This window comes from Streptomyces sp. NPDC104202, from assembly GCF_055584185.1.
On record NZ_JBVJMN010000043.1, the window covers coordinates 1 to 56,218 of the forward strand.

Consider the following 56,218-nt stretch of genomic DNA (forward strand, 5'->3'; position numbering starts at 1 on the left):
GTGGTGGGGGGGGGGGGGGGGGGGGGGGGGGGGAGGGGGGGGGGGGGGGGGGGGGGAGGGGAGGGAACCCCCGGGGCCCCCCCCCCCCCCCCCCCCCCCCCCCACGAGGGAGCCGGTCCGGTGGACCGGCCCCGGTCCCGCTCAGCCGAAGACGGCGAGGCTCTTGGCCTTGCCGCGCTGGTCCTCGACCAGCGCGAGCAGCGTGCCCTCGGGCCCGAAGACGGCGACCGGCCCCGGCGGGTACGCCGGCATCTCCAGCCGCACGCCGTTCAGGAGCAGCTTGGCCCGCTTCTCGTCGACGTCCCAGCGCGGGAACGCCGCCGCGGCCGCGTCGGCGACCGGCATGACCGTCAGCTCCTCCTGGAGCTGGTCCAGGGTCCTGGCCGCGTCCAGCTTGTACGGGCCGACGCGGGTGCGGCGCAGCGCGGTCAGGTGACCGCCCACGCCCAGACCGGCGCCGAGGTCCCGGGCCAGCGCCCGGATGTACGTGCCGGAGGAGCAGACGACCGAGACGACGAGGTCGACGACGGGCGTGCCGTCCTCGGCGACCGCGTCCCGCACGTCGTACACCCGGAAGGAGGAGACGGTGACCGGCCGGGCCGGGATCTCGAACTCCTCGCCGCCGCGCACGCGCGCGTAGGACCGCTTGCCGTCGATCTTGATCGCGGAGACCTTCGACGGCACCTGCATGATGGCGCCGGTGAGCTCGGCGACGCCCGCGTCGATGCCCTCTCGGGTGACCTTGGAGGCGTCCACCGAGGCGGTGATCTCGCCCTCGGCGTCGTCGGTCACCGTCGTCTGGCCCAGACGGATGGTGCCCAGGTACTCCTTCTCGGTCAGCGCGAGGTGACCGAGGAGCTTGGTCGCCCGCTCCACGCCGAGGACGAGGACGCCGGTGGCCATGGGGTCGAGCGTGCCGGCGTGGCCGACGCGGCGGGTCCTGGCGATCCCCCGCATCTTGGCCACGACGTCGTGCGAGGTGAATCCCGCGGGCTTGTCGACGACGACGAGCCCGTCGGGAGTCTTTTCCGAGGTGCTCATTCGGCGGCTTCGTCCTCGCCCGGCTTCTTGTAGGGGTCGGCTTCGCCCGCGAAGGAGGCGCCCGAGGAGGCCTCCCGCACCTGGGCGTCGGAGGCCCGCGCCTTGTCGAGGAGGTCCTCGATCGTCTTGGCGTTCTCCGGGAGGGCGTCGGCCACGAAGGTCAGGGTCGGGGTGAACTTGGTCCCCGCCGCCCGGCCCACGGCCGAACGGAGGATGCCCTTGGCGCTCTCCAGACCGGCCGCGGCGCTCGCCCGCTCCTCGTCGTCGCCGTAGACCGTGTAGAAGACCGTGGCCTCCCGCAGGTCACCGGTGACGCGGGTGTCCGTGATGGTCACGTGCGTACCCAGGCGGGGGTCCTTGATGCCGCGCTGCAGCTTCTCCGCGACCACCTCCCGGATGAGGTCCGCCAGCTTCTTCGCCCGCGCGTTGTCGGCCACTGGTCCTTCTCCTTCTTTGCCTTGCTCAATCAGTCTTCATCAGTGTGGAGCCTGCGGCGCACCGACAGCAGCTCCACCTCGGGACGCGCGGCGACCAGCCGTTCGCAGCGGTCGAGCACGTCCGACAGGAATCCGTGGTCCCCGGACACCAGCGCGACGCCCAGCCGGGCCCTGCGGTGGAGGTCCTGGTCGCCCACCTCGGCCGCGCTCACGGAGAACTTGCGCTGGAGCTCGGCGACGATGGGCCGGACGACGGAGCGTTTCTCCTTCAGCGAGTGAACGTCGCCGAGGAGCAGATCGAAGGACAGAGTCCCCACGTACATGCGGTGCCGGATGTCCCGCCGGTTCGGGTTCGGTGGCCTGCCACGCCGTCGCATGGCAGGGACACCAGAACCGTACACGCAACGGCCGGGGCCGATCGACGGAATAACTTCCGCCGACCGGCCCCTGCTCACTGCTGCGATCGGACGCGATCAGGCGCGCGGCTTCTCGCGCATCTCGTACGTCGCGATGACGTCGTCGATCTTGATGTCGTTGTAGTTTCCGAGGTTGATACCGCCCTCGAAGCCTTCACGAATCTCGGTGACGTCGTCCTTGAAGCGGCGCAGACCGTGGATGGTGAGGTCCTCGGCGATGACCTTGCCGTCGCGGAGGAGACGCGCCTTGGTGTTGCGCTTGACCTCGCCCGAGCGGATGAGGACACCGGCGATGTTGCCCAGCTTGGACGAGCGGAAGACCTCGCGGATCTCCGCCGTACCGAGCTCGACCTCTTCGTACTCCGGCTTGAGGAGGCCCTTGAGCGCCGCCTCGATCTCCTCGATCGCCTGGTAGATGACCGAGTAGTACCGGACGTCGACGCCCTCGCGCTCCGCCATCTGCGCGGCACGGCCGGCCGCACGGACGTTGTAGCCGATGACGATGGCGTCGGAGCCCATGGCCAGGTCGATGTCCGACTCGGTGACCGCACCCACACCGCGGTGCAGGACCCGGATGTCGACCTCTTCGCCGACGTCGAGCTGGAGCAGCGAGGCTTCGAGGGCCTCGACCGCACCGGACGCGTCGCCCTTGATGATGAGGTTGAGTTCCTGGACCAGACCGGCCTTGAGCACCTTGTCGAGGTCCTCGAGGGACACCCGGCGGACGCGCTTGGCGAAGGCGGCGTTGCGCTCACGCGCAGCGCGCTTCTCGGCGATCTGGCGGGCCGTACGGTCCTCGTCGACCACCAGGAGGTTGTCGCCGGCACCCGGGACGTTGGTGAGACCCAGGACCAGGACGGGAGTCGACGGGGCCGCCTCCTCGACGTTGTTGCCCTTGTCGTCGAGCATCGCCCGGACGCGGCCGTACGCGTCGCCGACCACCACGGTGTCGCCGATGCGCAGCGTTCCGCGCTGGACCAGGACGGTCGAGACGGCACCGCGACCGCGGTCGAGGTGGGACTCGATCGCAATACCCTGCGCGTCCTGGTTCGGGTTGGCCCGAAGGTCGAGCGAGGCGTCGGCGGTGAGGATCACGGCCTCCAGCAGGGAGTCGATGTGCAGACCCTGCTTGGCGGAGATGTCGACGAACATGGTGTCGCCGCCGTACTCCTCGGCCACCAGACCGAACTCGGTCAGCTGACCGCGGACCTTGGTCGGGTCGGCACCCTCGACGTCGATCTTGTTGACCGCGACGACGATCGGGACGCCGGCGGCCTTGGCGTGGTTGAGCGCCTCGATCGTCTGCGGCATGACGCCGTCGTTGGCCGCGACCACGAGGATCGCGATGTCGGTCGACTTCGCACCACGGGCACGCATGGCGGTGAACGCCTCGTGACCCGGGGTGTCGATGAAGGTGATCTTGCGGTCCTCGCCGTTGACCTCGGTGCCCACCTGGTAGGCGCCGATGCCCTGCGTGATGCCACCGGCCTCGCCCGCGACGACGTTCGTCTTGCGGATCGCGTCGAGGAGTCGGGTCTTGCCGTGGTCGACGTGACCCATGACGGTGACGACCGGCGGACGGGAGACCAGGGCCTCTTCGCCGCCCTCGTCCTCGCCGAACTCGATGTCGAAGGACTCGAGGAGCTCGCGGTCCTCTTCCTCCGGCGAGACGATCTGAACCTGGTAGTTCATCTCGTCGCCGAGCATCTGCAGCGTGTCGTCGGAGACGGACTGCGTCGCCGTGACCATCTCGCCGAGGTTCATCATCACCGCGACGAGCGACGCCGGGTTGGCGCCGATCTTCTCGGCGAAGTCGGTGAGGGAGGCACCGCGCGACAGGCGGATGACCTCGCCGCCACCGCGGGGAAGCATCACGCCGCCCACGGACGGGGCCTGCATGGCCTCGTACTCCTGGCGCCTCTGACGCTTCGACTTGCGACCACGACGCGCGGGACCGCCGGGACGACCGAAGGCGCCCTGCGTGCCACCACGGCCACCCGGACCGCCGGGACGGCCACCGAAGCCACCGGGACGACCGCCGAAGCCGCCGCCACCGCCGCCGGGACCACCCGGACGACCGCCGCCGCCACCGGGACCACCGGGACGGCCGGCGAAGCCGCCGCCGCCACCGCCGGGACCGGCCGGACGACCGGCGAAGCCGGGACGACCGCCACCGCCGCCGCCGGGACCGCCCGGACGACCGCCGGGGCCACCGGGACCACGCCCGCCGGGACCGGGGCGCGGGCCGGCAGCGGGACGCTGCGGCATCATGCCCGGGTTCGGACGGTTACCGCCGGGCGCGCCGCCCGGACGGGGAGCCTGCGGACGCGGCATGCCACCGGGGGTGGGACGCGCGCCGCCCTGGCCCTGCGGACGCGGGGCGCCACCGGGGCCACCCTGCGGACGCGGAGCGCCCGGAACGGCGCCGGGGCCGCCCTGCGGACGCGGGGCGCCGCCACCGGGACGGGGCGACTGCGGCCGCGCCATGCCGGTGGAGCCACCCGAGGTGAACGGGTTGTTGCCCGGACGCGGGCCGGCCGGACGGGCACCGCCCGGACGGGGGGCCTGCTGGCCGCCGGGGCGCGGGGCGCCCTGACCCTGCGGGCGGGGAGCCTGCTGGCCCGGACGGGCGGCGGCCGGGCGGGGGCCCGGGGTCGCACCGGCGGGGCGCTGGGCGGCGGGAGCCGCCGGAGGCGCGGTGAACTCCGGGGCCGTCGGAGCCGGGGAGGCCGGCGCCGGCTTCGGCGCGGCCGCGGGCTTCGGTCCCGGGGTGGGACGCGTGCCACCGGGGGCAGGCGTCGCGGGCTTCTCGGCCGCGGCGGGCTTGGGCGCCGGGGTGGGCGCTCCAGGCTTCGGGGCGGCGGGACGTGCCGCCTGCGCCGGGGACGGCGCGGCGGAGGCCGACGCCGGCTTCGGCGCGGCGGGGGAGGGCGCCGCCTTGCGGGGCGCGCCGGGCTTGGCAGCGGTCTTGCCGGCGTTGCCACCGGGACCCTGCAAAGCGTCAGTCAACTTGCGCACGACCGGCGCCTCGATCGTCGAGGACGCAGATCGGACGAATTCACCGAGTTCTTGGAGCTTGGCCATGACGACCTTGCTCTCCACACCGAACTCCTTGGCGAGTTCGTATACCCGGACCTTAGCCACTTCGCTCCTTTGAGGTCCGGTTACCGCCGGACCGTCGCTACTTCATGGGCGTACTCATCGCGTACTCATCGAGTGCTCATCGCAATCTCGACCTACTTCCAACTCGCGAGGTACCTGACCGCACGGGAATCCGTGCCGTACTTCTTCACTGCGGTGCCGACCGCTCGACGTGGTGACGCAGTGCCGCCGTGTCGAGCGGGCCCTGGACCCTGAAGGCCCTCGGGAACGCCCGGCGGCGGACCGCAAGGTCGAGACAGACCACGGCGGGGTGCAGGTGAGCACCCCGGCCGGGCAGCGTACCGCGCCGATCCGGAACGCACTCGTCCTTGATCAACACGATCCGCAGCAGATCGCTCTTGGCCGCTCGCTCCCGACATCCCACACAGGTTCGTTCAGGGCATACGCGGGCTTGCGTCCGGCCAGACACGATTAAGTCTACCTCCCCGTACCGACCCCACCCGTTTGGGGCAAGAATCGAACAATTGTTGGCCAAAAACGGTCTCAGTCCTGCGGACCGGCCGGCTCCGTGTCGGGACGGATGTCGATCCGCCAGCCGGTGAGGCGCGCGGCGAGGCGGGCGTTCTGGCCCTCCTTGCCGATCGCCAGCGACAGCTGGTAGTCCGGCACCGTCACCCGGGCGGAACGGGCGGCCAGGTCGACGACCTCGACCTTGGAGACCCGCGCCGGGGAGAGCGCGTTCGCCACCATCTCGGCCGGGTCGTCCGACCAGTCGACGATGTCGATCTTCTCGCCGAGCAGCTCCGCCATCACGTTGCGGACGCGGCTGCCCATCGGACCGATGCAGGCGCCCTTCGGGTTCAGGCCCGAACGGGTGGAACGGACGGCGATCTTGGTGCGGTGGCCGGCCTCACGGGCGATGGCGGCGATCTCGACGGAACCGTCGGCGATCTCCGGCACCTCCAGGGCGAACAGCTTCTTCACCAGATTGGGGTGGGTGCGCGAAAGGGTGACGGACGGACCGCGGACGCCCTTCGCCACCCGGACGACGTACGTCCGCAGACGCAGGCCGTGCGTGTAGTCCTCGCCCGGCACCTGCTCCTGGACCGGGAGGATGGCCTCCAGCTTGTCGTCCAGACGGACCAGGACGTTCTTCGGGTCCTTGCCCTGCTGCACCACACCGGCGACGACGTCGCCCTCGCGGCGCGCGTACTCGCCGAAGGTCACGTCGTTCTCGGCGTCCCGCAGCCGCTGCTGGATGACCTGGCGGGCGGTGCTCGCCGCGATCCGGCCGAAGTCCGACGGGGTGTCGTCGAAGTCCTTCGGCTCCTGGCCCTCCTCCAGCTCGGAGGGGTCTTCCTTCGCCCACACCGTCACGTGCCCGGAGGCCCGGTCCAGCTCCACGCGCGCGTGGCGGCGGGCGTCGGGGGTGCGGTGGTAGGCGATGAGGAGGGCCGACTCGATCGCCTCGACCAGCAGGTCGAAGGAGATCTCCTTCTCATGCGCCAAGCCCTTGAGAAGCTTCACGTCGATGTCCACGGCTACGCCTCCTCTTCCTTCTTGTCCTTGCGGTTGAACTCGATCTCGACACGCGCCTTGGCGACGTCGGCGAAGGCGACCCGGCGGGCGGTGGGCTTGCGCCCCTTCACGCCCGGCACTTCGAGGTCGAGGCCGTCCTCGTCCACGGCGAGGATCCGGGCGACGAGCTCGCCGTCCTCGGCGAGCTGGAACTTCACCAGGCGGCCGGTGGCCCGCACGTAGTGGCGGTGCTCCGTCAGGGGGCGGTCGGCGCCGGGGGAGCTGACTTCGAGGACGTACTCGCCCTCGCCCATCGCGTCGCTCTCGTCGAGCTTCTCGGAGATCGCGCGGCTCAGCTCGGCACAGACGTCCAGCTCGACGCCCTCGTCCGAGTCGACGACGATCCGCAGCAGCCCGCGGCGGCCGGCCCGGGACACCTCGATCTCTTCCAGATCCAGGTCCTTCGCGGCGACGAGCGGCTCCACGAGTCCGCGCAGCCTGTCGCTCTGGGTGGTGCTCATCCGGGTGACTCCTCGGCCGCGTGTGCTGTTGTGGGTTCGTCGCGTGTCAGACCAAAGGGTATCCGGTCCCGGAGGGTGTTGCCGTCCACCGCCCCGGGGCCCGCGGGTACGCTCGCCTGCGGTGATCTCGACGATCTTCGACGACGGACGACAGCCGAGGGAGAAGGCGTGACGACGACGGGCAGGCGCGCGCTCCTGGCGGCGGGGGCCGCGGCGGGAGCGGCGGCCCTCACGGCCTGCACCTCCTCGTCCGACCGGGGGACGCGGCGGCCGAGCGCCGCCGCGCTGGAGGCCGAACGGGTGGCGCGCGCCGAGGCGGCCCTGCGGCTGCGTTCCGTGGCCGCCGCGCGCGGTCTGCTGGAACGTTACGACGCCGTGCTCGCCGCCCACCCCGCGCTCGCCCCCCGCCTCGCCCCGCTGCGCCGCTCGGTGGCGGCCCACGCCGAGGCGCTCGGCGAGGGCGGCACGACGGCCGCTCCCGCGAAGGCCGCCGCCACCCCGTCGGCGACGACGGCCTCGGCCCCGCCCGCCGCCTCCACCGCGTCGGCCGCCCCCACCGCGTCGGCCAGCGCCTCCGCCGGGACGAAGCCGTCCGCCGCTCCCCCGGCCGTCCCCGCCGACCCCCGCGCTGCCCTCGGGGAACTCGCCGCCGCCGCGCGCGAGGCGTCCGACCGGCACACCGCCGCCCTGCTCACCGCCCCGCCCGAGTACGCCCGGCTGCTCGCCTCCGTGGCGGCCTCGGGCGCCGCGCACGCGTACCTGCTGACCGAAGGAGCCCGGGCATGAGCGCCCTCGACGCGGCCCAGGCCGCACTGGCCGCCGAGCACGCGGCGGTGTACGGGTACGGGGTCGTCGGCGGCCGGATCGGCGCCGAGCGCCGGCCCGAGGCCACCGCCGCGTACGAGGCCCACCGGGCGCGGCGGGACGCGCTGCGCCGCACCGTCCGCGACCTCGGTGGCACCCCGGTCGCCTCCGCGGCCGCGTACGAGCTCCCGTTCCCGGCCGGGGACACCGCCGCCGCCGTCCGCCTTGCGGCCGTCCTGGAGGACCGGGTGGCCGGGGTCTACTCCGACCTCGTGCGCGCCGCGGCGGGCCCGCTGCGCCGCGAGGCCGCCGCCGCGCTCCGCGAGGCGGCCGTCCGGGCCGTCCGCTGGCGCGGCAGCGACGTAACCTTTCCTGGGCTCGCCGAGCGGGTATGAGTCCGCACCCGACCGAAGGAAACGACGCACGCATGGCATTCGAACCGCCGCAGCGACTCGCCAGGACACTCGGCGAGACGTACGGGGACGCCACGGCGGCGGAGTGGCTCGGGAAGCTGCCCGCACTCGCCGACGAGGCCCTCGGCCACGCGTCCCTGGACGCCGACCGGGTGATGGCACCCGGCGGGCGGAGCAGCCTCGTGGTGCTCGTCCGCCGCGCCGACGGCTCCCCCGCCGCACTCAAGGTCGCGCCCCCGTTCACCCGGCCCGACCTGGAACGGGACGCGCTGGCGCACTGGAACGGCTGGGGGGCGGTCCAGCTCCTCGACGAGGCCGGACCGGGCGCGCTCGTCCTCGAACGGCTGCACCCCGAAGTCTCCCTGCGCTCCCTGCCGGAGGCGAAGGCGCTCCTGGAGGCGGCCGGCACCGTCCGCCGCCTCTGGACCGAGCCCCCCGCCGGACACGGCTTCGAGACGGTGGCCGAGCGGACCGCCCGCCAGGCCGCGGCCATGGAGCCCCACCGCGCCGCCCCGGCGACCGGCGCCCTCACGGCCGCGGCGCTCGCCGCGCGCGAGGAGCTGGTGGCCGTCGAGGCCGAGACGTTCCTGCTGCACGGGAACTTCCGCCAGGGCAAGGTCCTCGCCGGCGACCGCGCGCCCTGGCTCGCCGTGGGCCCCGAGCCGCTGGTCGGCGAGCGTGCCTACGACCTCGCCCGGCTCGTACGGGACCGGGTCGAGGACCTGGTGGCCGCGTCCTCCGGCGCCTCCGCGGCCCGCCGGCGGGTGAACAGACTGGCCGACTCCCTCGACCTCGACCGGGAGCGGCTGCGCGGCTGGACCCTGTTCCGGGCGGTCGAGTCCGGCACCCGCGCCCTCACCGCGGGACGCCCGCAGGATGCCGAGCTGCTCCTGGAGTTCGCGAGCTGGCTGTAGGGGAATACCCTTTTTGTACCGTTCGGCTCAATCCAGGGGGCCGTGATGATCCAAGAACTGCTGATGGCGGTGGCCGGGGCGGCCGCGGCCTCCGCCGTGTACGCCGGCGCCGCGGCGCGGGTGATCAAGCAGTACGAACGCGGCGTCGTCTTCCGCTTCGGACGGCTGCGCGACGAGATCCGCTCCCCGGGCCTCACCATGATCGTTCCGGTCGTCGACCGCATGCACAAGGTGAACATGCAGATCGTCACCCTGCCCGTGCCGGCGCAGGAGGGCATCACCCGCGACAACGTGACGGTCCGCGTCGACGCCGTCGTCTACTTCAAGGTCGTCGACGCCGCCGACGCGCTCGTCCGCGTCGAGGACTACAAGTTCGCCGTCTCCCAGATGGCCCAGACCTCCCTGCGGTCCATCATCGGCAAGAGCGACCTCGACGACCTTCTCTCCAACCGCGAGAAGCTCAACCAGGGCCTCGAACTCATGCTCGACAGCCCTGCCATGGGCTGGGGCGTCGCCATCGACCGCGTCGAGATCAAGGACGTCTCCCTGCCCGAGACCATGAAGCGCTCCATGGCCCGGCAGGCCGAGGCCGACCGCGAGCGGCGCGCCCGGGTCATCAACGCCGACGCCGAGCTCCAGGCCTCCAGGAAGCTCGCCGAGGCGGCCGGCGTCATGTCCACCCAGCCCGCCGCCCTGCAGCTCCGCCTCCTCCAGACCGTCATGGCCGTCTCCGCCGAGAAGAACTCCACCCTCGTCCTCCCCATCCCCGTCGAGCTCCTCCGCTTCCTGGAGCGGGCGGCGCCGGGGTCGTCGGAGACGGCGTCGGGCTCCGCCACCGCCTCCGCGTCCGCCTCGGATGAGGACGCGCCGCCGCTCAGCGACGCATACCTCAAGGGGCGTGCCGCGGCCGTCGACGCCATCGGCGACCTCACCGGGCCCTCCGTCGAACCCACGCCCCACGACGAGACGACGCCCTGACGCGAGACGCCCCCCCCGAGGGCCCGCCTCCGGGCTTCGTCGTACCGGTGCGGCGGCCGGTGCCGCCCCGTCGTGGGCAACTGTTCCGCCGGGACGATTGCCCACTCAGAGGGTGGGCCGGCCCTCTCGGCCCGCGTCCCCGGGGCAGAACCCAAGGGGCGCGGGCCCACAGAGGCTGCGGGCCCACGGGGGGCGGCTCCGGAAGGTCAGGCGGTGAGGTGGGCGAGGGCTTCCTCGACGGTGAGCTCCTGGCGCTCGCCGGTGCGGCGGTCCTTGAGCTCGACGACGCCCTCGGCGGAGCGACGGCCGGCGACGAGGATCTTGGGGACGCCGATGAGCTCCGCGTCGGTGAACTTCACGCCCGGGGAGACGCCGGCGCGGTCGTCGACGAGGACGCGGAGGCCGGCGGCGGCCAGCTTGTCGGAGACCTCGAGGGCGAGCTCGGTCTGGAGGGCCTTGCCGGCGGCGACGACGTGGACGTCGGCGGGGGCGACCTCGGCGGGCCAGCAGAGGCCCTTCTCGTCGGCGGACTGCTCGGCGAGGGCGGCGACGGCGCGGGAGACGCCGATGCCGTAGGAGCCCATGGTGACGCGGACGGGCTTGCCGTTCTGGCCGAGGACGTCGAGCTTGAGGGCGTCGGCGTACTTGCGGCCGAGCTGGAAGATGTGGCCGATCTCGATGGCGCGGTCCAGCTTGAGGCCGGTGCCGCACACGGGGCAGGGGTCGCCCTCCTCGACGACGACGACGTCGACGTACGCGGAGACCTCGAAGTCGCGGCCCGCGACGACGTTCTTCGCGTGCATGCCCTCCTTGTTGGCGCCCGTGATCCACGCGGTGCCGGGCGCGACGCGGGGGTCGGCGATGTAGGTGACCTTCTCCAGGCCCTGGGGGCCGACGTAGCCGCGGACCAGGTCGGAGCGGACGGCGAAGTCGGCCTCGGTGACGAGCTCGACGGCGGCCGGGGCGAAGTGCGCCTCGACCTTGTCCAGGTCGACCTCGCGGTCGCCGGGGACGCCGACGGCGACGATCTCGCCGTCGACCTTCACCAGGAGGTTCTTCAGGGTGGCGGAGGCCGGCACGCCCAGCGAGGCGGCGAGCGTCTCGATGGTGGGGGTGTCGGGGGTGGGGATCTCCTCGGCGGCGGCGACCGAGGCGGCGTCGACCGCCTTGACCTCCTGGTGGACGGCCTCGGTGTTGGCCGCGAAGTCGCAGTTCGGGCAGTCGGCGAAGGTGTCCTCGCCGGCCTCGGCCGGGGCGAGGAACTCCTCGGACTTGGAGCCGCCCATGGCGCCGGCGGTGGCGGCGCAGATGCGGTAGTCGAGGCCGAGGCGCTCGAAGACGCGCTGGTACGCCTGGCGGTGCAGGGCGTAGGACCGGGCCAGGCCCTCGTCCTCGGTGTCGAAGGAGTACGAGTCCTTCATGAGGAACTCGCGGCCGCGCAGGATGCCGGCGCGGGGGCGGGCCTCGTCGCGGAACTTCGTCTGGATCTGGTAGAGGATGACGGGCAGGTCCTTGTAGGACGAGCACTGGTCCTTGACCAGGAGGGTGAAGATCTCCTCGTGGGTGGGGCCGAGGAGGTAGTCGCCGCCCTTGCGGTCCTGGAGGCGGAAGAGCTCGGCGCCGTACTCGTCCCAGCGGCCGGTCGCCTCGTAGGGCTCGCGGGGCAGGAGGGCGGGGAGGGAGACCTCCTGGGCGCCGATGGCGTCCATCTCCTCGCGGACGATGCGCTCGACGTTGGCGAGCACCTTCTTGCCGAGGGGCAGCCAGCTCCAGATGCCGGCGGCGGTGCGGCGGACGTATCCGGCGCGGACGAGGAGCTTGTGGCTGAGGACCTCGGCGTCCGCCGGGTCGTCGCGCAGCGTCTTCGCCATCAACTGGGACATGCGCTGGACCGGTGCGTTGGCCATGGTTCTCGTACTCCTGCCGGGCTGGTGGTCCCCGGCTCGGGCGGGGCCGTGAGCCCGGGGAGGTGATGGCCCCGAGGTTAGCCGGGCCGCCCCTGGCAGGTGAAATCAGTTCCGGCGCAGCAGGGGCAGCGGCGCGCCCATCACCGCGTACGGGCGGACGGCGCTCGGGAAGTGCACCTGGCGGGCGAGGTCGCGGTAGCCCAGGGCGTGGTAGAGGCCGCGGGCCGGGGAGTCGGTGTCGATCGCGGAGAGGATCGAGCGGGGTTCGGCGGCGCCGTCGGTGATGGTGGTGATCAGCTCGCGGCCGATGCCCCGGCCCTGGTGGGAGGGGTGGACGTGGAGTTCGGTGATGACGAAGGAGTCGTCGAGCCAGTCGGCGGTGCCGGTGACGCGCAGGTAGGACTCGACGACGGTGGACCACCAGTGGGTGCGGTCGTTGGGCATGCCGTACACGAAGCCGACGAGCCGCCCGTCGGCCGTGGTGGCGCCGTAGGCGCGGGCTCCGGGGCTCATCAGGTGGCGCAGCACGATGTGACGGCGTACGGCGACCTCGCCCGCGTCCAGGCCGAAGGCGACCGCCTGCACGGCGAGGGCCTCGTCCACCCGGGCGGCGAGATTGACCGGTCCGATCACGGTGTCTGCGTCATCCATGCGGCGCACCCTACAAGCGGCCGCCCGCCCCGGGCACCACGTTCAGAACAGCACGCTCGTGAACGCGCCGGTCTCGCGGAAGCCGACGCGGCGGTACGCGGCCCGCGCGGGGGCGTTGTAGTCGTTGACGTACAGGCTGACCACGGGGGCGACGTCGGCCAGGGCGTACTGGAGGACGGCGGCCATGCCGGTCTCGGAGAGGCCCCTGCCGCGGTGCTCCGGGGCGACCCAGACGCCCTGGATCTGGCAGGCGTGGCGGGTGGCGGCGCCGATCTCGGCCTTGAAGACGACCTTGCCGTCCTCGATGCGGGCGAAGGAGCGGCCGGTGCCGACCAGTTCGGCGACGCGGGCCTGGTAGAGCAGGCCGCCGTCGTTGGCGAGCGGGGAGACGCCGACCTCCTCGGTGAACATGGCGACGCAGGCGGGCATGATCGCCTCCATCTCGTCCTTGCGGACGCGGCGCACCAGCGGGTCGGGCGTGACGTCGGCGGAGGGTTCCTCGGTGACCATGAGAGGCTGGTGGGCCCTGACGTCCCGCGCGGGGCCCCAGCTGGGCTCCAGGAGCCGCCACAGCTCGGTGGTGGGTCCGGCGGGGCCGACGATCGAGGAACAGCGGCGGCCGATCCTGCGGGCCCGGTCGGCGAAGGCGCGGACGGCCTCGGGGGTCGCGCAGATGGGCACCAGGTTGGCGCCGGAGTAGCAGAGGGAGCGGAGTCTCCCCTCGGTGTACCAGCCCCACATCTCGCCGCCGAGCCGCCAGGGGTCGAGCCCGGCGACCTGGACGCGCGCGGCCACGAAGGCGTTCTCGACGGGGGCGCTCTCCAGCACGGCGAGCGCGGCGCCGAGGTCGGCGGGTTCGAGGACCCGGGTGGTCGTCTGTGTCAACACGAGGGGGCCTCACGATGCGGATCTGCTGGTCTCCGCACTGTACCCCTCCGCTCCGCGGCGCAGCCCGTCGTGCGCGCGAAGCCCCTCCACCGGGGCGGTGGAGGGGCTTCGGGGAGCGGGTGCGCGGCCGGAATCAGCCGGCGACGGCGACGGTGGGCTCGCCGCTGGCGATGCCGTCCTTCTCCATCTGCTCGGCGATCTTGAGCGCCTCCTCGATGAGGGTCTCGACGATCTTCGACTCGGGGACGGTCTTGATGACCTCGCCCTTGACGAAGATCTGGCCCTTGCCGTTGCCGGAGGCGACGCCGAGGTCGGCCTCGCGGGCCTCGCCGGGGCCGTTGACGACGCAGCCCATGACGGCGACGCGCAGCGGGACGGTCATGCCGTCGAGGCCGGCGGTGACCTCCTCGGCGAGCTTGTAGACGTCGACCTGGGCGCGGCCGCAGGACGGGCAGGAGACGATCTCCAGGCGGCGCTGGCGGAGGTTGAGCGACTCCAGGATCTGCATGCCGACCTTGATCTCCTCGGCCGGCGGCGCGGAGAGCGAGACGCGGATGGTGTCGCCGATGCCCTGGGAGAGCAGGGCGCCGAAGGCGACGGCCGACTTGATGGTGCCCTGGAAGGCCGGGCCCGCCTCGGTGACGCCGAGGTGCAGCGGGTAGTCGCACTGGGCGGCGAGCTGGCGGTAGGCCTCGACCATGATGACCGGGTCGTTGTGCTTGACCGAGATCTTGATGTCGCGGAAGCCGTGCTCCTCGAAGAGGGACGCCTCCCAGAGGGCGGACTCGACGAGCGCCTCGGGGGTGGCACGGCCGTACTTCTTCAGGAGCCGCGCGTCCAGCGAGCCGGCGTTGACGCCGATGCGGATCGGGGTGCGGGCGTCGGAGGCCGCCTTGGCGATCTCCTTGACCTTGTCGTCGAACTGCTTGATGTTGCCGGGGTTGACGCGGACGGCCGCGCAGCCGGCGTCGATCGCCGCGAAGACGTACTTCGGCTGGAAGTGGATGTCGGCGATGACCGGGATCTGGGACTTCCGGGCGATCGTGGCGAGCGCGTCGGCGTCGTCCTGCGTGGGGCAGGCCACGCGGACGATCTGGCAGCCGGAGGCGGTCAGCTCGGCGATCTGCTGGAGCGTGGCGCCGATGTCGGACGTGCGGGTCGTGGTCATCGACTGCACGGAGACGGGGGCGTCACCGCCGACGGCCACGCTGCCGACCTGGATCTGACGGCTCTTGCGACGCTCGGCGAGCCGGGTCGGAACGGTCGGGATACCGAGAGAAATCGCGGTCATCTTCTGTGCAACCTCAAGGTTGTGCGTCGGCGGGCTCAGGTCTCCGAGGTTACCGCCCCGGGGGCGGGGGGCCGGACACCACCGGGTCCGGCCCCCCTGGGGGTCATGTCAGCTTCACCGGGTTGACGATGTCGGCGGCGAGCACCAGCAGGGTGAAGCAGACGAAGACACCGGCCACCACGTAGGCGGCGGGCATCAGCTTGGCCACGTCGAACGGGCCGGGGTCGGGGCGCCGGAAGATCCGGGCCGTGTGGCGGCGGACGGACTCCCACAGGGCGCCCGCGATGTGGCCGCCGTCGAGCGGCAGCAGCGGGAGCATGTTGAACAGGAACAGCGAGACGTTGAACATGACCAGCAGGTTCATGAACATCACGAGGATCGTCGTGGGCGGCGCCTCGACGGTCATCAGCTCGCCGGTGATCCGGGCGGCGCCGAGGACGCCCACCGGGGAGTCGTCGGCGCGCTCGCCGTCCCCGAAGGTCGCGTCCCACAGGCCGGGGATCTTGCCCGGGAGGGCGATGACCGAGTGGACGCCGTTCTCCAGGAGGTCGGTCATCCGGTCGGTGGTCTCGCCGAAGGACAGGGGCGCGACCTCGGTCTTGGAGGCGAAGCCGAGGTAGCCGGCGTCGACGTAGTCCACCGGCTGGACGACCTTGCCGTCCGCGTCCTTCCGCGGCACCTGGTTGGAGACCAGCGTGGGGTGGAGGTCGACCCGCTGTCCGGCGCGCTCGACGGTGACCGTGGCCGGGCCGATGGTCTCGCGGATGCGGTCGGAGAGGGTGTCCCAGTCGGCGACGGGGGTGCCGTTGAAGGCGACGATCCGGTCGCCGTCCCGCAGGCCGGCCTTGAACGCGGGGGAGACCGGGTCGCCCGTCGCGCACTTCTCGCGCTTCTCGCTCTGCTTGATGACGCACTTCTGGACGCCGGCGACCTGGGTCGTCTGGCCCTCGATGCCGAGGGTCATCATCGAGCCGAAGAACAGCGCCGCCGCCAGGACCAGGTTCATGAACGGTCCGGCGAACATCACGATCACGCGCTTCCACGGCTTGCGCGTGTAGAAGAGCCGGGTCTCGTCGCCGGGCTGGAGCTCCTCGTAGGACGCCTCGCGCGCGTCCTCGATCATGGAGCGCCAGGGCGAGGTGGAGCGGGCCTCGATCTTGCCGTCCTCGCCCGGCGGGAACATGCCGATCATGCGGATGTAGCCGCCGGCCGGGATGGCCTTGATGCCGTACTCGGTCTCCCCGCGCCTCCTCGACCAGATCGTGGGGCCGAAGCCGACCATGTACTGCGGCACGCGGATGCCGAAGAGCTTGGCCGTGGAGAGGTGGCCGAGCTCGTGCCACGCGATGGAGACCAGGAGTCCCAGTGCGAACAGCACGATGCCCAGGGCGTACAGGAGCATTTCGGTCATGCGCGGGCCTCCGCTGTTGCCTTCGCTGCGAGCTCACGGGCCCGGGCGCGCGCCCAGGTCTCCGCTTCGAGGACGTCCGACACCGTGAGCGGGGTTCCCCTGCTGGGCTGTCCGTGCTCGGTGACGACCGCAGTGACGGTATCCATGATTCCGTTGAACGGCAGGCGTCCGGCGAGAAACGCCTCGACGCACTCCTCGTTCGCCGCGTTGAAGACGGCGGGCGCGGTGCCGCCCAGGGTGCCCACGTGCCGGGCCAGGCCGACGGACGGGAAGGCCTCGGTGTCCAGCGGGAAGAACTCCCAAGTGGACGCCGTGGTCCAGTCGAAGGCGGGCGCCGCGTCAGGGACCCGCTCCGGCCAGCCGATGCCGATGGCGATGGGGCCGCGCATGTCCGGCGGAGTGGCCTGGGCGAGCGTGGAGCCGTCCGTGAACTCGACCATCGAGTGCACGTACGACTGCGGGTGGACGACGACCTCGATGCGGTCGAAGGGGATGTCGTAGAGCAGGTGGGCCTCGATGACCTCCAGGCCCTTGTTCACCAGGGTGGCGCTGTTCACCGTGATCACCGGGCCCATCGCCCAGGTCGGGTGGGCGAGCGCGTCCTCGCGGGTCACGTCGGCCAGCTGCTCCCGCGTCCGGCCGCGGAAAGGGCCTCCGGAGGCGGTGACGACCAGCTTGCGGACGTCGGCGCGGGTGCCGGCGGCGAGCGCCTGGAAGAGGGCCGCGTGCTCGGAGTCGACCGGGATGATCTGGCCGGGCTTGGCGAGCGCCTTCACCAGGGGGCCGCCGACGATCAGCGACTCCTTGTTGGCGAGGGCGAGGGTACGGCCCGCTTCGAGGGCGGCCAGGGTCGGCGCGAGACCGATGGAGCCGGTGATGCCGTTGAGGACGGTGTGGCACGGCGACGCGGCCAGCTGCGTGGCGGCGTCCGGCCCTGCCAGGACCTCCGGCAGCGGCTCGGAGCCGTACAGCGCCTTCAGCGCGTCGCGCAGCTCCGGCAGCACCTCCTCGCGGGCGACCGCGACCGCGGCGACCTTCAGGCGGTGCGCCTGCTCGGCGAGCAGTCCGACCCGGCCGCCCGAGGCGGCCAGCGCGGTGACCCGGAAGCGGTCGGGGTTGCGCAGCACCAGGTCGATGGCCTGCGTGCCGATGGACCCGGTCGAACCGAGGACGACGATGTCCCGGCGTCCTTCGGAGACGTCGAAGGCGATGTGCGGGTCGGCGAGAGGAGAGGGGCGGTCGCTCATGCCCCCCATTCTTGCCGCAAACCCCGCGCGGTCTTCACGGGGTGTGGACGAACGTGTCGAAGACCCGGTGGAAGTCGGGGAACGTCTTCTTCACACACCCCGGGTCGTCGAAGGTGATCCCGGGCGTGCGCAGGGCCGTGACCGCGAACGACATGACGATCCGGTGGTCCCCGTGGGTGGCGATCTCCACCGGTCCCGCCGGGGTGCCGGGGTGGATCTCGATCCAGTCGGGGCCCGTGCGGACGGTGATCCCGAGCCGGCGCAGGTTCTCGGCGCAGGCGTCGAGCCGGTCGCACTCCTTCACGCGGGTGTTCGCCACGTCCTCGATCCGCACCGGGCCGTCCGCGAACGGCGCGATCGCCGCCAGCGTCGGCATCGTGTCCGAGATGTCCCGCATGTTGACCGTCAGGCCCCGCAGCGCCCCCGTCGACCGGACCGTCGTCGCCTCCTCGCCGATCTCGACGTCCGCCCCCATGCGGCGCAGCACGTCCACGAACGCCAGGTCGCCCTGGAGCGCGCCCCGGCCGAGGCCCGGCACCGTCACCGAGCGGCCCGGCTCCAGCGCCGCAGCGGCGAAGAAGTAGCTCGCGGTCGACGCGTCCGGCTCGATCCCGTACGTCCTCGCCCGGTACCCCGTCGGCGCCACCCGGTACGTCCGGCCCTCCCGGCGCACCTCCGCGCCGAAGCTCCGCATCATCGCCAGCGTGATCTCCACGTACGGCTCCGACACCAGGTCGGTGACGGTGATGTCCAGACCCTCCGCCGTCAGCGGACCCAGCATCAGCAGCGCCGTCAGGTACTGCGACGACTGCCCCGCGTCGAGGGTCAGCGCCCCGCCCTTCACCCCCCGGGCGTGCACCGCGAGCGGGTGGTGCCCCTCCTCCGCGCCGTGCCGCAGGTCCACCCCGAGCGCGCGCAGCGCCTCCGTCAGCGGCCGCAGCGGACGCCGCCGCATCTGCGCCGACGCGTCGAAGCGGTACGTGCCGTGGCCCGCGGCGACCAGCGTCGGCAGGAAGCGGGCGGTCGTCGCGCCGTCCCTGCAGTACACCTCCGCCGCCTCGGCCCCCGGGCCCGCGGGGCGGCCCTCCACGCGCCACTCCCCCGCCTCCCGCCGGACCGCGTACCCCAGCGCCCCCAGCCCCTCCGCGAAGCCTTCCGTGTCGTCCGAGACCAACGGCCTCAGCAACGTCGTGGTGCCCTCCGCGGCCGCGGCGAGGAACAGCGCGCGGGCCGTGACGGACTTGGAGCCGGGAATCTCGATGACGGTCACGCCGGCCATCCTGCCGCGCGGGACGCCCCTCCCGCCGGACGGTCCGGAACGTGGACCCGGTCGGCGGCCGCCCGCCCTCCGCGCGGGCGAGCGGCCCGCCGGGGCGGGCCGGCTGTCCCCCTGGCGGAATTCCCGGCCGCCGGGGCGTGGGTCCGCGTAGGGTCCGCGTCATGTCGCAGCCGATCAGGATCATCGTTCACGTCACCGCCCTGCCCGGACGGGGCGGGGAGCAGGTGGCCGCCTTCGAGGCGCTCGCACCCCTGGTACGGGCGGAGGACGGGTGCCTCCGCTACGACCTGCACCGGGTGGCGGACGACCCGGACCGCTTCGTGCTGATCGAGCGCTGGGCCTCGGCCGAGGCGCTCGCCGCGCACGACGCGGCCCCGCACATGGCGGCCGCCGCCGTGGCGAACAAGGCGTTCCGGGCGGGGCCGGCCGAGGTGGTGCGGCTGGTCGACGCCCCGGTGGCATGACGAAAGGCGGCCCGAGCCCCCGCACAGTGGGCTCGGGCCGCCTGGCCTCGTGGCGTACGGGTTACAGCGCCAGTCCGGTGAGGACCAGGACGCGCTCGTACGTGTAGTCGTCCATGGCGTAGCGGACGCCCTCGCGGCCGACGCCGGAGCGCTTGGCACCGCCGTACGGCATCTGGTCGGCGCGGTAGGACGGGACGTCGCCGACGATCACGCCGCCGACCTCGAGCGCGCGGTGGGCGCGGAACGCGGTCTGCAGGTCGCGGGTGAAGACGCCGGCCTGGAGGCCGAAGTCGGAGTCGTTGACCGCGGCGAACGCCTCGGCCTCGCCGTCGACCTTCGCGATGGTCAGGACCGGGCCGAAGACCTCGGCGCGGGCCAGCGTGACGTCCGCCGGGAGCTCGGTGAGGACGGTCGGGGCGTAGGTCGCGCCCTCGCGCTTGCCGCCGGTGAGGAGCTTGGCGCCGGCCGCGACGGCCTCGTCGACCCAGGACTCGACGCGCTGCGCGGCGGCCTCGTCGACGAGCGGGCCGACGTCGGTGGCGGCGTCGGACGGGTCACCGGTGACCTGGGCCTCGACGGCGGCGACGATCTTCGGCACCAGGCGGTCGTGGACGGAGGAGTCGACGATCACGCGCTGCACGGAGATGCAGGACTGGCCGCCCTGGTAGTTGGAGAAGGTGGCGATCCGGCTCGCCGCCCAGTCCAGGTCCTCCTCGGAGGACCAGTCGGGCAGGACGACGGCGGCGGCGTTGCCGCCGAGCTCCAGGGTGCAGTGCTTGTGCGGCACGGACTGCTGGATGGCGTAGCCGACCTTGTCGGAGCCGGTGAAGGAGATGACCGGGAGGCGCTCGTCCTGGACGAGGGCCGGCATGCGGTCGTTCGGCACGGTCAGGATCGACCAGGAGCCGGCCGGCAGGTCGGTCTCGGCCAGGATCTCGCCGAGGATCAGGGAGGAGATCGGCGTCGACGGGGCCGGCTTGAGGATGATCGGGGCGCCGACGGCGATGGCCGGGGCGACCTTGTGGGCGCTGAGGTTCAGCGGGAAGTTGAACGGGGCGATGCCCAGCACGACGCCCTTGGGGATGCGGCGGGTCAGCGCGAGCCGGCCCACGCCGCCGGCCTCGGTGTCCAGGCGCTGGGCCTCGCCGGCGTTCCAGCGGCGGGCCTCCTCGGCGGCGAAACGGAAGACGGAGACGGCGCGGCCGACCTCGCCGCGGGCCCACTTGACGGGCTTGCCGTTCTCGGCGGAGATGAGGAGGGCGATCTCCTCGGTGCGCTCGGCGAGCCGCTTCGACACGTGGTCGAGGGCGGCGGCGCGGACGTGCGCCGGGGTCGCGGCGAACTCGTCGACGACGGCGTGCGCGGCGGCGACGGCCTCCTCGACCTGGGCCTCGGTGGGCACGCTGACCTTGCCGACCAGACGTCCGTCGTACGAGTTCGTGACGTCGAAGGTGGCCTCGCCGGTGGCCTCGCGGCCGGCGAGCCAGAAGGCGTGGGTGGTCGTCATTGCGTCCCGGCCCTTTCCGTATCGGGGGGTGCGAGCGATTGCTCTCGTGACACGTTAGGGCCGGGGCGCCGGACGTGGGCTTGTCCGGTGTGGAGTGATGGGGGCGGACCTCTGTCCTAATTGGCCGAAGGGGCCGGGGTCACCCGCGCCGTTCGGTCGAGACGATCAGACAGACGCCGCCGACGACGATCGCGCCGCCGAGCAGGAGGGGCCAGGTCAGGGCCTCGTTCAGGACGAGCGCGCCGAGCAGGACGGCGACGACCGGGTTCACGTAGGCGTAGGTGGCGACGAGGGAGAGCGGGGCGGCCTGGAGGAGCCAGGCGTACGCCGTGAAGGCCAGCAGCGAGCCGAAGAGGATCAGGTAGGCCAGGGCCGCCCAGGACCGGCCCGATATCGCGGCGACGTCGAGGCCGTGGTGCTCGCCGCGCACGAGGCCGAGCAGGAGCCCGCCGACGCCGCCGGCGACCATCTCGTACGCGCTGGCCGTGAACGGGTTCGGGGGCAGCGGCATGCGGGCGGAGGAGAACGAACCGACCGACCACAGCAGGGTCGCGACGACGACGAGGAGCACGCCGCCGATCTTCACCTCTCCGCTCAGCCCGGGCAGCGTGAGGACGGCGAGGCCGGCCAGGCCGAGCAGGACGCCGCCGACGGCGCCGAGGCCGGGGCGCTCCCCGGTGGCGGCGCGCAGCAGGACGACCCAGGCGGGGACGACGGCGATGAGGAGCGCGGCGAGGCCGGAGGGGATGGAGGTCTCGGCGAGGACCACGAGGCCGTTGCCGCCGAGGATGAGGAGCAGGCCGATGAGGACGGCGGAGCCGAGCTGCCGGCGGGTGACCTTGAGCGCGGCCGGGCCCTGGCGCCAGGCGATGATCCCGGCGAGCAGCAGGCCCGCGGTGACGAAGCGGGTGCCGGCGGAGAGGAAGGGCGGCATCGTCTCGACGGCGACCCGGATGCCGAGGTAGGTCGACCCCCACACGACGTACACGATGCCGAGGGCGGCCCAGACGGCGCCGGTGATCCGGCGGGCGGGGGCGGGGGTCCCGACGGTACGGGGTGCGGGGGCGGCCTGTCCGGCCTCGGGGGCCGGATCGACGGCAGGGCTTGTCATGCCCAGGAGAGTAAGGAGTCCGGGGCCGAACGGCCAGGAAAACTGCCCGGATCCGGGCAGGATCACCGGAACCCGGGCGGTCGCGGGCCCTGTGCGTGGCCCTTCAGCCCGTCCGCCGTGGATGACAGGATGGCCCGGACCGCACGACCACCTGGGGGAACGACATGATTCTTTACGTACTGATCGGCGTCCTGCTCCTCGCCGTCGGGGGCTGCGTCTGCGTGGTCTGGGCGGCCCGCGGCGGCCCCCGCTGGGTCCGCGCAGTGGCCGCCGTGACCCTGCTGGGCGGCGAGATGGCGCGCGACAACCGTCGCCGGGGCATCCGGGGCGACGGCGGCTCGAACGGCGACGCGTCCGCGGACGGCTGACCCGGCGCCGGACGGCTGCGCCGTCCGTCCGTCACCCGTCGCCGCGCCGTCCGCCACGTCTCACCGCGCCCTTCCGTCAGCCCGTCATTCCGCGCCCTCGCCGGTCGCCTTCAGCGCCAGCCACAGCTCCATGCGGACGTCCGGGTCGTCCAGCGAACGGCCGAGGATCTCCTCCACCCGGCGCATCCGGTAGCGCAGGGTGTGGCGGTGGACGCCCAGGTCGGCCGCGGCGGCGTCCCACTGGCCGTGCCGGGAGAGCCAGGCGCGCAGGGAGGCGACCAGGTCGCCCCGCCCGGTCGCGTCGTGCTCCCGCAGGGCCCGCAGCATCCCGTCGGCGAAGGCGCGGACGGCATCGTCGGCGAGGAGCGGCAGGACCGAGCCCGCCGCCAGGTCCTCGTGTTCGACGAGCGCGCGGCCCCGCCGCCGGGCCACCGACAGCGCCTGCTCGGCCTGCTTGTACGCGGTGGCGGCCGCCCCGGCGGCGACGGGCGCCGAGAGCCCGACGACGACGCCGACGTCGTCCGCCTCGCGCTCCGCGTACCCCTCGCAGGCGGCGACGACCGCGCCGCCGTCACCGGCCAGGACGACGAGCCGCTCCCCGCTGACGGGAACCGCCAGAACCGCCTCGCCGGCCCGGGCGGCCGCCGCCTCCAGGGCCTCGGCGAGCACCGGCAGCGGCGGCTCGCCGGCCGCCTCTCCCCCGGCGGCCTCGGCGACGAGCAGCCGGAACGGCGCGTCCAGCAGCCCGCCGTACACGTCGCCCGCCACCGCGCGCGCGTGGTCCGGCCGGCCTTCGAGCATCATCTGCAGCACCGCCGCGCCCAGCCGCTGTTCGGCCGCCTGGAGCGAGCGGGAACGTTCCGTCGTCAGGGTGAGCAGCGCGATCGCCGAGTGCACCGCGTACCGCTCGGCCGTGCCGAGGGGCGCGCCCGTTCCGACCGCGAGGGCGCCCCGCACCCGGCGTCCGGTGCCCAGCGACTGGAGCTCGACCCGGTCGTCCGTACCGCCGACGACGGCGCTGGCCGGCGCCGGCCGGTCGCGCAGCCGCTCCACGTCCGTGGTGAGCCGGGCCGCCCGGCGGGCCGCCCACTCGGGCGAGACGGCGACGACCGTGCCGGAGGTGTCGTACAGCGCCGCCCAGCCGTCGACGTGCGCCGCCAGCCGGGCGACCACGGCCTCGGGGCCCTCGGAGAGCGCCGCCCTGGTCAGCTCGCGCTGGGCCTCGAACCCGGCGGTCACCGCCCGGTACTGGTCGGCGGCGATCGCCGCCGACACCGCCTTGCTGATGGCGAGGAACGGGGTCCTCCTGGGCACCTCCAGGAGCGGCAGGTGCTCCTCGCGCGCCGCGTCCAGCAGGGCCGGCGGGATCTCCTCGTAGTTCACCCCGACCGCGAAGCCGAGCCCCACCACCCCGGCCCCGAGCAGCCGCCGCACGTAGCGGCGCATCGCCTCCAGGTCCTCCGCGTCCAGCGTCAACGCGGTGGTGAGCAGCAGCTCGCCGCCCTCCATGTACGGGACCGGGTCGGCGAGCTCGCTGACGTGCGCCCACCGGACGGGCGTGTCCAGGCGGTCCTCACCGGCACGGACGACGAGCTTGAGGGCGGAGTGCTGCACGAGCGAGGCGAGGGTGGGCGGCATGGGAGACCGTCGGACCTTTGAGCGAGGGGGCGCCGCTCAGCTGAGCGGCGCCCCCGATTGTGCCAGGACCGAGGGGTGCCCGCTCAGCCACACGGGACGGACGGGTCTCGGCCATCGGGGGCGGGAGGGTCAGGAGCGGAGGTCGACGAGGACGGGGGGCGTGTGGGCGCCCCCGACGGTCGTCAGCGACACGACGGCGTGACCGGGCGGCAGGGAGTGGGCCAGTTCGGAGGCGGACCAGCGCTCCCGTTCGACCTTGCGGGTCGTGACGGCGTCGGTGGTGACCGCCTTGCCGGTGACCTTCTTGCGCAGGGCGTGGATGAACCGGGTCATCGGCTGGTTGGCGAAGACGGTGTGGTGGGCCACCTCGGTGGTCTCCACCCACTCCTTGCCCCAGGTCTCGGCGAAGCCCCGGCCGTCCCAGGTGGTGATGCCGGCGAGCGCCACCCGGCAGCCGACGGAGCCGAGCAGGGGGCCGTGCAGGCTCTCGGGCACCTCGCCCAGGGTGCGCAGGCCGAGGACGACGCCGGCGTTCTGCGGGCGGAGCCGCTGGAGGGAGCGGACGGTGCCGGGGGTGACGGCCCCGGTGGCGTCGTCCAGGACGAGGCAGACGAAGTGGCCGCGGGTGCCGGCGGTCCTGGCCGCCGCGTGGAACTGGGCGAGGAGCAGCCGGGTGAGGAGCCGGGACGCCTCCTCGTGGCCGCGTTCGGGCAGGGTGACGCGGACCCGCAGCGGGTGGTGGGCGACGGACTTCAGGGAGAAGGGCCGTACGCCTCCCGCGTCGGCGCCGAAGAACTCCGCGAACACGGGACGGTCGAGCAGCGCGAGGCGGTCGGCGAGGAGCGGCCCGGCGTCCGCCGCCGTGCCGGCCTGCCGGATGCGGGCCTCCAGCTCGCGGCGCATCGTGGCCGGGCCGTCGGCCGGCAGCCGGTCGAGCAGGGCGGCCAGGGTCTCCGGCCCCGCTTCGAGCAGTTCGCGGAGGGCGGGCACCGAGGGGAAGCGGCCGTGGGCGGCCCGGTAGGGGCCGATCAGCTGGGCGAGGACGGTGGCGGCGCGGCGGGCGTCGAGGTGCTCGACGTCCCCCACCAGCCCTTCGGCGAGCAGGGCCGCCGCCTCGTCGGGGTCGGTGAGGCCGGCGTACAGGTCGAGGTCGTAGGGCGAGGTGGGGTCGCCCGGCCTGACGACCACGTCGTAGGCGTCGTCGGGGCCGAGCTGCGCGTCGGCGGCGCCGACCGCGACGACGGCGCAGCCGCCGGTGAGGGCCTGGAGGGTGAGGGACTCGACGACCGGGCGGGTCAGCCGGGCGGTCTTCCCGGCACCGGAGGGCCCCACGACGAGCAGCGAGGTGCCGAGTGCGGCCGGGTCGAGGGCGAGGCCCGCGCCGCGGTACGGGGCCGGGTTCCGCTCCTCGGCGACGCAGCGGCCGATCCGGACCTGCCCGAGCAGCAGGTCGTGGGTCGCGGCGCGGACGGGCAGGTCGCGGGCGCCCGAGGGGTGGGCCCAGGCCGCCGCGCCCTGGCGCAGCACGGTGTCGACGGCGCCGCGCCCCGGCCCGTCCAGGTGCCGGCGCACGCGGGCGCAGTCCACGTCGTTCATCCGTCCGGCGTGGACCTCGGCGGCGAGCAGGTCGGCGGCCCGCCGCTCCCCCGCGGCCCGCAGTCCGGGCCACTGCGAGAGCGGCATGGGCGCCGCGGCGTCGAGCGGTGGCGCGGGCGCCGCGGTGCCGCGTTCGGCGCGGGCCCGGAGCCACGCGCGGGCCAGGTCGAGCCATGCGCCGAGGCGGGCGAAGGGCCAGAGCACGGCGGCGGTGATCACCGTGTAGACGGTGTACACGAGGAAGGGCGAGGCGAGCACGTCGTAGCCGCCGCCGACGAGCACGACCAGGGAGAGCACGGGGCCGACGACCGGCAGCGGCTCCCAGCCGACGCCGGGGAAGGCGTCGGGCCAGACGAAGGTGAGCGCGACGAGCGCCGCGCCGGCCGCGAGGGCGGCGCGCGCCGGCGGCCGGCGGTCGGCGAGCAGGTGGCGGGCGAGTTCCGCCCAGGCGCCGAGGCGGGCGATCGCGTAGAGGAGGCCGGCGAAGAAGACCCCGTCGTAGACGACGTGGGCCTCGGCGCCGTGCCAGTCGCGAGGGGACGTCCCGCCGGCGTACCACCAGTCGCCGGGGGTGAAGGTGGCGAGCGGGATCCACTGGTACGGGACGACGCCGCGTCGCCAGGCGGACCACAGCAGCAGTCCGACGACCAGCGGGATGAGCAGGCCGACCACGGTGACGGGCGCGAGCCGCCGGGCCTCGCGGGGCGGCGGCGGGGGCACGTGCCGGAACCGCCAGACGCCGGGTGGCGCGGTCTCGGGGCGCGGCGCGTCGAGCCAGGCGGCGACGGCGGAGGCGGGCCCGGCGGGGGCTCCCGGGGCGCCGGCCGGCGCCGTGGGCGCCCCCGGGACGCCGGGTGGCCGGGGCGGGACCACGGGCGGGGCGGGACGGGCGGACCCCTGCGGGGGCCCGGCCGGCGGCGGGGGCACGGCGTGGGCCGGAGCACCGGTCGGCGGCCCCGCCGGGCGCGGTACCGCGCCCCCCGTGGTGTCGCGTGACTCGTACGTGCCGTCGGTCTCCATGAACCCCTGCCCCCTGACCAGCCAGGTCGCCGCGTCTGTGCCACCGTCAATCTAGTGGGCCGGGACCTCCCCGGAGGGGTTTCGACCACCCGTACGGCCGATCACCGGCGGGACGGTCGCGGGAGGCGGGAGCGGAGGGGCCCTGTCCATCCCGGACAACGACACACCCCCATCACTCCCGATCGGCGCATGCCCGAGGCCCTCCTCCGCGCCTAGCCTGCGGAGGAAACCCGCAAGTGCGTCCAGAACATCCCCAGGAGCCCCGCATGAACGCTGTCCCGCAGGAGCGGCGCGTCGTCACCGCCATCCCCGGTCCGAAGTCGCAGGAGCTTCAGGCCCGCCGTCTCGACACGGTCGCCGGTGGCGTCGGCTCCACGCTGCCCGTCTTCACCCAGCGGGCCGGCGGGGGCATCATCGAGGACGTCGACGGCAACCGTCTGATCGACTTCGGCTCCGGCATCGCCGTGACCTCGGTCGGCGCGTCCGCCGAGGCCGTCGTGCGCCGCGCGTCCGCGCAGCTCCAGGACTTCACCCACACCTGTTTCATGGTGACGCCGTACGAGGGTTACGTGGAGGTCTGCGAGGCGCTGGCCGAGCTGACCCCGGGCGACCACGCGAAGAAGTCCGCGCTGTTCAACTCGGGCGCCGAGGCCGTCGAGAACGCGGTCAAGATCGCCCGTTCGTACACGAAGCGCCAGGCCGTCGTCGTCTTCGACCACGGCTACCACGGCCGTACGAACCTGACGATGGCGCTGACCTCGAAGAACATGCCGTACAAGCAGGGCTTCGGTCCGTTCGCGCCCGAGGTCTACCGCGTGCCGGTGGCCTACGGCTACCGCTGGCCCACGGGCCCGGAGAACTGTGGCCCCGAGGCCGCGGCCCAGGCGATCGACAACATCACCAAGCAGATCGGCGCCGAGAACGTCGCCGCGATCATCATCGAGCCGGTGCTCGGCGAGGGCGGCTTCATCGAGCCGGCCAAGGGCTTCCTGCCGGCGATCGTGAAGTTCGCCAACGACAACGGCATCGTCTTCGTCGCGGACGAGATCCAGTCCGGCTTCTGCCGCACCGGCCAGTGGTTCGCCTGTGAGGACGAGGGCATCGTCCCCGACCTCATCACCACCGCCAAGGGCATCGCGGGCGGTCTGCCGCTCGCCGCCGTGACGGGCCGCGCCGAGATCATGGACTCCGTCCACGGCGGCGGTCTGGGCGGCACCTACGGCGGCAACCCGGTGGCCTGCGCCGCCGCGCTGGGCTCCATCGAGACGATGAAGGAGCTCGACCTCAACGGCAAGGCGCAGCGCATCGAGGAGCTCATGAAGGCCCGCCTGTCGGCGATGGCCGAGAAGTTCGACGCCATCGGCGACATCCGCGGCCGCGGTGCGATGATCGCGATCGAGCTGGTCAAGGACCGCGCGACCAAGGAGCCCTACCCGGAGGCCGCGGGCGCGCTCGCGAAGGCCTGCCACGCCGAGGGCGTGCTGGTCCTGACCTGTGGCACCTACGGCAACGTGCTGCGCTTCCTGCCGCCGCTGGTCATCGGCGAGGATCTGCTGAACGAGGGCCTCGACGTCATCGAGAACGCGTTCGCCCAGATCTGAGTCCTCCGGGTCCTCACGACCCGGAACTCACACACGGTGTGAAGACTCTGTGGGGGGCCGATGGCGGGATACGCTTCCCGCTGTCGGCCCCCTCTTCTCTGGCGTACGGTTTCTGCAGATGAGAGAAACACCCCGGGCGGAGCCTCCCCAGCCCCGTCCACCTCGTGCCATCGCGCACACCACCGGTGCCTCGGGCTCCGGGACTCCTCACCGATCGGATGGCCGCACGCCCCATACCCCCCGGGGCGGGCGGCAGCCCGATCCCCTCGGCCGCCCTGGAACCACCCCCCCTGTTCCAGGGCGGCCGGCTCTCTTCTCGGCGCTCGTCGCCCTCGCCGTCGTGACCTGGCAGGTGCTCGTCCACGGCCCCTTGGCCAGGCTCGACGAGCGGGCGTCCCGCGCGGTGGTGGACACGGTCCCCCGGTGGCTGAGCGAACTCGCCTCCGACCTCGGCAACATGACGGTCGCCCTTCCCGTGCTCGTCTGCGCGATGGCCTACGCCTGGCTGCGCGGCCGGCGCGCCGCCGCCCTCCACGCGGCCCTGGCCATGGCCGCCGTGCCGCTGGTGGTGATCCCGCTCAAGGAGTGGACGGCCCGCCCCGGCCCCCTGGAGCCCTGGGCCCAGGGCTACTACCCGTCGGGCCACACGGCCACCGCGATGGTGGCCTACTTCGGCGCCGCGTTCCTGGTCTCGAACCGGCTGGTCCCCGTCGCCGCCGTGCTGACGGCGGTGACGGGGACCGGTCTGGTCCTGCGGGGCTTCCACTGGCCGCTGGACGTGCTGGCCAGTCTCTGCCTGGGGGTGCTGATCCTGGGGGTCAGCTCCAGTTGTACGCGTCGAAGTTCTTCGAGAAGGCCCACTGGTTGAAGCGGTCCCAGTTGATGGACCAGGTCATGAGGCCGCGGAGGGCGGGCCAGGTGCCGTGGGTCTGGTACGTGCCGCAGTTGGTCTTCTTGGTGAGGCAGTCCAGGGCCTTGTTCACCTCGGCCGGGGCGGTGTGGCCGTTGCCGGCCTGGGTGGAGGCCGGGAGGCCGATCGCGACCTGGTCGGCGCGGAGCGCGGGGAAGAAGCGGTCCGTGTTGCCGGCGACCGGGAAGCCGGTGAGGAGCATGTCGGTCATCGCGATGTGGAAGTCGGCGCCGCCCATGGAGTGGTACTGGTTGTCCAGGCCCATGATGGAGCCCGAGTTGTAGTCCTGGACGTGCAGCAGGGTGAGGTCGTCGCGCAGGGCGTGGATGACCGGCAGGTAGGCGCCGGCGCGCGGGTCCTGGCCGCCCCAGGGGCCGGAGCCGTAGTACTGGTAGCCGAGCTGGACGAAGAACGTCTCCGGGGCCATGGTCAGGACGAAGGTGGCGCCGTACTTGGCCTTGAGGGTCTTGACCGCCTGGATGAGGTTGACGATGACCGGGCTGGTCGGGTTCCGGAAGTCGGTGTCACCGGTCTGCAGCGAGAGCGAGTGGCCCTCGAAGTCGATGTCGAGGCCGTCGAGCCCGTACTCGTCGATGATCTTCGAGACGGAGGAGACGAAGGTGTCGCGGGCGGCGGTGGTGGAGAGCTGGACCTGGCCGTTCTGGCCGCCGATGGAGATGAGGACCTTCTTGCCGGCGGCCTGCTTGGCCTTGATGGCGGCCTTGAACTCGGCGGCCGACTCGACGTTCGGGCATTCGGTGGCGGGGCAGAGGCTGAAGCGGATGTCGCCCGAGGTCACCGAGGTGGGCTCGCCGAAGGCGAGGTTGATGACGTCCCAGGAGTCGGGGACGTCGGCCATCCGGGTGTAGCCGGAGCCGTTGGCGAAGCTGGCGTGGAGGTAGCCGACGAGGGCGTGGGCGGGCAGGGCGCCGCCCCCGCCTCCGCCGCCGGAGGTGGTGGTGGCGGTCACGGCGGCGGACTTCGGGGACTCGCCCGCGCTGTTCACCGCGGAGACCTGGAAGGTGTACGGCGTGGAGGCGGTGAGACCGGTCGCGGTGGCCGAGGTGCCGGTGACCGTCTGGATCTTGGTGGCGCCCTGGTAGACGTTGTACGAGGTGGCGCCGGAGACCGCGGCCCAGGTGAGCGGCACGGTGGTGGAGGTCGGGGAGCCGGCCGCGAGACCGGTGGGGGCGGTGGGCAGCGTGACCGGGTCGCCGCCGGGGCCGTAGAGGGAGAGGTCGTCGGCCTGGTAGGCGGGGGTGCCGTACCAGCCGTGGGTGTAGATCGTCACCGAGGTGGTGGAGGCGCCGGTGGTGAAGGTGGTCGACAGGCGCTGCCAGTCGGGCGCGGAGCCGGTCCAGGTGGAGACGTCGGTGGTGCCGGTGCCGGTGGCGCCGAGGTACACGTAGCTGCCGCGGACCCAGCCCTGCAGTGTGTAGGTGGAGCCGGGCTTCACGGTGACGGTCTGGGAGCAGCGGGCGTTGTCGCTGCCGGCCGGGGTGGCCTGGAGCGCCTTGGTGCCGCCGTGGACGGGGGAGCTGACGACGGCTCCGCTGCCGGCCGTGCAGGTCCAGCCGTCGAGGCCGGCCTCGAAGCCGCCGTTGCGGGCGAGTTCGGCGTCGGCGGCCCCGGCCTGGGGAGTCAGGGCCAGGAGTCCGCCGGCGGCGAGGGCGCCCGCCAACAGCAGGGTGAGGGGTCTGGTGCGGTCCACAACTGCCTCCGGGGGTGGGGGAATCGAGGTGGGAGCGCGCCACAGCATGGTCCAGACCAATCAAGTGGTCAAGACCTCTGTTCGTTCCTGGCGGTCGGTCAGCCCCCGCCGCCCCCGCCCGGCCCCGCGGCCAGCAGGCCCGCGGCCTCGTGCATCGCCAGCTCCAGGAGGGAGGCGTCGTTGAGCGTGCCCGTCCCGTCCGGGGCCACCAGCCAGCGCACCCCGCCGGTCACCCGCCCGGGATACGGCACCACGATCCAGGTGCCGGCGCCCGCGCCGCGCACCCCGGTGCCGAGCCAGCGGGTGACGGTGCCGGGCGGGACGAAGAAGCCGATGCGCGCCTCGCCGAAGTCGGCGAGGACCGGTCCCGGCCGGTCCACCAGCCGGTTCAGCACGTCGAGCGTCGCGCCGCCGAGCTCGCCCGGGAGGATCAGCACGTCCCACCGCCGGCCGGCGGGCAGCAGCGCCACCCCGTGCGGGTTGCGCTCCCACTCCCACCGGCAGGCGTCGGGATCGGGGGCGACCGAGGCCAGCCACTCCACCGCGCTCTTGGTCCCGGAAGCCCCCGTACCAGTCATCGCAACGTCTCCTCTCCGTGTGGACACGGTGTCCACACGGAGAGAGCGGGGGCGGCGGCCGCTCTTACGCGACTTCGCCTACCCATCGGTTGTGATGTGAGTCACAGCAGGTGGGCAGCGTCGGGGCCCGTCCCGGGATCAGCTGTCGAAGCCGAGACCGAACCGGTCCATCGTCTTCAGCCAGAGGTTGCGCCGGCCGCCGTTGTCGTCGGCGCGGGCGAGGGCCCACTTGGTGATGCCGATGCCGGCCCAGGCGATCGGCTCGGGCGGGAAGGGCATCGGCTTGGAGCGGACCATGTCCAGCTCGGTGCGCTCGGTGCGCTCCCCCGCGAGCAGGTCGAGCATCACGTCCCCGCCGAAGCGGGTCGCGCCGACACCGAGGCCGGTGAAGCCCGCCGCGTACGCCACCCTGCCCCGGTGCGCCGTGCCGAAGAAGGCCGAGAAGCGCGAGCAGGTGTCGATCGCACCGCCCCAGGCGTGGCTGAAGCGCACCCCCTCCAGCTGCGGGAAGCAGCGGAAGAAATGCTCGGCGAGCTTGAGGTAGGTCTCCGGACGGTGGTCCATGTCGGCGTTCAGCTTGCCGCCGAAGGGATAGATCGCGTCGTAGCCGCCCCAGAGGATGCGGTGGTCGGCGGTGATCCGGAAGTAGTGGAACTGGTTGGCGGAGTCGCCCAGGCCCTGCCGGTTCTTCCAGCCCACGGAGGCGAGCTGCTCGGGGGTGAGCGGCTCGGTCATCAGGGCGTAGTCGTAGACCGGGACCGTGTACGGCCGGACGCGCTTGACCAGCGACGGGAAGACGTTGGTGCCGAGCGCGACCTTCTCCGCGACGATCCGGCCGTACGGGGTGCGCACGCCCATGCCGGCGCCGACGGAGACCAGTTCGAGGCCGGGGGTGTTCTCGAAGATCCGGACGCCCAGGTCGAGGCAGGCCCGCTTCAGGCCCCAGGCCAGCTTGGCCGGGTTGAGCATGGCGACGCCGCGACGGTCCCAGAGGCCGCCGAGGAAGGTCGGCGAGTCGACCTCGGCCCGGACGGCGTCCCGGTCGAGGAGTTCCAGGCCGTCCGCGAGACCGAGCCGGTCGATCTCCTCGTACATCTCGGTCAGTTCCTCGACCTGGTACGGCTCGGTGGCCACGTCGATCTCACCGGTGCGCTCGAAGTCGCAGTCCAGGGAGTAGCGGGCGACCGCCTCCTCGATGCCGTCGAGGTTCTGCTCGCCGAGCCGTTCCAGCCGCGCCAGCTCCTGCGGCCAGCGGGCGAGCCCGTTGCCGAAGCCGTGGGTCAGGGAGGCGGCGCAGAAGCCTCCGTTGCGGCCCGAGGCGGCCCAGCCCACCTCGCGCCCCTCGATCAGGACGACGTCCCGGGCGGGGTCGCGCTCCTTGGCGAGGAGCGCGGTCCACAGTCCGCTGTAGCCGCCGCCGACGACGAGGAGATCGCACTTCTCGGTGCCGGTGAGGGCGGGCAGGGCGCCGGGCTTGCCGGGGTCTTCCAGCCAGAAGGGGACGGGCTGGGCGTCGGAGAGAGATGTGGCAGCGAGACGCATGGCGACTGGGGCCATGGTTTCCAACTCCTTCGGTGCCTGACCGGGGCCCGGTCAGGCTGTTGCTGTCTTCTTGCGCCGGTTCGCGACGATCTGTCCGGCCATGACCATCAGTACCGCGAGGACGAACATCGCGGTGCCGATGACGTTGATCTGAACGGGGGTTCCGCGCTGCGCCGAGCCCCACACGAACATGGGGAAGGTGACGGTGTCGGGACCCGCGTTGAAGTTGGTGATGATGAAGTCGTCGAACGAGAGCGCGAAGGCGAGCAGCGCGCCGGCCGCGATGCCGGGCGCGGCGATGGGCAGGGTCACCCGCAGGAAGGTCTGCGCGGGGCCCGCGTAGAGGTCGCGCGCGGCCTCCTCCAGGCGGGGGTCCATGGACATGACCCGGGCCTTGACCGCCGTGACGACGAACGACAGGCAGAACATGATGTGGGCGATGAGGACCGTCCAGAAGCCCAGCTCGATCCCCATGTTGAGGAAGAGGGTGAGCAGCGAGGCGGCCATGACGACCTCGGGCATCGCCATCGGCAGGAAGATCAGCGAATTGATCGCGCCGCGCGCCCGGAAGCGGTAGCGGACCAGCGCGAAGGCGATCATCGTGCCGAGGGCGACGGCGCCCAGCGTCGCCCAGGCGGCGATCTGGAGCGACAGCGACAGCGACTGGCACATGTCGGCGACGCCGCAGGGGTCCTTCCAGGCGTCCAGGGAGAAGCGCTGCCAGGAGTAGTTGAAGCGCCCGTTCGGCTTGTTGAACGAGAACACCATGACGACGACGTTCGGCAGGATCATGTACGCGAGCGTCAGCAGGCCCGCGATGACGACCAGGTTGCGACGGATCCAGCGCATCAGACCAGGTCCTCCGTTCCCGCTCGGCGGATGTAGACGGTGACCATGAGGAGCACGATCGCCATGAGGATGAAGGAGAGCGCGGCGGCCGTCGGATAGTCGAGCACCCGCAGGAACTGCGACTGGATGACGTTGCCGACCATCTTGGTGTCGGTCGAGCCGAGCAGTTCGGCGTTGACGTAGTCGCCGCTCGCCGGGATGAAGGTGAGCAGGGTGCCGGAGACGACGCCGGGCATCGACAGCGGGAAGGTGACCTTGCGGAAGGTGGTCGCCGGTGAGGCGTACAGGTCCTGCGCGGCCTCGTGCAGCCGTCCGTCGATCCGCTCCAGGGAGGTGTAGAGGGGCAGGATCATGAAGGGCAGGAAGTTGTACGTCAGACCGCAGACGACGGCCATCGGGGTGGCGAGCACGCGGTCGCCCTCGGTCCAGCCGAGCCAGCTCGTCACGTCGAGGACGTGCAGGGTGTTCAGTGCGTCGACCACGAGGCTGTCGTCGGCCAGGATCGTCTTCCAGGCCAGCGTCCGGATGAGGAAGCTGGTGAAGAAGGGCGCGATGACCAGGACGAGGAGCAGGTTGCGCCAGCGGCCGGCCTTGAAGGCGATGAGGTACGCGAGCGGGTAGCCGAGGAGCAGGCAGAGCACGGTCGCGGTCCCGGCGTACAGCAGGGAGCGGACGAACTGCGGCCAGTACTCCTGGAAGGCGTCCCAGTAGGTGGCGAAGTGCCAGGTGACCTTGAAGCCCTCCTCCAGGTTGCCGGTCTGGACGGAGGTCGACGCCTGGTAGATCAGCGGCAGCGCGAAGAAGACGAGCAGCCAGACGATGCCGGGCAGCAGCAGCCAGTAGGGGACGAGCCGCTTGCGGGCGGACGGCTTGCGCAGCACCGGTTCCTCGGTGGGCGGCGCGTCCTTCACGAGGGTCGCGGTCATGCGGCGTCCTCCACCGTCTCCACGCCCGCGTCGATGTCCTGGGCCGCGTCGAGGCCGAAGGTGTGCGCCGGGTTCCAGTGCAGGACGACCTCGGCACCGGGGCGGAGTCCCGCGCGGCGGTCGACGTTCTGCTCGTAGACCTGGAGCTCCGCGCCCGCCGGCGAGTTCACCACGTACTGGGTGGAGACGCCGATGAAGGAGGAGTCGGCTATCCGTCCGGTCACCCGGTTGCGGCCGTCGGCGATCGAGTCCGCGTCGTCGGCGGGCACGAGCGAGATCTTCTCGGGGCGGACGCCCACGAGCACCTTGCCGCCCTGGCGGACGGCGGAGGTACAGCGGTCGCCGGGGATCCGGAGCCTGCCGCCGCCGGCCGTGACGAGCACCTCGGAGCCGGTCTCCAGGACCTCGGCCTCGATCAGGTTGGAGGTGCCGAGGAAGTTGGCGACGAAGGTGGTCCGGGGGTTCTCGTACAGGTCGGCGGGGGCGCCGAGCTGCTCCACCCGGCCGCCGTTCATCACCGCGACCTGGTCGGCCATCGTCATGGCCTCCTCCTGGTCGTGGGTGACGTGCACGAAGGTGATGCCGACCTCGGTCTGGATCCGCTTGAGCTCCAGCTGCATCTGACGGCGCAGCTTGAGGTCGAGGGCGCCGAGCGGCTCGTCGAGGAGGAGAACCTGCGGGTGGTTGATGAGCGCGCGGGCCACGGCGACGCGCTGCTGCTGGCCGCCGGAGAGCTGGTGGGGCTTGTGGTGGGCCTTGTCGCCGAGCTGGACGAGTTCCAGCATGTCGTCGACCTGCTTCTTCACCGACTTGATGCCGCGGCGGCGCAGGCCGAAGGCGATGTTCTCGGTGATGTCCATGTGCGGGAAGAGCGCGTAGGACTGGAAGACGGTGTTGACCGGCCGCTTGTACGGCGGGAGGTCGGTGACGTCGGTGTCGCCGAGGAAGACGGTGCCGGTGCTCGGGTCCTCCAGGCCGGCGATCATCCGCAGCGTGGTGGTCTTGCCGCAGCCGGAGGCGCCGAGGAGGGCGAAGAAGGAGCCCTGCGGGACGGTCAGGTCCAGCGGGTGGACGGCGGTGAACGAGCCGTACGACTTGCTGATCCCGGTGAGACGGACGTCGCCGCCGCCAGTGGTCTTTCCGGTGTGCGCAGTCTGGTCAGTCATGGGGTGTGGTCCCGGGGAGTGAGAGGGGGTGGACGACGTCGGGCTCAGGCGCCGATGAGCTTGGCGAACTTCTCCTCGTACGCCGTCTCCTCCGCGCTGGTGAGGGAGCGGAAGGCGTGCGACTTCTTGGCCATCGCCTTGTCCGGGAGGATCAGCGTGTTGTTCGCGAGCTCGGGGTCGATCTTGGCGAGCTCGTCCTTCACCCCGTCGACGGGGCAGACGTAGTTGATGTACGCGGCCAGCTGGGCGGCGACCGGAAGCTCGTAGTAGTGGTCGATGAGCTTCTCGGCGTTCGTCTTGTGCCGGGACTGCGCGGGGACGAGCAGGTTGTCGCTGGAGGTGATGTATCCGGCGGCCGGTATCGCGTAGCGGATGTCGGGGTTGTCCGCCTGGAGCTGGATGACGTCGCCGGCCCAGGCGAGGCAGGCCGCCAGGTCGCCCTTGTCCAGGTCGGAGGTGTAGTCGTTGCCCGTGAAGCGGCGGATCTGGTTCTTGTCGACGCCCTTCTGGAGGCGTCCGATCGCGGCGTCGTAGTCGGCGTCCGTGAAGTGGCCCGGGTCCTTGCCGAGGTCGAGCAGGGTCATGCCGACGGAGTCGCGCATCTCGGTGAGGAAGCCGACGCGGCCCTTGAGGGTGGGGTCGTCCAGGAGCTGGCTGACCGAGTCGACCTTCTTCCCGCCGGTCGCCTTCACGTTGTAGGCGATGACGGTGGATATGCCGGTCCACGGGTAGGAGTAGGCGCGGCCCGGGTCCCAGTCGGGGGTGCGGAACTGGGCGGACAGGTTCGCGAACGCGTGGGGCAGGTTCGAGGCGTCGAGTTTCTGCGCCCAGCCGAGCCGGATGATCCGGGCGGCGAGCCAGTCGGTGACACAGATCAGGTCGCGGCCGGTGTCCTGGCCGGCCGCGAGCTGCGGCTTGATCTTGCCGAAGAACTCGACGTTGTCGTTGATGTCCTCGGTGTACTTGACCTTGATCCCGGTGCGGCGGGTGAACGCCTCCAGGGTGGGGCGGGACTTCTCGTCCTCGCTGACGTCCATGTACTCGGTCCAGTTGGAGAAGGCCACGGTCTTCTCCTTCGCCGAGACGTCCGTCGAGGCGGGACCCTGGCCCTCCCGCTTGGCCGGCGGGATGCCGCAGGCGCTCAGCCCGGCGAGGCCGCCGAGGGTGAGCGCGCCGACGCCGCCCGCCCGCAGCATCGAACGGCGGCTGAGCGCGCCCCGGCCGCTCGTCAGACTGCGCCGTATCGCCGCCCGCTGCGCGGGGGACAGGCTGTCGGGCTCGTACTGCTCCATGCGCTGTGCCCTTTCGGGATGGTGTGAGCCGCTGGTCGGGCGGCAGGCTGCTATCGGTCCCCGAAGATCGTGCGGTGCCAGTCCTTGGCCGCCACCGCGGTGTTGTCGAACATCACGTGCTTGACCTGCGTGTACTCCTCGAAGGAGTACACCGACATGTCCTTTCCGTAGCCGGACGCCTTGGTGCCGCCGTGGGGCATCTCGCTGATGATCGGGATGTGGTCGTTGACCCAGACGCAGCCGGCCTTGATCTCCCGCGTGGCGCGGTTGGCCCGGTAGACGTCGCGGCTCCAGGCGGACGCCGCGAGGCCGTACGGGGTGTCGTTGGCGAGCCGGATGCCCTCGTCGTCGCCGTCGAAGGGCAGCGCGACCAGGACCGGCCCGAAGATCTCCGACTGCACGACCTCGCTGTCCTGCGCGGCCCCGGTGATCAGGGTCGGTCGATAGTACGCACCGTCCTTCAGGTCCCCGCCGGGCGCTTCGCCGCCGGTGACGACGGTGGCGTAGCCGCGGGCGCGCTCGACGAAGGCGGCGACGCTGTCGCGGTGGCGGTGGCTGACGAGCGGGCCGAGGTCGGTGGTCGGCTCGAAGGGGTCGCCGACGCGGACGGTCTCCATCAGTTCGGCGACACGGGCGACGAAGGCGTCGAAGAGCGGGCGCTGGACGTACGCGCGGGTGGCGGCGGTGCAGTCCTGGCCGCTGTTGATGAGGGAGGCGGCGACGGCGCCGTGGGCGGCGGCCTCCAGGTCGGCGTCGTCGAAGACGAGGAAGGGTGCCTTGCCGCCCAGTTCGAGGTGGAGGCGCTTCACGGTGGCGGTGGCGACCTCGGCGACCCGCTTGCCGACCGGGGTGGAGCCGGTGAAGGAGGTCATGACCACGTCGGGGTGGCCGACGAGGTGCTCGCCGACGACCCGCCCGGAGCCGCTGACGACGTTGATCACACCGTCGGGGATGCCGGCCTCCTTCGCGGCCTGCGCGAACATCAGCGAGGTCAGCGGGGTGAGCTCGGCCGGCTTGAGGACGATCGTGTTGCCGGCGGCGATCGCCGGGAGGATCTTCCAGGCGGCCATCTGGAGCGGGTAGTTCCAGGGGGCGATGGAGCCGATGACGCCGATCGGCTCGCGCCGGACGTAGGAGGTGTGGTCGCCGCTGTACTCGGCGGCCGACTGGCCCTGGAGGTGACGGGCGGCGCCGGCGAAGAAGGCCGTGTTGTCGACCGTGCCGGGCACGTCGAACTCGGTGGTGAGCCGGAGCGGCTTGCCGCACTGGAGCGACTCGACCCGCGCGAGGTCGTCGGCCCACTCGGCGAGGACGCCGGCGAGGCGGTGCAGCGCGTCGGATCGCTCGCCCGGGGTCGCGCCCGACCAGCCCGGGAAGGCGGCCTTGGCGGCGGCGACGGCCTCGTCCACGTCGGCGGTGGAGGCGAGCGCGTAGGTGTAGACGCTCTCCCCCGTCGCCGGGTCGATCACGCTGTGTTCCCGGCCGGAGGTCCCGGCCCGGAGCCGCCCGCCGATGTACTGTGCGCCGTCCGCGAAGCGGTCCGTCACCTGGAAGCGGTTGCCCATGACGCTCTCCGTTGTCCCAGCTCGATTTGAGTGCCGATCCTGACATGGTGAAAGTGCCCCAACAAGTGATTCCGTTGTTGCCTTTTGGTTACGCGACGGAATCGGTCGACCATGTGTCGAGGCGGCCGGAAAATCTCCGTACGGAGTGTCCGTGGCGGCTGCCACACTCCCATGCATGAAGAAGATCGACGAGCTGACACAGCAGGTCAACAGGGGTGACCGCGTGAAGTGGCTGCTCTTCTGGGGTCACCGTCCGCGTCCGGACGGTCGCCTTTCCGCGAGCTGTCTCAGCCAGTGGTGGCCCTCGCCCTTCACGGTCGACGGCGTGGCGTACGCGACGGCGGAGCACTGGATGATGGCGGCCAAGGCCCGGCTCTTCGGGGACGCCGAGGCCGAGCGGGCCGCGCTGACCGCCGCCACCCCCGCCCAGGCGAAGGCGGCCGGCCGCCTCGTGCGGGGGTTCGACGACGCGGTCTGGGAGCGGGAGCGCTTCGGCGTCGTCGTCGAGGGCAGCGTCCACAAGTTCGCCTCGGACCCGGCGCTGGCCGGGTTCCTGCTGGGCACCGGCCACCGCGTCCTGGTGGAGGCCAGCCCGATGGACCGCGTCTGGGGCATCGGGCTGGCCGCCGACGACCCCCGCGCCCAGGACCCGGCCCGCTGGCGCGGCCTCAACCTCCTGGGCTTCGCCCTGATGGAGGCCCGGGAGCGGCTGGCGGCCGGTTAGCCGCCGCCCGACGCGCGGGTCGCCCCGCCCCGGGCACACGACGGGCCCCGCACCTCCATGAGGTGCGGGGCCCGGGTCGCGCGGGGCGTCAGCGGGTGGTCTCGAGCACCAGGCTCGACGCGAACGGGTCCTCGTCGGTGCCGGAGTCCTCGAAGGTCGAGGAGTCCTGGGCGATGGCCCAGATGATGAAGCCGAGGAAGACGGCGCTCACCAGGACACCGACGGAGCCGAGGACGATGCCCGCGATGGCCATGCCCCGGTTCGTCGCCTCGCCCCGGTTCGCCTTCTTCAGGCCGATGACGCCGAAGATCAGCGCGAGGACGCCGAGGACGACGCCCAGGCCGTACATGCAGAACCCGGCCACCGCGATGATGCCGAGCACCATCGCGGTCGTCCCCATCCCGTTGGACGGGGACTGCTGCCAGCCCGGCTGGCCGGCGTAGCCCGAGCCGTAGCCCGGGTAGCCGTAGCCCGACGCGGCCGGCGCGGCCGGCTGCGGAGCCGGGGCGGCCGGATAGCCGTAGGCCCCCGGCGTCGCCGGCGGGTAGCCGTAGGCGTCGGGCGTCGCCGCCGGGCCGCCCGGGGCCACCGGCGGCGGCGGGACGTCGCCGGGCGCCGCCGGCATCGACGTCACCGTCATCTGGTCGTGCACGGGCGGTGGCGTCGGTGACGGCGCCTTGCTCAGTTCCACCCCGTCGCGGTTCGGCGGAGCCCACGGGTCCGCCGGGTCGTACCCGCCCTGCGGCTGGTCTCGGTTGTCAGACATGGGCCTCCCCCATCGTGGTCACGCCATGCTACGACCTCACCCCTGCGGGGGACCCGACCGGCCTACGATGATCGGATGACCGATCTCCACCCCTTCATCGCCGGCCTCCCCAAGGCCGAGCTGCACGTCCACCACGTCGGCTCCGCCTCGCCGCGGATCGTCTCCGAGCTGGCCGCCCGGCACCCCGACTCCAAGGTCCCCACGGACCCGGAGGCGCTGGCCGACTACTTCACCTTCACCGACTTCGCCCACTTCATCGACGTCTACCTCTCCGTCGTCGACCTGGTCCGCACCCCCGAGGACGTCCGGCTGCTGACCTTCGAGGTCGCCCGGGACATGGCCCGGCAGAACATCCGGTACGCCGAGCTGACCATCACTCCGTACTCCTCCACCCGTCGCGGCATCGACGAGCGCGCCTTCATGGCCGCCATCGAGGACGCCCGCAAGGCGGCCGAGGCCGAGTTCGGCACCATCCTGCGCTGGTGCTTCGACATCCCCGGCGAGGCCGGCCTCGCCTCCGCCGAGGAGACCGCCCGCCTCGCCACCACCGACGGCATCCGCCCGGAGGGCCTGGTCTCCTTCGGCCTCGGCGGCCCGGAGATCGGCGTGCCGCGCCCGCAGTTCAAGCCGTACTTCGACCGCGCGCGGGCGGCCGGCCTGCATTCCGTCCCGCACGCGGGCGAGACGACCGGCCCGCAGACCGTGTGGGACGCCCTCGAGGACCTGGGCGCCGAGCGGATCGGTCACGGCACCAGCTCGGTCCAGGACCCGGCGCTCCTCGCCCACCTCGCGGAGCACCGCATCGCCCTGGAGGTCTGCCCGACCTCCAACATCGCCACCCGGGCCGTCGCCACCCTGGACGAGCACCCGATCCGGCAGATGGTGGACGCCGGCGTCCTCGTCACGGTCAACAGCGACGACCCGCCGATGTTCGGCACGGACCTCAACAACGAGTACGCCGTCGCCGCCCGGCTCCTCGGCCTCGACGAGCGCGGGGTCGCCGGCCTCGCCAAGAACGCGGTGGAGGCGTCCTTCCTCGACCCGGCCGGCAAGGCGCTGATCGCCGCCGAGATCGACACGTACACGAACGACTGGCTCGCGCGCTGACGCCGACGAGAATGGGGCCATGCGCTCCGTCACTGTCGTAGGCCATCGCGGCGACCCGTACCGCGTCCGTGAGAACACGCTCCCCTCGATCGTGTCGGCGATCGAGCGGGGGGCGGACGCCGTCGAGATCGACGTCCGGCTGACCCGGGACGACGTGCCGGTCCTCCTGCACGACGACACCCTGAAGCGGCTGTGGGGCCACGACCGGCCCCTCTCCGGACTCACCCACGCGCAACTGCGCGAACTCACCGGCGGCGGCGTGCCGACCCTCCGCGAGGCGCTGCTGGCCGCCGGCGACCACCGCCTGATGCTGGATCTGCCCGGCGGGGACGAGGCGTCGGTCCGCCGGATCGTCGGCACCGTCCGCGAATGCGGCGCCGCCGGACGGGTGTACTACTGCGCCGGGGCCGTCGCGATGCTCCAGGTGCGGGCCGCCGACCCGGCCGCCGAGATCGCCCTGACCTGGACCACGCTCGCCCCGCCCCGGCCCGTCCTGCTCGACGCGGTCCGGCCGAGGTGGCTCAACTACCGTTTCGGGCTGGTCGGTCGGGAGCTGAGCGAGCGGGTGCACCGGGACGGCCTGCTGCTCTCCGCCTGGACCGCGGACACCCCGCGCACCATGCGTAAGCTGATCTTGAACGGGGCCGACTCCATCACCACCAACCGCGTCGACGCCCTCTCCGCCGTCCTGCGAAAGGCCCAGGCATGACCGACCGGATCCGGACCGACATCGCCCACAACGCCCGGGTGTGGAACTACTGGCTGGGCGGCAAGGACAACTACCCGGTGGACCGCGCCGTCGGCGAACGGGTCACCGGCTTCTACCCCGCCATCGGCGAAGTCGCCCGCGCCGACCGCGCGTTCCTCGGCCGGGCCGTGACCCACCTGGCCGGTGAGGCGGGGGTGCGCCAGTTCCTCGACATCGGCACGGGCCTGCCGACCGCCGACAACACCCACGAGGTGGCCCAGCGAGCGGCACCCGACGCCCGTGTCGTCTACGTCGACAACGACCCCATCGTCCTCACCCACGCCCGCGCGCTCCTGACGAGCGCGCCCGGCGGCGTCACCGAGTACGTCGACGCGGACGCGCGGGACCCGGAGAAGATCCTCACCGTGGCCGCCGCCACGCTCGACCTGACCCGTCCGGTCGCGGTGCTGATGCTCGGCATCCTCAACTTCGTCCTGGACACCGACGAGGCCCGGTCGATCGTGCGGACGCTGATGGCGGCGGTCCCCTCCGGCAGCCATCTGGTGCTGACCCACCCCACCCTGGAACCGGAGCTCGGCGGCGAAGCCAACGAGGCGGCGATGGCCTTCTGGAACGAGCACGCGACCCCGCCGATCACCGCCCGCACCCGCGCCGAGTTCGCCTCCTTCCTGGACGGCCTCGACGTGCTGGAGCCGGGGATCGTGTCGTGCTCCCGCTGGCGCGCCGAAAAGGCCCCCGTGGTGGCCCAGTTCGGTGCCGTGGCACGCAAGCCGTAATGGGCATACGGGGGAACGCCCGCGGCGCCTGGGAGCGGACGCGGAGCTGGGGGACGGCGAATCCGTGGGCGGTGGACATCGGCATCGCCCTGCTCGTCCAGGCGGCGATGACGATGCCGTTCGTGGTGCCGCGCGGGCCCGAACTGGAACCGGCGACCTGGCCGGCGTACGGGCTGACGACACTCACCGTGCTGCCGCTGGTCTGGCGGCGCCGCGCGCCGCTCGCCGTGCTGCTGGCGATCCTGGCGGCGAGCACGCTGTACAAGCTGGCCCTGGAGGGACCGGGGCAGCCGCTGCCGTACACCGGGCTCGTCAGCGTCTACACGATCGCCGCGCTGGCGCCGGCCTGGCACCGGCTGTTCACGGCCGGGCTCCTGCTGGTCGCGGTGCCGGCCTCGGTCTGGCTCAACACCCAGTCGGCGCGCGAACTGACCTTCTCCCTCTTCGTGTTCGGCGCGGCCTACGTCTTCGGCCGGCTCCAGGACGCCCGGCAGCGGGCGCACCGGATCGAGGCCGAGCAGGCCGCCGCGCGGGAACGGGCCCGGATCGCGCGGGAGATGCACGACATCCTGTCGCACGCGGTGAGCCTGATGATCGTGCAGGCCGAGGCCGGCCCGGTGGCCGTGCGGGCGGCGCCCGCGCGCGCCGAGGCGGCGTTCGAGGCGATCTCGGAGACCGGCCGCGAGGCCATGGCCCAACTGCGGCACATGCTGGGCCTGTTGCGCGAGGGCGGTGAGGGGACGGCGTCCCGGGAGCCGCAGCCGGACCTCGGCGGCATCCCCGATTTGGTGGAGCGGGTGCGGGCCAGCGGCCTGGCGGTCTCCTACGAGACGGAGGGCGGCGTGCGGGCGGTGCCGGCGGCGACCGGCGCGAGCGCGTACCGGATCGTGCAGGAGGCGCTGACCAACGTCGTCAAGCACGCCCACGCCCGCACCGCCGAGGTCCGGCTGGTCCACCGCGAGGACGTGCTGGCCGTCACCGTGACGGACGACGGGCGCGGCCCCCGGCCCGGGTCGGGCGGCCACGGTCTCGTCGGCATCCGGGAACGGGCCGCCGCGCACGGCGGGACGGCGGCCCTGGGCCCCGGCCCGGGCGGCCGCGGCTTCGAGGTGCGGGTCCGGCTGCCCGTGCCGTCCCCGCCGGGACCGGCGGGGACGGGGAAGAGGACGACGACCGCGGAGACGACGACGGAGGCGGGACGATGACGATCCGGGTGGTGGTCGCCGACGACCAGGAACTGGTCCGCAGCGGCTTCGCGATGATCCTGGACGCGCAGCCGGACATCGAGGTCGTCGCGGAGGCCGGCGACGGTGCCGAGGCCGTCGAGGCGGTCCGCCGGCTCGCCCCCGACGTGGCGCTGCTGGACATCCGGATGCCCCGGACGGACGGCATCGAGGCGTGCCGGACGATCAGCGCCGAGTCCGCCTGCCGGACGGTGATCCTGACCACCTTCGACACCGACGCGTACGTGTACGAGGCACTGCACGCGGGCGCGAGCGGCTTCCTGCTGAAGGACGTGCGCCGGGACGACCTGGTGCACGCGGTACGGGTGGTGGCGGCCGGCGACTCGCTGCTCGCGCCGTCCGTGGCGCGGCGGCTGGTGGAGCAGTACACGGCGGGCGGCCCGCGCCCGGCGGACCGGGCCCCCGATCCCCGTCTCGACGTGCTGACCGGCCGCGAGCGGGAGACGCTGCTGCTGCTCGCGCGCGGCCTGTCGAACGCGGAGATCGCGGCCGAACTGGTGGTGAGCGACCACACGGTGAAGACGCACGTGGGCAACGTCCTCGCCAAGCTGGGGCTGCGCGACCGGATCCAGGCGGTCATCTGCGCGTACGAGACGGGGCTCGTGGCGGCGGGCTCTCCCCCGCCCGGGGGAGGCGGATAGCACGGGCCTCCCCCGCGTCGGCGAGGCGGCGGCCGCCGGAAGACCGCCGGTGCGGGCGATCCGCGGAAAGCCGCCGGTCAGCAGGATGGAGCCATCGAGAACGACGGCTCACACCCACGGAGTTGACCATGAGGAAGTCCACCCGCACGCTGCTCGCCGCCGCCCTGGTCCTGGGCGTCGCCACCGCACCGGCGCTCACCCCGGCCTTCGCCGCCGCGCCCCCGGTCGCGGTGTCCGCCGCGGCCGCCCCGTCGAGCCCGGACCTGAGCGCGGTGATCGCCGGCCTGCCCCGCGCCGACGCGACGGCGGCGCTGGTCCGGGTCGGCGGCACCGAGGGCTCCTGGCGGGGCAGCGCGGGCGTCCACGACCTGGAGACGAACGCGCCGGCCGATCCGGCGGCCCGCTTCCGGGCCGGTTCGGTGACGAAGGTGTTCACGGCGGCGACCGTCCTGCAGCTGGTCGCCGAGGGCCGGATCGACCTGGACCGCACGGCCCGCTCGTACCTCCCGGACCTGATCCCGGGCCGGTACGGCAGGGTGACGGTCCGCCAGCTCCTGAACCACACCCACGGCATCCCGGCCGCCGAGTTCCCCGGCGAGACGGTGGAGGAGTGGTACGCGCGCCGGTTCGACGTCCACACCCCGCGGGAGCTGGTCCGTTCGGCGACGGCGCAGCCGCGCGAGTTCCGCCCCGGCACCCGGCAGCACTATCTCAACATCGGCTACACGATCGCCGGCCTGATCGTGGAGCGCGTCACCGGCGGCTCGTTCGCGCACCAGGTGGAGCGCCGGATCCTGCGGCCGCTCGGCCTGCGGGACACGTACTTCCCGGGCGAGGCACCGGAGATCACCGGTCCGTACAACCACGGCTACCAGACGATGCGGCTCGACGACGGCACGACCGGGCTGCGCGACGTGTCCGTGTGGGGGGCGACGGACGGCTGGGCGGCCGGCGACCTCGTCTCCACCACGGCGGACCTGGAGCGGTTCACCCGGGCCCTGTTCGCGGGCCGGGTGGTCCGCGGTCCGCTCCTGGAGGAGATGTTCACCCTGCCGAAGGTGACGGACCTGGCGTCGGGCGACCCGGCGGCGTACTCCGTCGGCCTGTCGATGAAGCGGCTCGGCGGCCGCGAGGTGTGGGGCAAGACCGGCGGCCGCTGGGGGTACACCACCGCCATCGCCTCGACCCGCGACGGCTCCCGCACCCTCGTGTACAGCGTCAACGCCACCGACGCCAAGGGCCAGGACATGAACCGCACGGCCCTCGGCCTGATGGTCGCCGCCTACGGCCTGCCCGGCTGAACCGCCGCGGGAAGGGCGGCGGCCGGGGCCGTCTCCGCCTCCAGCCGCTTGATGAGGCGGCGGACGTGGAGCAGCGGCAGGATGCCGATGACGCCGAACGACATGTCGATGACCGACCACCAGAAGGGGATGCCCCGGACGGGCCCGCAGACCAGGGCGAGCGGGATGATGCCGGCGCAGGCGATCATGCCGAACTCGACGACCCAGACGTTGCGGACCGGGTCGCGGTAGGGGCCGTGGAAGGCGACGGCGATGACGAGGTGCGCGAAGGCCAGCCAGTCGGTGCCGTAGAGCAGGTACGGAGCCTCCCGGTCGGCCGTCGCGACCCCCTCCCGGACGCGGTGGATCCACTCGGCGAGTCCGGGGAACAGGTCGCCCACGGGCGCGGCCCAGCCGGTCAGCGCGGAGTCGAGCAGCCGGAGTTCGGTGACGAGCGGGAAGGCCGTGGCCCCGCTGAGGACCAGGCAGACGACGAAGACGATCAACCAGACGCGGATGCGCGTGAGAAGGGCCCCCGGCCCGTTCGTGTCGCTCATGGGGCCAGCGTACGCCCTTCTTGAACACGTTCAGAAACGGGGGTGCGCCGTCGCTCGGCGGCCTTCTCCCCCACGGGGCGCACCCGTTCGGGCCCGGGGGCTCACAGCCCGACGATCGCGTTCCACCTCTTGGCGAACTCCTGGCGCTCGCCGGCGGCGATGTCCCGGGCGATGGCGAGCCGGCCGCGCATGGCCGCGTCGGGGAAGATCAGCGGGTCCTCGGCGAGGGCCGCCAGGTCCTCGTCCCCGGAGTCGGCGAAAACGGCCTGGGCGGCCGGCACCGGACAGACGTAGTTCACCCAGGCGGCCAGTCCGGCGGCCACCTCGGGCTCGTAGTAGTAGTCGACCAGCTTCTCGGCATTGCCCTTGTGCTGCGCGAGGTTGGGGATCATGAGGGACTCGGCCCACAGCTCGGCTCCCTCCTCGGGCACGACGAACTCGATGTCCGGGTTGTCGGCCTGGAGCTGGATGACGTCGCCCGAGTACGCCTGGCAGGCCAGCACGTCGCCGGTGGACAGGTCCTTGATGTAGTCGTTGCCGGTGAAGCGGCGGATGTGCTTCCTGCGGACGAGCCCCTCGATCCGCTCGCACAGGGCGTGGAAGTCATCACCGGTCCAGCGGGTCACGTCGACGCCCTCGCCCATCATGAGCAGGGCGAAGGACTCGTCGAGTCCGGACAGCAGGGTGACCTTGCCGCGCAGGTCGTCGGCCCACAGCTCGCGCGTGGAGCGCAGCTCGCGCCCGAGCTTCCTGCGGTTGTACGCGATGCCGGTGATCCCGGACTGCCAGGGGACGCTGTGCAGCCGGCCCGGGTCGAACGCGGGCGAGCGCAGCTGCGGCGCCAGGTTGCGGGCGACGTTCGGCTGCGCGGCGCGGTCCATCTCCTGGACCCAGCCGAGGCGGACGAAGCGGGCGGCCATCCAGTCGCTGACGACGATCAGGTCGCGGCCCGTCTCCTGCCGGTTCATCAGCGCGGGGCCGATCTTGCCGAAGAACTCGTCGTTGTCGTTGATCTCCTCGGTGTAGCGGACGGAGATCCCGGTGCGCTCCCGGAAGGCGTTCAGCGTGGGGCGCTGCGACGTGTCCTCGTCGTCGGTGTCGATGTAGAGCGGCCAGTTGGCGAAGTCGACCACGCGGTCCCGCGCGGAGAGGTCGCGGCCGGCGCGGTCGCCCTCGTCGACGTAGGCGGCGGGCACCCCGCAGCCGGCGAGCAGGGCTGCGGCCCCGACACCTCCGGCGCCGCGCAGCAGGGAACGGCGGGACACGTGGTTGCTGACTGTCGCTCTCACCGGGCCAGCTTCCCGGCCGCCCGCGGGCCGCGGCAATGGACGGTCCGTCGAGCGACGGCGCGCGGCCCCGACACCCTGTCGATCAAGGGTGCCGGGGCCGCGCGGAGCCGGGCGGTGATCAGCCCAGGGAGGTCATGACGTGCTTGATGCGCGTGTAGTCCTCGAAGCCGTAGGCGGAGAGGTCCTTGCCGTAGCCGGACTTCTTGTACCCGCCGTGGGGCATCTCGGCGACGAGCGGGATGTGGGTGTTGATCCACACGCAGCCGAAGTCGAGGGACTTGGACATGCGCATCGCGCGCGCGTGGTCCTTGGTCCAGACGGAGGAGGCCAGGGCGTACTCGACGCCGTTGGCGAACTCCAGGGCCTGCGCCTCGTCCGAGAAGGACTGGACGGTGATGACCGGGCCGAAGACCTCGTTCTGCACGATCTCGTCGTCCTGCCGGAGGCCGGAGACGACGGTGGGGGCGTAGAAGTAGCCCTTGTCGCCGACGCGGTGACCGCCGGCCTCGACCTTGGCGTGGGCCGGGAGGCGCTCGATGAAGCCGGTGACCTGCTTCAGCTGGTTGGCGTTGTTGAGCGGGCCGTACAGCACGTCCTCGTCGTCCGGCAGGCCGGTCTTCGTCTCGGCGGCGGCCTTGGCCAGCTGCGCCACGAACTCGTCGTGGATCGACTCGTGGACGAGGACGCGGGTGGCGGCCGTACAGTCCTGGCCGGCGTTGAAGAAGCCCGCGACCGAGATGTCCTCGACGGCCTTCTCGATGTCGGTGTCCTCGAAGACGACGACCGGGGCCTTGCCGCCCAGCTCCAGGTGGACGCGCTTGACGTCCTTGGCAGCCGACTCGGCGACCTGCATGCCGGCGCGCACGGAGCCGGTGATGGAGGCCATCGCCGGGGTCGGGTGCTCGACCATGGCCTTGCCGGTCTCGCGGTCGCCGCAGACGACGTTGAAGACGCCCTTGGGCACGATCTGCCCGATGATCTCGGCCATCAGGACGGTCGACGCGGGGGTCGTGTCCGAGGGCTTGAGGACGACGGTGTTGCCCGCGGCGAGCGCCGGGGCGAACTTCCACACGGCCATCATCATCGGGTAGTTCCACGGCGCGACCTGGGCGCAGACGCCGACCGGCTCGCGGCGGACGATGGAGGTCATGCCCTCCATGTACTCGCCGGCCGAGCGGCCCTCCAGCAGACGGGCGGCACCGGCGAAGAAGCGGATCTGGTCCACCATCGGCGGGATCTCCTCGCTCGCGGTGAGGGCGACCGGCTTGCCGGTGTTCTCGACCTCGGCGGCGATGAGCTCCTCGGCCCGCTCCTCGAAGGCGTCCGCGATCTTGAGCAGGACCTTCTGGCGGTCGGACGGCGTGCTGTCACGCCAGGCGGGGAAGGCGGCCGCGGCGGCCTCCATGGCGGCGTCGACGTCGGCCTGTCCGGAGAGCGGGGAGGTGGCGTACACCTCGCCGGTCGCCGGGTTGACCACGTCGATGGTGCGGCCGTCGGCCGCGTCGCGGAACTCCCCGTTGATGTAGTTACGCAGCCGGCGCAGCTCGGTGGTCACTTGCCACCCCTCCTGTCACGTTTTTTCGTCGCACGTCCTTGTGCGGTGTCCCGATGGGCGAGACACCTCAGCCTAATCGCTTGACTGACGCTTTCAACAGCCCCGACCCCCCGCAACTTCGGATTCGGTGAGATCCAGGGCCGCACACAACGAATTACATCGCTTCGGGGTTGCATGACGGACAATCTCGGTGCACAGTGAAGGCGTGGCCAGTCGAAGCGCAGACTCCAGAACCGGAATCGGTTCGTCCCCGACGATCGATGCCGTCTCCCTGGCGATCATCGAACAGCTCCAGGAAGACGGTCGCCGCCCCTACGCGGCGATAGGAAAGGCCGTGGGCCTCTCCGAAGCCGCCGTGCGGCAGCGCGTCCAGAAGCTGCTCGACCAGGGCGTCATGCAGATCGTCGCCGTCACCGACCCGCTCACCGTGGGATTCCGGCGGCAGGCGATGGTGGGCATCAACGTCGAGGGTGACCTGGATCCGGTCGCGGAAGCGCTCACGGCCATGGCCGAGTGCGAGTACGTGGTGATGACCGCGGGCTCCTTCGACCTCATGGTGGAGATCGTCTGCGAGGACGACGACCACCTGCTGGATGTGATCAACAAGCGCATCCGCACCCTCCCCGGCGTGCGCTCCACCGAGAGCTTCGTCTACCTCAAGCTCAAGAAGCAGACCTATATGTGGGGAACCCGATAGCCGTGAGCAAGGACCTCTCCAAGACCGCCTACGACCACCTGTGGATGCACTTCACCCGCATGTCGTCGTACGAGAACTCCCCCGTCCCCACCATCGTGCGGGGCGAGGGCACCTACATCTTCGACGACAAGGGCAAGCGCTACCTCGACGGTCTCGCGGGTCTCTTCGTGGTCAACGCCGGACACGGCCGCCAGGAACTGGCCGAGGTCGCGTACAAGCAGGCCCAGGAGCTCGCGTTCTTCCCCGTGTGGTCGTACGCGCACCCCAAGGCCGTGGAGCTCGCCGAGCGCCTCGCCGACTACGCCCCGGGCGACCTGAACAAGGTCTTCTTCACCACCGGTGGCGGAGAGGCCGTCGAGACCGCCTGGAAGCTCGCCAAGCAGTACTTCAAGCTGCAGGGCAAGCACACCAAGTACAAGGTCATCTCGCGTGCGGTCGCCTACCACGGCACCCCGCAGGGCGCCCTGTCCATCACGGGTCTGCCGGCCCTCAAGGCCCCCTTCGAGCCGCTGGTCCCCGGCGCGCACAAGGTGCCGAACACCAACATCTACCGCGCCCCGATCCACGGCGACGACCCGGAGGCCTTCGGCCGCTGGGCCGCCGACCAGATCGAGCAGCAGATCCTCTTCGAGGGCCCCGACACCGTCGCGGCCGTCTTCCTGGAGCCGGTGCAGAACGCCGGCGGCTGCTTCCCGCCGCCGCCCGGGTACTTCCAGCGCGTCCGCGAGATCTGCGACCAGTACGACGTGCTGCTCGTCTCCGACGAGACGATCTGCGCCTTCGGCCGCCTCGGCACGATGTTCGCCTGTGACAAGTTCGGCTACGTGCCGGACATGATCACCTGCGCCAAGGGCATGACCTCGGGCTACTCCCCGATCGGCGCCTGCATCGTCTCGGACCGCATCGCGGAGCCGTTCTACAAGGGCGACAACACCTTCCTGCACGGCTACACCTTCGGTGGCCACCCGGTGTCCTCGGCGGTCGCGATCGCCAACCTGGACATCTTCGACAAGGAGGGCCTGAACCAGCACGTCCTCGACCAGGAGGGCAACTTCTTCGAGACGCTGAAGAAGCTGCACGACCTCCCGATCGTCGGCGACGTCCGCGGCAACGGCTTCTTCTACGGCATCGAGCTCGTGAAGGACAAGGTCACCAAGGAGTCCTTCACGGACGAGGAGACCGAGCGCGTGCTCTACGGCTTCCTCTCCAAGGCGCTCTTCGAGAACGGCCTGTACTGCCGCGCCGACGACCGTGGCGACCCGGTCATCCAGCTGGCCCCGCCGCTGATCGCCGACCAGGGCACCTTCGACGAGATCGAAGGCATCCTGCGCTCGGTGCTCACCGAGGCCTGGACCAAGCTCTAGGGGTCCCCCAGGCATCACGCCGCCCTCACGGCGTGACCCCGGCCCGGGCATGCCTCCATCCGAGTGGATGGAAGCGGCCCGGGCCGTGTGCTGTCCGTACAAACGGATCTGAATCCTTACGGTGCCCAGTGACCGACAGGCCCGTCCTTCGTTCCCCCGGACGGGGGAACACAGATCGGATCCGACATCGAGGTGTACGCGATGGCCCCACCGGACAACGACGTGCTCTGGGCGCGTTCCCTGCACTGCGCCCTGGGCGGCACGGACGCGCTGACCGGCGTCTCCCTCGGCGTGCGCGAGGGGGAGATCCTCGCCGTCGCCGGCCCGCGCGGCAGCGGCAAGACCACCCTCCTGCGCTGCCTCTCCGGCCAGCTCGTCCCCCAGCAGGGCGAGGTCTGGTTCAACAGCGGCCCGGTGCACACCCTCAGCCGCGCCCACCGCGAACGGCTCCGCCGCGACCGCTTCGGCTGGATCGACCCCGAGCCGGGCCTCGTCCCCGAACTCACCGGCTGGGAGAACACCGCCCTGCCGCTGCTGCTCCGCGGCGTCTCCCACCGGGCCGCGAAGACCGCCGCCCTGGAATGGCTCGACCGGCTCGACATCGGCGACAGCGCCCGCACGCGCCCGCACGCCCTCACCCGGTCGCAGCGCCAGCGGATCGCGATCGCCCGCGCCCTCGTCACCGTCCCCGCGGTGCTCTTCGCCGACGAGCCCACCGCCACCCTGCACCAGGCCGACGGCGCCCAGGTCCTGCGCACCCTGACCGCCGCCGCCCGCTCGCACGGCATCACCGTGCTCCTCGCCACCCACGACGGCGAGGTCGCGGCGCTCGCCGACCGCTCGGTCGCGCTCCTGGACGGACGCAGGGTCTCCGTCCCCCCGGCGACCGGGGCGGAGGGCGTCGCCGCGTGCTCGCTCTCCGTCTAGCCCGCGGGACCCACCCCCTCGTCCTGACGCGGCGGCTCCTCGTCGCCGCGGCGGCCGCGGGGGTCGGCTTCCTCCTGCTCTGCACCCTCGGATACGCCGTCGGGCACCCGGACCGCTCCGCCACCTCGGCCCTGCGGCTGCTGTGGTGCGTGCTGCCGCTCGCCGCCGCCGTCCAGTTCGCCGTCGCCGTCGCCCGCACCGACCCCAGCACCCGGCCGCGGCCCGGACTCTCCGCGGTCGGCCTCGGCCCCGCCCGGCTCACCGCGATCGCCGCCGCGTCCACGGCCGTCGCCTGCACGCTCGGCTCCATGGTCGCGCTCCTGTTCTACCTGCACCTGCGCGGCGACATCACCGGCCTGCCGTTCGACGGAGCCGCCGCCGAACTGCTCGCCGCCGACCAGCCGCTGCCGCTCGCCGCGGCCCTCACCCTGCTCGCGGTCCTCCCGGTCGTCGCCGCCACCGCGGCCGGCCTCTCCCTCCGCCCCCGCACCGGCGACGAGACGCGGGCCGGAGAAGGCGCCGAGCGGCCCGTCCCGTCCGGTCTGCCGTGGGGCGTCGCACTGGTCGCCGCCGGTCTCGCCGTGGAGACGTACGCGGGCCGCGGCGGCGGGGACGGCGTCCCGCTGCCCGGCCACTTCGACGCCAGCCCGGCGGGCGTCCTCGCCGGCTGGGTCCTCACCGCCGTCGGCCTCGCGCTGGCCGGCCCGGGCCTCACCCACGGCTGCGGCCGTCTCCTCCAGGCGTTCCGGCCCGGCGCCACCCGGCTGCTCGCCGGACGCGTCCTCATGGACGAGTCCCGGCGCATCGGCCGCCCGCTCGGCGTCGTCAGCGCGGTCGTCTCGGGCACCATCGCGGCCGCCGCCGTGTACGACGCGGAGACCGGCCCCGACGCCTTCGGACCGCTCACCGGCCTCGGCGCGGCCCTCGTCCTCGCCTGCACCACCGCCACGCTGCTCACCGCGGCCCTGGAGTCCCGGCAGTCCCGCACCCACACCACCAAGGCCCTCCTCCGGCTCGGCGCCCCGCCCACCGTCCTGCGCACAGCGGCCCTGCTGCGCGCGGGCGCCCTGCTCGCCGTCTTCCTCCCCCTGACCTGGGTCGTCGCGCGCCTCGCCGCGCTGCCGCTCACCGGCTGACCCCGACGCGCACCCGGGCCGTCCGCCTCCCGGCCACCGCCCGACGACGGGCGGCCCGGGGCGGGCGGCCCCTATCGTGGGCCCATGGCGACGCTCCCCCCGGCCCACCGCCCGCCCGGCCCCCGCGGGCACGGACACGAGATCCACACGCTCGACGCGTTCGACGCGGCGGTCGCCCGGCGCGGCTCCCTCGGCGGCCTGCGCATCCAGTCGGTCGACCTGACCGGCCGGACCTTCGCCCTGCTCTCCGCCACCAGCGCCGACGCCGTGTTCCTCGGCTGCCCCATGGAGCCGGAGGCCGCCGCCAAGGTCCGCGCGGACGGCGCGCTGGTCTTCCCGCCCGTGCCCGACCTGCCCTTCGACCCCTACCGGGCGCGGCTCTACACCCCCGGCGAGCTCTACGACGGCCTCGCCGACGCGGGGTACGAGGCGACGCCGGACGCCCTCGCGTACGCCTGGTTCGGGCGGACCCGGGCCGACGGCGACATCTTCTCCTCGATGCTCCGCTCGCTCCACGACGACGCCGTCTCCGACGCCCTCGACGAACACCTCGCCGGAGCCCGCGTCGTCGGCGTCATGGGCGGCCACGCGACCGGCCGGGGCACCCCGGGGTACGCGGACGCCGCCCGGCTCGGCAGGACCCTCGCCCGCGCCGGGCTCACCGTGGCCACCGGCGGCGGGCCGGGCGCCATGGAAGCCGCCAACCTGGGCGCGTACCTCGCCCCGTTCCCCGACGCGGCCCTCCCCGAAGCCCTCGACCTGCTCGCCCGGGCCCCGTCCTTCACCCCCTCGGTGACGGAGTGGGCCCGCGCCGCCTTCGCCGTGCGCGGCCGCCTTCCGCGCGGCGGGCCGTCCGTCGCCGTCCCGACCTGGTTCTACGGCCACGAGCCGCCGAACCCCTTCGCGTCCCACATCGCCAAGTACTTCGCCAACGCCCTGCGCGAGGACGGCCTCCTGGCCCGCTCGACCGCCGGCGTGGTCTTCCTCCCCGGCGCCGCCGGCACCGTCCAGGAGGTCTTCGCCGACGCCACCCCGAACTACTACGCGTCCCTCGGCTCCCCCGCCCCCATGGTCCTCGTCGACCGCGCCCACTGGACCGACCGCCTCCCGGCCTGGCCGCTCCTCCAGGCCCTCGCCGCCAGCCGTCCCATGGCCTCCCGCATCGCCCTCGTCGACTCCGTCGACGAAGCCCCCGACGCCCTGCGCCGCCTGACGAAGGACTGACCCCGGCTCCCGGGAGGGGACGGGACCGGTCCGCTCCGCGGGGACCGGCGAGACCGCCCGGGGGCCGTCACTTCCGGACCGTGCCGGTCGACCCCGCGGGCCCGGCGCGACCGGCGCGATCCGGAAGAGACGGCCTAGGCATCCCCGTCCAGCACCACCACGTCCTCCGCGCGGAACTCCACGCCCACCGCCGCCCCCTCCTCCGGGGCCTCGCGCAGCGCGAACTCCGCCTCCAGGGGCGGGCCGTCGGCCGGGCGGAGCCGTACGGCGACGCGGTCGCCACGGAAGGTCCGGGAGACGACCGTCCAGGCGGGGTCGCCGGCCGTGAGCCGCACGCCGCCCGGGCGGACGAGGAGCCGCCGCTCCCCCTGAGGGGAGCCGTCGGGCACGGGGACCGCGCCCCAGGCGGTCCGCGCGACCGTGCCGGTCACCGTCGCGGCCACCACGTTGTCGAAGCCGAGGAAGCGGGCGACGAACTCGGAGGAGGGCCGCGACCAGACGTCGACCGGAGCGCCGGACTGGGCGATCCGCCCGTCGTGCATGACGACGATCCGGTCGGCCAGGGCGAAGGCCTCGCCCTGGTCGTGGGTGACGGCGAGGACCGTCGTCCCGAGCCGCCCGAACAGCTCGCGCAGCTCCACGACGAGCCGCTCGCGCAGCCCCCGGTCGAGCTGGCCCAGCGGTTCGTCGAGCATGAGGAGCCGGGGGCGGGGCGCCAGCGCCCGGGCGAGCGCGACGCGCTGCTGCTCGCCGCCGGAGAGCGCGGCCACCGAGCGGCGGCCCGCCCCCGGCAGCCCCACCAGGTCGAGCAGCTCCGCCACCCGTTCCGCCTGCTCGGCCCGGCCGGCCCCCCGCATCCGGGGCCCGAAGGCGACGTTCCCGGCGACGTCCCGCTGCGGGAACAACTGGTGGTCCTGGAACATCAGCCCGACGCCCCGCCGGTGCACCGGCACCCCGGCCTGGTCGGCGCCGGCCAGCAGCACGCGGCCGCCGTCCAGCGCCTGCAGCCCGGCCACGGCCCTCAGGAGGGTCGACTTGCCGCTGCCGCTGGGGCCGAGCACACAGACGATCTCGTGCTCGGCGACCTCCAGGTCCACCGCGTCGAGCACGGCCCGCTCGCCGAACCGCACGGTCGCGGCCTCGATCGAAAGCATCAGAACTCCCCTGAGGTCCGGTCGGTGCGCAGCCGTTCGAGCAGCAGCAGGGACACCGCGCACACCACCATCAGAATCGTCGAGAGGGCCATCGCCTGGCCGTAGTTGAGCTCGCCGGGCCGGCCGAGCAGCCGGGCCACCGCGACCGGCAGGGTGGGACTGTCGGGCCGGGCGATGAAGACGGTCGCGCCGAACTCGCCGAGCGACACGGCGAAGGCGAACCCGGCGGCGATGAGGAGCGCCCGCCGCACCAGCGGCAGGTCCACCTCCCGCCACGCCCGCCACGGCGAGGCGCCGAGCACGGCCGCCGCCTCCCGCAGCCGGTCGTCCACCGCCCGCAGCACCGGCAGCATCGTGCGGACGACGAAGGGGACGCCGACCAGCGCCTGGGCCAGGGGGACGAGGA

52 protein-coding genes (1 of these 52 cut by a window edge) are annotated in these 56,218 nt (G+C 72.8%); 20 read left to right on the top strand and 32 right to left on the bottom strand.

Annotation, left to right across the window (positions count from 1 at the left end; translation table 11 throughout):
* Window positions 1–141 precede the first annotated feature (141 nt).
* From truB to rimP, 7 genes are all read right to left on the bottom strand, one after another.
* Window positions 142–1,041 carry a tRNA pseudouridine(55) synthase TruB gene (gene truB, locus ACZ60W_RS25035; protein WP_469757606.1) on the bottom strand — a complete coding sequence of 300 codons (900 nt, stop codon included), beginning with the start codon at window positions 1,039–1,041 and terminating at the stop codon, window positions 142–144.
* The gene (gene rbfA / locus ACZ60W_RS25040) at window positions 1,038–1,478 is read right to left on the bottom strand and encodes a 30S ribosome-binding factor RbfA (protein WP_365225781.1); all 441 of its coding nucleotides are present in this window, start codon (window positions 1,476–1,478) and stop codon (window positions 1,038–1,040) included. Before rbfA ends, truB begins: the two co-directional genes overlap by 4 nt.
* Before the next feature lie 29 nt (window positions 1,479–1,507).
* Window positions 1,508–1,801, bottom strand: a complete 294-nt coding sequence (locus ACZ60W_RS25045; RefSeq protein ID WP_367826736.1) for a DUF503 domain-containing protein — start codon at window positions 1,799–1,801, stop codon at window positions 1,508–1,510.
* A 150-nt stretch (window positions 1,802–1,951) separates the two neighbouring features.
* A complete protein-coding gene (gene infB / locus ACZ60W_RS25050) occupies window positions 1,952–5,038 on the bottom strand; it encodes a translation initiation factor IF-2 (protein WP_469757607.1) in 3,087 nt (1,028 codons plus the stop codon).
* Window positions 5,039–5,183: 145 nt separating this feature from the next.
* Entirely contained in the window at window positions 5,184–5,465 is a 282-nt protein-coding gene (locus tag ACZ60W_RS25055) for a YlxR family protein (protein WP_469757608.1), read from the bottom strand.
* 74 nt (window positions 5,466–5,539) lie between these two features.
* Entirely contained in the window at window positions 5,540–6,535 is a 996-nt protein-coding gene (gene nusA, locus ACZ60W_RS25060) for a transcription termination factor NusA (protein WP_366308459.1), read from the bottom strand.
* A gap of 2 nt (window positions 6,536–6,537) precedes the next feature.
* The gene (rimP, locus tag ACZ60W_RS25065; protein WP_469757609.1) at window positions 6,538–7,035 is read right to left on the bottom strand and encodes a ribosome maturation factor RimP; all 498 of its coding nucleotides are present in this window, start codon (window positions 7,033–7,035) and stop codon (window positions 6,538–6,540) included.
* 168 nt (window positions 7,036–7,203) lie between these two features.
* On the opposite strand from rimP, the gene ACZ60W_RS25070 reads away from it, so the two are divergent.
* Genes ACZ60W_RS25070 through ACZ60W_RS25085 form a run of 4 tightly spaced genes read left to right on the top strand, consistent with a single transcriptional unit; the run spans window position 7,204 to window position 10,144 of the window.
* Complete coding sequence (locus ACZ60W_RS25070; protein WP_469757610.1) at window positions 7,204–7,821, top strand: hypothetical protein; 618 nt, start codon at window positions 7,204–7,206, stop codon at window positions 7,819–7,821.
* The gene (locus ACZ60W_RS25075) at window positions 7,818–8,234 is read left to right on the top strand and encodes a ferritin-like domain-containing protein (protein ID WP_469757611.1); all 417 of its coding nucleotides are present in this window, start codon (window positions 7,818–7,820) and stop codon (window positions 8,232–8,234) included. Before ACZ60W_RS25070 ends, ACZ60W_RS25075 begins: the two co-directional genes overlap by 4 nt.
* 32 nt (window positions 8,235–8,266) lie before the next feature.
* Window positions 8,267–9,166: an aminoglycoside phosphotransferase family protein gene (locus tag ACZ60W_RS25080; RefSeq protein WP_469757612.1), complete on the top strand. Its 900-nt coding sequence runs from the start codon at window positions 8,267–8,269 to the stop codon at window positions 9,164–9,166.
* Window positions 9,167–9,211: 45 nt separating this feature from the next.
* On the top strand, window positions 9,212–10,144 hold the full coding sequence (locus ACZ60W_RS25085) for a slipin family protein (RefSeq protein ID WP_469757613.1): 933 nt from the start codon (window positions 9,212–9,214) through the stop codon (window positions 10,142–10,144).
* A 206-nt stretch (window positions 10,145–10,350) separates the two neighbouring features.
* Here ACZ60W_RS25085 and ACZ60W_RS25090 read toward each other — a convergent pair whose 3' ends face one another.
* The 7 genes from ACZ60W_RS25090 to aroA form a co-directional block, all read right to left on the bottom strand.
* Window positions 10,351–12,051, bottom strand: a complete 1,701-nt coding sequence (locus ACZ60W_RS25090) for a proline--tRNA ligase (RefSeq protein WP_469757614.1) — start codon at window positions 12,049–12,051, stop codon at window positions 10,351–10,353.
* 105 nt (window positions 12,052–12,156) lie between these two features.
* Window positions 12,157–12,702: a GNAT family N-acetyltransferase gene (locus ACZ60W_RS25095; RefSeq protein WP_469757615.1), complete on the bottom strand. Its 546-nt coding sequence runs from the start codon at window positions 12,700–12,702 to the stop codon at window positions 12,157–12,159.
* Between the two features lie 42 nt (window positions 12,703–12,744).
* Window positions 12,745–13,590, bottom strand: coding sequence for a GNAT family N-acetyltransferase (locus ACZ60W_RS25100; protein WP_469757616.1), 846 nt, complete (start codon window positions 13,588–13,590; stop codon window positions 12,745–12,747).
* A gap of 133 nt (window positions 13,591–13,723) precedes the next feature.
* On the bottom strand, window positions 13,724–14,881 hold the full coding sequence (gene ispG / locus ACZ60W_RS25105) for a flavodoxin-dependent (E)-4-hydroxy-3-methylbut-2-enyl-diphosphate synthase (RefSeq protein WP_366308441.1): 1,158 nt from the start codon (window positions 14,879–14,881) through the stop codon (window positions 13,724–13,726).
* A gap of 103 nt (window positions 14,882–14,984) precedes the next feature.
* Complete coding sequence (locus ACZ60W_RS25110; protein WP_469757617.1) at window positions 14,985–16,292, bottom strand: M50 family metallopeptidase; 1,308 nt, start codon at window positions 16,290–16,292, stop codon at window positions 14,985–14,987.
* Complete coding sequence (gene dxr, locus ACZ60W_RS25115) at window positions 16,289–17,539, bottom strand: 1-deoxy-D-xylulose-5-phosphate reductoisomerase (protein ID WP_469757618.1); 1,251 nt, start codon at window positions 17,537–17,539, stop codon at window positions 16,289–16,291. The genes ACZ60W_RS25110 and dxr overlap by 4 nt, the downstream gene beginning before the upstream one ends.
* A gap of 34 nt (window positions 17,540–17,573) precedes the next feature.
* A complete protein-coding gene (gene aroA / locus ACZ60W_RS25120) occupies window positions 17,574–18,809 on the bottom strand; it encodes a 3-phosphoshikimate 1-carboxyvinyltransferase (RefSeq protein ID WP_469757619.1) in 1,236 nt (411 codons plus the stop codon).
* A 170-nt stretch (window positions 18,810–18,979) separates the two neighbouring features.
* On the opposite strand from aroA, the gene ACZ60W_RS25125 reads away from it, so the two are divergent.
* Complete coding sequence (locus ACZ60W_RS25125; protein ID WP_469757620.1) at window positions 18,980–19,282, top strand: putative quinol monooxygenase; 303 nt, start codon at window positions 18,980–18,982, stop codon at window positions 19,280–19,282.
* 61 nt (window positions 19,283–19,343) lie between these two features.
* Here ACZ60W_RS25125 and ACZ60W_RS25130 read toward each other — a convergent pair whose 3' ends face one another.
* Complete coding sequence (locus ACZ60W_RS25130) at window positions 19,344–20,789, bottom strand: aldehyde dehydrogenase family protein (RefSeq protein WP_384885381.1); 1,446 nt, start codon at window positions 20,787–20,789, stop codon at window positions 19,344–19,346.
* A 139-nt stretch (window positions 20,790–20,928) separates the two neighbouring features.
* Complete coding sequence (locus ACZ60W_RS25135) at window positions 20,929–21,900, bottom strand: EamA family transporter (RefSeq protein WP_469757621.1); 972 nt, start codon at window positions 21,898–21,900, stop codon at window positions 20,929–20,931.
* A gap of 164 nt (window positions 21,901–22,064) precedes the next feature.
* Between ACZ60W_RS25135 and ACZ60W_RS25140 the strand changes: the two genes are divergently transcribed.
* Window positions 22,065–22,268 (top strand): hypothetical protein, encoded by a 204-nt coding sequence (locus ACZ60W_RS25140; RefSeq protein ID WP_469757622.1) that lies wholly within the window; start codon window positions 22,065–22,067, stop codon window positions 22,266–22,268.
* Window positions 22,269–22,352: 84 nt separating this feature from the next.
* On the opposite strand, the gene ACZ60W_RS25145 is transcribed toward ACZ60W_RS25140, so the two are convergent.
* Complete coding sequence (locus tag ACZ60W_RS25145; RefSeq protein ID WP_469757623.1) at window positions 22,353–23,906, bottom strand: PucR family transcriptional regulator; 1,554 nt, start codon at window positions 23,904–23,906, stop codon at window positions 22,353–22,355.
* Window positions 23,907–24,035: 129 nt separating this feature from the next.
* A complete protein-coding gene (locus tag ACZ60W_RS25150) occupies window positions 24,036–26,522 on the bottom strand; it encodes an ATP/GTP-binding protein (protein ID WP_469757624.1) in 2,487 nt (828 codons plus the stop codon).
* A gap of 266 nt (window positions 26,523–26,788) precedes the next feature.
* Between ACZ60W_RS25150 and gabT the strand changes: the two genes are divergently transcribed.
* Complete coding sequence (gabT, locus tag ACZ60W_RS25155; RefSeq protein WP_469757625.1) at window positions 26,789–28,123, top strand: 4-aminobutyrate--2-oxoglutarate transaminase; 1,335 nt, start codon at window positions 26,789–26,791, stop codon at window positions 28,121–28,123.
* 118 nt (window positions 28,124–28,241) lie between these two features.
* Entirely contained in the window at window positions 28,242–28,991 is a 750-nt protein-coding gene (locus ACZ60W_RS25160; protein ID WP_469757626.1) for a phosphatase PAP2 family protein, read from the top strand.
* Here the strand turns inward: ACZ60W_RS25160 and ACZ60W_RS25165 are convergent.
* The 8 genes from ACZ60W_RS25165 to ACZ60W_RS25200 form a co-directional block, all read right to left on the bottom strand.
* Complete coding sequence (locus ACZ60W_RS25165; protein ID WP_469757627.1) at window positions 28,942–30,744, bottom strand: chitinase; 1,803 nt, start codon at window positions 30,742–30,744, stop codon at window positions 28,942–28,944. The two genes, ACZ60W_RS25160 and ACZ60W_RS25165, sit on opposite strands and share 50 nt — an antisense overlap.
* Before the next feature lie 98 nt (window positions 30,745–30,842).
* Complete coding sequence (locus ACZ60W_RS25170) at window positions 30,843–31,322, bottom strand: hypothetical protein (protein ID WP_469757628.1); 480 nt, start codon at window positions 31,320–31,322, stop codon at window positions 30,843–30,845.
* 138 nt (window positions 31,323–31,460) lie between these two features.
* Complete coding sequence (locus ACZ60W_RS25175; protein WP_469757629.1) at window positions 31,461–32,879, bottom strand: NAD(P)/FAD-dependent oxidoreductase; 1,419 nt, start codon at window positions 32,877–32,879, stop codon at window positions 31,461–31,463.
* Between the two features lie 36 nt (window positions 32,880–32,915).
* A complete protein-coding gene (locus tag ACZ60W_RS25180) occupies window positions 32,916–33,713 on the bottom strand; it encodes an ABC transporter permease (RefSeq protein ID WP_469757630.1) in 798 nt (265 codons plus the stop codon).
* Entirely contained in the window at window positions 33,713–34,639 is a 927-nt protein-coding gene (locus ACZ60W_RS25185; RefSeq protein ID WP_469757631.1) for an ABC transporter permease, read from the bottom strand. The genes ACZ60W_RS25180 and ACZ60W_RS25185 overlap by 1 nt, the downstream gene beginning before the upstream one ends.
* The gene (locus tag ACZ60W_RS25190; RefSeq protein ID WP_469757632.1) at window positions 34,636–35,805 is read right to left on the bottom strand and encodes an ABC transporter ATP-binding protein; all 1,170 of its coding nucleotides are present in this window, start codon (window positions 35,803–35,805) and stop codon (window positions 34,636–34,638) included. The genes ACZ60W_RS25185 and ACZ60W_RS25190 overlap by 4 nt, the downstream gene beginning before the upstream one ends.
* 44 nt (window positions 35,806–35,849) lie before the next feature.
* Entirely contained in the window at window positions 35,850–37,097 is a 1,248-nt protein-coding gene (locus tag ACZ60W_RS25195) for an ABC transporter substrate-binding protein (RefSeq protein ID WP_469757633.1), read from the bottom strand.
* Between the two features lie 50 nt (window positions 37,098–37,147).
* On the bottom strand, window positions 37,148–38,662 hold the full coding sequence (locus tag ACZ60W_RS25200; protein ID WP_469757634.1) for a gamma-aminobutyraldehyde dehydrogenase: 1,515 nt from the start codon (window positions 38,660–38,662) through the stop codon (window positions 37,148–37,150).
* Between the two features lie 175 nt (window positions 38,663–38,837).
* Here ACZ60W_RS25200 and ACZ60W_RS25205 point away from each other — a divergent pair, with 175 nt between their 5' ends.
* Window positions 38,838–39,386 (top strand): NADAR family protein, encoded by a 549-nt coding sequence (locus ACZ60W_RS25205; RefSeq protein ID WP_469757635.1) that lies wholly within the window; start codon window positions 38,838–38,840, stop codon window positions 39,384–39,386.
* A gap of 88 nt (window positions 39,387–39,474) precedes the next feature.
* Here the strand turns inward: ACZ60W_RS25205 and ACZ60W_RS25210 are convergent, their stop codons facing one another.
* Window positions 39,475–40,152, bottom strand: a complete 678-nt coding sequence (locus ACZ60W_RS25210) for a DUF4190 domain-containing protein (protein WP_469757636.1) — start codon at window positions 40,150–40,152, stop codon at window positions 39,475–39,477.
* 75 nt (window positions 40,153–40,227) lie between these two features.
* Here ACZ60W_RS25210 and ACZ60W_RS25215 point away from each other — a divergent pair, with 75 nt between their 5' ends.
* The 6 genes from ACZ60W_RS25215 to ACZ60W_RS25240 all read left to right on the top strand — a co-directional run bounded on the left by ACZ60W_RS25215 (window position 40,228) and on the right by ACZ60W_RS25240 (window position 45,930).
* Window positions 40,228–41,259, top strand: a complete 1,032-nt coding sequence (locus ACZ60W_RS25215; RefSeq protein ID WP_469757637.1) for an adenosine deaminase — start codon at window positions 40,228–40,230, stop codon at window positions 41,257–41,259.
* A gap of 19 nt (window positions 41,260–41,278) precedes the next feature.
* Window positions 41,279–41,968: a glycerophosphodiester phosphodiesterase gene (locus ACZ60W_RS25220; protein ID WP_469757638.1), complete on the top strand. Its 690-nt coding sequence runs from the start codon at window positions 41,279–41,281 to the stop codon at window positions 41,966–41,968.
* Window positions 41,965–42,744 carry an SAM-dependent methyltransferase gene (locus ACZ60W_RS25225; protein ID WP_469757639.1) on the top strand — a complete coding sequence of 260 codons (780 nt, stop codon included), beginning with the start codon at window positions 41,965–41,967 and terminating at the stop codon, window positions 42,742–42,744. The genes ACZ60W_RS25220 and ACZ60W_RS25225 overlap by 4 nt, the downstream gene beginning before the upstream one ends.
* Window positions 42,744–43,949, top strand: a complete 1,206-nt coding sequence (locus ACZ60W_RS25230; protein WP_469757640.1) for a sensor histidine kinase — start codon at window positions 42,744–42,746, stop codon at window positions 43,947–43,949. The genes ACZ60W_RS25225 and ACZ60W_RS25230 overlap by 1 nt, the downstream gene beginning before the upstream one ends.
* Window positions 43,946–44,629, top strand: a complete 684-nt coding sequence (locus ACZ60W_RS25235; RefSeq protein WP_469757641.1) for a response regulator — start codon at window positions 43,946–43,948, stop codon at window positions 44,627–44,629. The genes ACZ60W_RS25230 and ACZ60W_RS25235 overlap by 4 nt, the downstream gene beginning before the upstream one ends.
* A 128-nt stretch (window positions 44,630–44,757) precedes the next feature.
* The gene (locus ACZ60W_RS25240) at window positions 44,758–45,930 is read left to right on the top strand and encodes a serine hydrolase domain-containing protein (RefSeq protein WP_469757642.1); all 1,173 of its coding nucleotides are present in this window, start codon (window positions 44,758–44,760) and stop codon (window positions 45,928–45,930) included.
* Here the strand turns inward: ACZ60W_RS25240 and ACZ60W_RS25245 are convergent.
* From ACZ60W_RS25245 to ACZ60W_RS25255, 3 genes are all read right to left on the bottom strand, one after another.
* Window positions 45,912–46,466 (bottom strand): hypothetical protein, encoded by a 555-nt coding sequence (locus tag ACZ60W_RS25245; protein WP_469757643.1) that lies wholly within the window; start codon window positions 46,464–46,466, stop codon window positions 45,912–45,914. The two genes, ACZ60W_RS25240 and ACZ60W_RS25245, sit on opposite strands and share 19 nt — an antisense overlap.
* Before the next feature lie 101 nt (window positions 46,467–46,567).
* The gene (locus ACZ60W_RS25250) at window positions 46,568–47,731 is read right to left on the bottom strand and encodes a polyamine ABC transporter substrate-binding protein (protein ID WP_469757661.1); all 1,164 of its coding nucleotides are present in this window, start codon (window positions 47,729–47,731) and stop codon (window positions 46,568–46,570) included.
* A 142-nt stretch (window positions 47,732–47,873) separates the two neighbouring features.
* Window positions 47,874–49,310, bottom strand: a complete 1,437-nt coding sequence (locus ACZ60W_RS25255) for a gamma-aminobutyraldehyde dehydrogenase (protein ID WP_469757644.1) — start codon at window positions 49,308–49,310, stop codon at window positions 47,874–47,876.
* Between the two features lie 190 nt (window positions 49,311–49,500).
* Here ACZ60W_RS25255 and ACZ60W_RS25260 point away from each other — a divergent pair, with 190 nt between their 5' ends.
* The 5 genes from ACZ60W_RS25260 (at window position 49,501) to ACZ60W_RS25280 (ending at window position 54,658) form a co-directional block, all read left to right on the top strand.
* Complete coding sequence (locus tag ACZ60W_RS25260) at window positions 49,501–50,007, top strand: Lrp/AsnC family transcriptional regulator (RefSeq protein WP_469757645.1); 507 nt, start codon at window positions 49,501–49,503, stop codon at window positions 50,005–50,007.
* Window positions 49,992–51,371 (top strand): aspartate aminotransferase family protein, encoded by a 1,380-nt coding sequence (locus tag ACZ60W_RS25265; RefSeq protein WP_469757646.1) that lies wholly within the window; start codon window positions 49,992–49,994, stop codon window positions 51,369–51,371. Before ACZ60W_RS25260 ends, ACZ60W_RS25265 begins: the two co-directional genes overlap by 16 nt.
* A gap of 201 nt (window positions 51,372–51,572) precedes the next feature.
* A complete protein-coding gene (locus tag ACZ60W_RS25270) occupies window positions 51,573–52,298 on the top strand; it encodes an ABC transporter ATP-binding protein (protein ID WP_469757647.1) in 726 nt (241 codons plus the stop codon).
* Window positions 52,280–53,434, top strand: coding sequence for a hypothetical protein (locus ACZ60W_RS25275; RefSeq protein WP_469757648.1), 1,155 nt, complete (start codon window positions 52,280–52,282; stop codon window positions 53,432–53,434). The genes ACZ60W_RS25270 and ACZ60W_RS25275 overlap by 19 nt, the downstream gene beginning before the upstream one ends.
* 84 nt (window positions 53,435–53,518) lie before the next feature.
* The gene (locus ACZ60W_RS25280; RefSeq protein WP_469757649.1) at window positions 53,519–54,658 is read left to right on the top strand and encodes an LOG family protein; all 1,140 of its coding nucleotides are present in this window, start codon (window positions 53,519–53,521) and stop codon (window positions 54,656–54,658) included.
* A 134-nt stretch (window positions 54,659–54,792) separates the two neighbouring features.
* Here ACZ60W_RS25280 and ACZ60W_RS25285 read toward each other — a convergent pair whose 3' ends face one another.
* Window positions 54,793–55,812 carry an ABC transporter ATP-binding protein gene (locus tag ACZ60W_RS25285; protein ID WP_469757650.1) on the bottom strand — a complete coding sequence of 340 codons (1,020 nt, stop codon included), beginning with the start codon at window positions 55,810–55,812 and terminating at the stop codon, window positions 54,793–54,795.
* On the bottom strand, window positions 55,812–56,218 hold the final stretch of the coding sequence (locus ACZ60W_RS25290; protein WP_469757662.1) for an ABC transporter permease. Its footprint extends 1,207 nt past the window's final position; 407 of the gene's 1,614 nt are visible here — the last part of the coding sequence; the start codon falls outside the window, past its right edge; the stop codon is at window positions 55,812–55,814. The genes ACZ60W_RS25285 and ACZ60W_RS25290 overlap by 1 nt, the downstream gene beginning before the upstream one ends.

Coding starts and splice junctions, on each gene's coding strand:
- truB (WP_469757606.1), bottom strand. CDS start 1,041: ATGAGCACCTCGGAAAAGACTCCCGACGGGCTCGTCGTCGTCGACAAG.
- ACZ60W_RS25045 (WP_367826736.1), bottom strand. CDS start 1,801: ATGTACGTGGGGACTCTGTCCTTCGATCTGCTCCTCGGCGACGTTCAC.
- rimP (WP_469757609.1), bottom strand. CDS start 7,035: ATGAGCACCACCCAGAGCGACAGGCTGCGCGGACTCGTGGAGCCGCTC.
- ACZ60W_RS25075 (WP_469757611.1), top strand. CDS start 7,818: ATGAGCGCCCTCGACGCGGCCCAGGCCGCACTGGCCGCCGAGCACGCG.
- ACZ60W_RS25080 (WP_469757612.1), top strand. CDS start 8,267: ATGGCATTCGAACCGCCGCAGCGACTCGCCAGGACACTCGGCGAGACG.
- ACZ60W_RS25085 (WP_469757613.1), top strand. CDS start 9,212: ATGATCCAAGAACTGCTGATGGCGGTGGCCGGGGCGGCCGCGGCCTCC.
- ACZ60W_RS25090 (WP_469757614.1), bottom strand. CDS start 12,051: ATGGCCAACGCACCGGTCCAGCGCATGTCCCAGTTGATGGCGAAGACG.
- ACZ60W_RS25095 (WP_469757615.1), bottom strand. CDS start 12,702: ATGGATGACGCAGACACCGTGATCGGACCGGTCAATCTCGCCGCCCGG.
- ispG (WP_366308441.1), bottom strand. CDS start 14,881: ATGACCGCGATTTCTCTCGGTATCCCGACCGTTCCGACCCGGCTCGCC.
- ACZ60W_RS25110 (WP_469757617.1), bottom strand. CDS start 16,292: ATGACCGAAATGCTCCTGTACGCCCTGGGCATCGTGCTGTTCGCACTG.
- dxr (WP_469757618.1), bottom strand. CDS start 17,539: ATGAGCGACCGCCCCTCTCCTCTCGCCGACCCGCACATCGCCTTCGAC.
- ACZ60W_RS25125 (WP_469757620.1), top strand. CDS start 18,980: ATGTCGCAGCCGATCAGGATCATCGTTCACGTCACCGCCCTGCCCGGA.
- ACZ60W_RS25130 (WP_384885381.1), bottom strand. CDS start 20,789: ATGACGACCACCCACGCCTTCTGGCTCGCCGGCCGCGAGGCCACCGGC.
- ACZ60W_RS25135 (WP_469757621.1), bottom strand. CDS start 21,900: ATGACAAGCCCTGCCGTCGATCCGGCCCCCGAGGCCGGACAGGCCGCC.
- ACZ60W_RS25140 (WP_469757622.1), top strand. CDS start 22,065: ATGATTCTTTACGTACTGATCGGCGTCCTGCTCCTCGCCGTCGGGGGC.
- ACZ60W_RS25145 (WP_469757623.1), bottom strand. CDS start 23,906: ATGCCGCCCACCCTCGCCTCGCTCGTGCAGCACTCCGCCCTCAAGCTC.
- ACZ60W_RS25150 (WP_469757624.1), bottom strand. CDS start 26,522: ATGGAGACCGACGGCACGTACGAGTCACGCGACACCACGGGGGGCGCG.
- gabT (WP_469757625.1), top strand. CDS start 26,789: ATGAACGCTGTCCCGCAGGAGCGGCGCGTCGTCACCGCCATCCCCGGT.
- ACZ60W_RS25160 (WP_469757626.1), top strand. CDS start 28,242: ATGAGAGAAACACCCCGGGCGGAGCCTCCCCAGCCCCGTCCACCTCGT.
- ACZ60W_RS25170 (WP_469757628.1), bottom strand. CDS start 31,322: ATGACTGGTACGGGGGCTTCCGGGACCAAGAGCGCGGTGGAGTGGCTG.
- ACZ60W_RS25175 (WP_469757629.1), bottom strand. CDS start 32,879: ATGGCCCCAGTCGCCATGCGTCTCGCTGCCACATCTCTCTCCGACGCC.
- ACZ60W_RS25180 (WP_469757630.1), bottom strand. CDS start 33,713: ATGCGCTGGATCCGTCGCAACCTGGTCGTCATCGCGGGCCTGCTGACG.
- ACZ60W_RS25185 (WP_469757631.1), bottom strand. CDS start 34,639: ATGACCGCGACCCTCGTGAAGGACGCGCCGCCCACCGAGGAACCGGTG.
- ACZ60W_RS25190 (WP_469757632.1), bottom strand. CDS start 35,805: ATGACTGACCAGACTGCGCACACCGGAAAGACCACTGGCGGCGGCGAC.
- ACZ60W_RS25195 (WP_469757633.1), bottom strand. CDS start 37,097: ATGGAGCAGTACGAGCCCGACAGCCTGTCCCCCGCGCAGCGGGCGGCG.
- ACZ60W_RS25200 (WP_469757634.1), bottom strand. CDS start 38,662: ATGGGCAACCGCTTCCAGGTGACGGACCGCTTCGCGGACGGCGCACAG.
- ACZ60W_RS25205 (WP_469757635.1), top strand. CDS start 38,838: ATGAAGAAGATCGACGAGCTGACACAGCAGGTCAACAGGGGTGACCGC.
- ACZ60W_RS25210 (WP_469757636.1), bottom strand. CDS start 40,152: ATGTCTGACAACCGAGACCAGCCGCAGGGCGGGTACGACCCGGCGGAC.
- ACZ60W_RS25215 (WP_469757637.1), top strand. CDS start 40,228: ATGACCGATCTCCACCCCTTCATCGCCGGCCTCCCCAAGGCCGAGCTG.
- ACZ60W_RS25220 (WP_469757638.1), top strand. CDS start 41,279: ATGCGCTCCGTCACTGTCGTAGGCCATCGCGGCGACCCGTACCGCGTC.
- ACZ60W_RS25225 (WP_469757639.1), top strand. CDS start 41,965: ATGACCGACCGGATCCGGACCGACATCGCCCACAACGCCCGGGTGTGG.
- ACZ60W_RS25230 (WP_469757640.1), top strand. CDS start 42,744: ATGGGCATACGGGGGAACGCCCGCGGCGCCTGGGAGCGGACGCGGAGC.
- ACZ60W_RS25235 (WP_469757641.1), top strand. CDS start 43,946: ATGACGATCCGGGTGGTGGTCGCCGACGACCAGGAACTGGTCCGCAGC.
- ACZ60W_RS25240 (WP_469757642.1), top strand. CDS start 44,758: ATGAGGAAGTCCACCCGCACGCTGCTCGCCGCCGCCCTGGTCCTGGGC.
- ACZ60W_RS25245 (WP_469757643.1), bottom strand. CDS start 46,466: ATGAGCGACACGAACGGGCCGGGGGCCCTTCTCACGCGCATCCGCGTC.
- ACZ60W_RS25270 (WP_469757647.1), top strand. CDS start 51,573: ATGGCCCCACCGGACAACGACGTGCTCTGGGCGCGTTCCCTGCACTGC.
- ACZ60W_RS25280 (WP_469757649.1), top strand. CDS start 53,519: ATGGCGACGCTCCCCCCGGCCCACCGCCCGCCCGGCCCCCGCGGGCAC.
- ACZ60W_RS25285 (WP_469757650.1), bottom strand. CDS start 55,812: ATGCTTTCGATCGAGGCCGCGACCGTGCGGTTCGGCGAGCGGGCCGTG.